The following is a 57,671-nucleotide window of genomic DNA, read 5'->3' as shown; positions in this document are numbered from 1 at the left end:
CGACCAGAATCCCCACGGCGAGAGCCAGTCCGCCCAGCGTCATCACGTTCAGGGTGTGTCCGAGAAATGCGAGTGTGATGATCGAGACGAGAATCGACAGTGGAATTGAAATCACCACGATCAGCGTACTGCGCCACGAGCCGAGGAAAAGCAGGATCATCATGCCTGTCAGGGCCGCGGCGATGGCCCCTTCGACGAGCACCCCATGGATCGAACTCTTCACGAAGATCGATTGGTCGGACAACAGCGTTGCACGCAAACTTTCCGGCAGGGTTGCCATCACCGACGGAAGTCGGTTCTTCACCCCGTTGACAATGTCCAGCGTCGAAGCTCCCGATTTCAACACCGGTTGAAGCACGCCGCGTTTCCCGTCCACGCGTACGATGTTGGTCTGCGGCGCAGCGCCGTCACGAATTTGAGCCACGTCGCGAATGAAGATCGTGCGCGTACCGACCGACTTGATCGGCAGATTTCCAATCTCGGCTACGATCGACGGACTGGTGTTCAGTCGTACGTTGTATTCTTGCTCGCCGATTTTTGCGGTGCCCGAGGGGGCGATTAGGTTCTGTGCAGAGACGGCGGCCGAGACATCGGCTGGCGAGAGTTTCCAGGCGTACAGCTTCTCGGGATCAATATCGACCATGATCTGCCGAATGGTTCCACCATAGGGATACGGGATCTGGGCACCGGGAACGGTCGCCATCCCGGGACGTAAACCCGTGGTCGCGTAATCGAAAAGTTGCTGCTCCGACAGGCTGTCACTTCCCAACGAGACCTGCACGATCGGGACGTTGGCGGCGTTGTACCGCATCACCAACGGAGGGAAGATGCCTGGAGGCATTGAACGCAAGACCTGTTGCGACGTCGCGACCACCTGGGAGATGGCGCTATCAATGTTCACGCCTTCCTGGAGGAAGATTTTGACGACACTGATGCCGTTCAGTGACTGGCTTTCAATGTGTTCGATACCACTGACGGTCGAGACTAGTACGCGCTCGTAATTACCGACGACGCGCGTTTCCATTTCGTCGGGTGAGATTCCCGTATAGGTCCAGATCACCGCCACCACCGGAATATCGATTTCCGGAAAGATATCGGTGGGCATGCGGGCAATCGTTACCCCACCGAGAATGGCGATTAAGATCGCCATCACCACGAAGGTATAGGGGCGACGCAACGCAAGACGAACGATCCACATGGCCTGGATACCCTTCATGCGAGCCATACTTGGCGGGCCCACGCCAAGAATCTGACTCAGATGCCATTCCAAGACGTCTGGTGCGGTGATGAGGCACCGAACTGACTTGGGCGGCGAATTTCATTCATGACAAACAGCTGGCTCTCAACGTCTGTACATCCAATGCCTCGGATTCCGCAGGAGCCACTGCATCTACTACCGTTTCGCACCAGCGTTTCTTACACGACTCGGCATGGGCTCGTAAAAATTGACCCGCAAGGAGGCCGTCTCCAGCTTCAAGAGCATCGACGACCGGATCATGTTCGCGCGCCCGATCCGCTAAATGAGGCTCAGGCCGACATCGCAGGTGAAGTCGGACGCGTGCTTCAAAGGCAAGGTTGTCCCAGGACTGAATCAAGACGTTGTTATCGGATGCCACCACAATCGCCCGATGGAAATCCATGTTGTGGCGCGCGTAGGCTTCAATGTCGCCCTCACGAGCCGCCTCATGGATCCGAGTCAGCGATTCGCGTATCTGGATGACGTTCCCGAGCAATCGCGGTGCCGCCAGCTCGCCCGCCAGTTGTTCCAAGGCCCCGCGAACGGTATAGGCTTCCACCATTTCACGTTCGCGGATTTCTCTGACACGTGTCCCCCGATAGGGAACGCTGTCGACAAGTCGCAGCGATTCCAGTTCTCGCAGCGCTTCCCTCACGGGGGTCTGGCTCGTGTCAAACTCGCGTGCGATCTCGAGTTCCACCAACCGGTCACCGGCTTTGAGAGTCCCGTCGAAGATTCTCGACGTCAGGACCTGCCGGATGCGATCACTCATGCACTGGCGGTCGTAGTCCATGTGGCCGTCCCGGATTCCTAGCTGATTCGTAATTTATTTTCAGTAAATGACTTATGCCGCTTTTCGCCCGGTCACCTGGCACAACAAAACCTCAGATTGAATATTATCGATAATATTTAAGTGGTCAATGAGTTCATTCCTGAATTCAAGGACACGTTGGCGCCGCATTGGAATGCAACTGCCTTACAACACAGCAGTATGCGTGGATTCAGGTACCAATGCGAAAGGCGCACTTCGCCTTCCCGATAGGGCCAGAGAGGAGTGTCGACTCGCTCAAGTCGATTGGGCAAGTATCGGGGATGCCGCTGAGAGGGGCATTAACGGGGAAGAGCCAAAGGGAATTCGGTGGCGGCCGTGAAGATTCGGCTTAGGCTGCGGACGTCGTGAGACTCGCGTTGGCGTTTGCCGGCAGGTGTGAAAGGCAACACCGGCCCATCGGGGCGAATGCCCCCCGGTGAGCCGGTGACAATGTAAGCTACTGAAAGAAGGTTCAAGCCGACATCGGCGTGCGTTTTACGCTTTTGGCGACAGCACGGCCGTCATATTGCGGCCACCTTCCATCGAGGGCGTCTTTTCGACTTTGCTGATATCCTGTAGTTGCTCGATGATGCTGGCAAGCATTTCGCGGCCGCGGTCATGGTGCGCGTTCTCGCGTCCTTTGAATTGGACGTTGAATTTCACTTTGTCTTTGTGAGCGAGAAAATCCCGAGCTTGCTTCACTTTGAAATCGATGTCGTGCTCACCCGTTTTCGGGCGGAGACGGATTTCCTTGAGTTGCACCTGGTGCTGCTTTGCCGAGTTAGCTGCTTTACGCTTTTGCTCGTATTTGAACTTGCCGTAGTCCATGATTCGACAAACGGGCGGGCGTTCGTTTGGGGCGACTTCTACCAAATCAAGACCGGCATCTGTCGCGACCCTCATCGCTTCTGACGTGGGGATAACGCCCAGCATTTTTCCTTCTTGATCGACGACGCGAATCGGTGAAAGACGAATCTGGTCGTTAATTCGATGCGTAGTTTCGATTGCTGCTCTCTCCTGAAATTGATACGAAATTGCCCGACGGCTTTCGGGCGGTCAAAAAAGTGTTGCTGATAGTATTAGCCCGGCGGTCACGACCCGTCAAGAAGTCGATCGGCTAGGCCTTATGGAATCTTGCGGAAACCAAGGTCAAAAACCACGTCTTCGATCATCGGACGGCGGTTTCTGGTGGCGTGTCGTCCGAGTTCGCCGTTTTTGGCTTCGCGTGAACTGGGGTGGTCAGTACGATGGCTTTTCGGTTGCGATCTTGACCTGGGGAGCCACGAAAGACCGCTGCGCCATTAATTTCGAGGCAGATTTCATCGTGCGGCGACACCTCGGTCATCACGACATCGCCGCATTGCAAGGTTGCCAGTTCCTTTGCCGAGAGTTTGAATTGCGCGATGCGAGCGGCGACTTTGACCGGAAGTTGTCCCGCACCAGTGCGCAAGGAGTCGGCTGAATCTGAGGCGTGTTGCGCAAGGTGGCCTGTGCCGCTCAAGGCGAAGCGCCAGGGAACGCAAAGTTGAATCAATCCTTGATATGTTCCGCAGCCGATTTCGTAACTGACCAATGCCACTGCATCGTTCGCGGTCGCTTCGGCGAGCATCGTTGCGTCTGAGACAATCTGTTTCGGAAAAAGAGCGTCTTGGGGTGCGAGCCCGCTGATCAATCCCGGCAAGATTGCGGCAAACGCTTTTTTCAAAAGCTTCACTTCCACTTCCGTAAAGGGTCGAGTGTGATCGACGGGGCGCTGGTCGGCGTCCGCCTGGCCGCCGAGCATGCAGTCGATCGCGATGAGTGACAGGGTTCGTCCAACGTCCAAAAGCCAATGTGGGCCCGGTATCGACGCCTCAAGCACAGCCAAGCAACCGGGATGTTCAGACGTTGCCAGATAGTCGCGAAACGTGGACTGTTCGACGGCAAGAAAGGTGATTCGAACAGGTGCACGCAACAGCGATTTGAGACGCGTCTCAAGCTCGCTTCGATTCGCCAGAGCCAATCGGCGTAGCGTGTCGAGCTGTGATTGCCGGAGAGGTTCAGGGTGTTCGAAGTCGTACAGAGAAACGTCGCTGCCGAAATTGGCGGTAGCGGACTGCGGTGTGGACATGGCGCTCGGGAAGTTCACGGCGGACAGAATTGCTTCCACTTCCGACTGACTCAAGATCTGGCCCATCCCTGGACTCCCGCTCAACCGGCACTATCGAACTCTCACACATTGTAAGTCGGCACGATTCGAGACCAAGCCGACTCGTCGAGGTTTGCTCATTTTCGAATCTGCCCCGAACCATGCGCGACCCATTTATAGCTCGTCAGCTCCTTCAACCCGCAGGGGCCACGGGCATGGAACTTATCCGTCGAGATCCCGATCTCGGCTCCGAGGCCGAATTCTCCACCGTCGTTAAACCGAGTGCTGGCATTTACCATCACGGCTGCTGAGTCGACTTCGGCGGTGAAGCGATTGGCTGAACTCAAATCATTCGTGACGATCGTGTCGGTATGGTGCGAGCCAAATTCGTCAATGTGGTTGATGGCCGCCGTCAGGTCGCTGACGATCTTGGCAGAAATAATGAGATCCAGATATTCGGTTCGGTAGTCGGCATCGGTGGCAAGTTTTGCACCGGGGATCAGGCGTACCGTTTGTTCGCAACCACGGACTTCCACCCGTTGTGCGCGAAGCATGGCGGCCACCTTCGGCAGGAATGCCTCGGCGATTTCGGCGTGAACCAACAGGCATTCTGCCGCATTGCAGACCCCGGGACGCTGGCATTTGCTGTTTTTGAGAATCTCGATTGCCATGTCGTGGTCGGCAGATTTGTCGACGAACACATGGCAGATGCCATCGAAATGTTTGATGACGGGCATGCTTGCTTCTGCCGTGACGCGCTCGATGAGCGATTTTCCTCCGCGAGGAATGGTGACGTCGATGCGATCGCCGCGTTTCAGCAGTTCGCCAACGACCTGTCGCTCGGTCGTCTCGACGAGCTGTACGGCATGTTCCGGTAGGCCCGTTTCGACCAGTGCGTCTCGAAGGATGCGATGGAGCGCCAGATTGCTGTGTAACGCCTCTTTCCCCCCGCGCAAGATGACGGCATTGCCGCTTTTTACGCACAGGGCGGCCGCATCGACGGTGACATTAGGGCGTGATTCGTAGATGAAAAAGACAACACCCAGCGGAACGCGGACGCGAGTCACCAGCAGGCCATTCGGCCTCACGTTTGAATCGATGATTTCGCCGACCGGGTCCGGAAGTTGAGCCACGTCGCGGAGCGCTTTGGCGATCGTTTCCAAGCGAGCGGGTGTCAATGTCAGACGGTCGATCGCCGCGGCATTCAGTCCATGCGTCGGAGCCTGCTCAATGTCACGAGAGTTGGCAGAGATGACTTCACTCGCGCGTGAAACAAGTAGATCCGCCGCGAGATGCAGCCACTTCTGCTTTTGTTCTCCGTTGGCAATGACCAGTTGTCGTGCAGCACGCCGCGCTTGCTGGGTCAGCTGATCGGCGTATTCGGTCCATTCAGACATTTCACTTCCCTTGGTTGGCCCTGTCTGCCCGGCGATCGACGGCAAGACAGGCGCTTCGGCACCGTCAATGCCATGATAGGCAATCTTCGAAGATTGACGGAGGATGTTCCCCCGATTTCCCCGAGCGAGCCAGTATCCTAGGGCACTCTGCGATCGTCAATCTCGATAAAATTGCGAGTTGCAACGGTAGAGTCCCTAACTGTCAGGGCGTGTTTTTTTGACATTCGCCAGAAATCGATAGAATTGAGCAAATCCGCACGGGAATCCACCGGGCAAGGCGTGCGCCGACTGGACAAGGCCAACATCTACGATCAGTATGGCGTACATTCCTTAGAGGAGCGCGTTGCCTGCTGAAAGGTTCGTTGTACGATCTTTGTTAATTCGTCGGCGTGTTCGCGTTCTTGAGTCTTTATGCCTGTGCTTGGGCGATTATGAGAGTGACCCGGAATTGAGAGTGACCAAAATGTCATTGGTACGAGAAGCGATGACCGAAACATTGAATCGACCCGAATACGGGATGGAAGAATTCAGTTATCGTCCGGTTCCACCGCTGGTGGCCGTCAGCATGGCATTCACCTGCCTGTCGCTGCTCGCCGTCTTGTCTGACCTGCTACTCATTGTTCCGCTGATTGGGATTGTCTTGGCGTTTATCGCCTACTATCAGATTTCCCGATCACAGGGTGATTTGTCAGGCGGCGGGTTGGCCGTTTCGAGTCTGGTGCTCATGCTGGCCATGTTCATCGCATTTGGAGCGATGCATCTGCATAGTTATGCAACGGAAGTTCCGGAAGGTTATTCCCGAATTAACTTTACGTCCGATATCTCTCAGAAGGGTTTCACGTCAGAGGGCGGCCAGGCTGGAATTCATCCCGATGTCGCCAAATTGGCTGGAAAACCCATTTACCTCAAAGGTTATATGTACCCGTTCCGGGAAACGCATGGACTGAAATCGTTTGTGCTTTGTCGTGATGCGGGTGAATGCTGCTTTGGTGGACAGCCGAAACCGACCGATATGATTCTGGTGAATATGACGGAAGGGGCGTTGGCCGACTATCACGACAAGCAACTGGTTGGCGTCGCCGGAACGCTGAAAGTCGAACCAACTTATGATGCGAGTGGTTTGAACCCCGTGTACCAGCTCGATTGCAAGTACTTCGCACCTGCCAAGACGTGGTACTGATTTCGGCCGTTGTATGGTTGGTTTTCGCCAGTGATGTCGAGTGAGATGTGCCTGGCGATTGCACTTCAATGTGATGAAATTCCGCGTTTGCCCTTTTGTCGATGACACTCATGGTTCTTCAAACCTGAACGGAGAAACCTGAACGGAGACGTCGATGAACTTACCGCGAGCAGGCCAATGAACCTGCGGGTGATTCTTGCGAACCCGTCAGAACTACTGTGGTCATGAAAATCCGCCAGATTGCCCCGATCGTCCCCGCCTGAATGAGTACTGTGGCTGTAAGTTGGTGAGCGGCATGTCAGCCCATGATCGGGGCTGACGTGAGATGGATCGCAAAAGCCATGGTTCTGGAGTACGAACAAATGCCACACCAGCCGCAACAATCAGGTGTCAAAACTCTGGCGGTACTGACTCTTTTCGGGTCGTGCCTGTTGGGTCCGGGGTGCAGTCAGCAGGATTTGTCGCAGTATCGACCTGCCGGAAAGCACGATGGCAGCTCTAAGACTGAGCCAGCGGGGGAAGTCGCCAAGACGTCGGACGAGACGATTGCGAGTGGGGCATCTGAAGAGCCGCACAGTGAGCCATCCGCCCCAGTTGCCGCACCAAGCGTGACGGTCACCGAGAATGCGAAGGCTCCTTCGGTATCAATGGAAGACGTGTCCGCATCAGCGCTTGTACCCGTCAATGTCGTGGACGGAGCGAATGTGCGGTCACTTTTGAGTATCCCATCGGTGGAGCTCAAATCTTCAACATCTCCGAACGCGATCGAACCCACTGCGGCAATCGTCGATGTCGCAAAGTCCGTTGCAGAGCCACGTCGAGTTGAAGTCTTGGTCAAGGAAAAGTCGTTTCGCACGGATCAAAAACTGAGCGGACTGCGTGTTTCGTTTGATGATTTGGATCTACTGAAGGTTCTGAATATGGAACCTGTCATGGCGAATGCGACCGAATTGATGCCCGCCTGGCTGAAGGGCCTCGATGGGAAAAGGATCTGCATCCGTGGGTTCATGTATCCCACTTACGATACGGAAGGGATCGAGCAATTCGTGCTGGCGCGCGACAATCAGATTTGCTGTTTCGGGCGAGATCCCAAAATCTACGACCTGATTCAGGTCGACATGAAATCAGGTAAAACCACGAACTATATACCCGCCACGCGCTCGTTCGATGTTGTGGGAACATTTCACGTCGACATGAAGGCGGATGAAGATGGAAAGCCCTATGGCTTGTACGTCATCGACAATGCCGCCGTGATCGACCGCTGACGGACGGAATTCAATCGCTGCTTCAAGGTCATTCCACCGTCGAACTGGAATCTCAAGCGGTATGCCGGGACCACGATGCTTGAATTCAGCTGGAGGTCTGATTTCAGGCGGTGAGAGGGTCTTGCTCGGCTGGAGCAGAATCGGCGACTTGGGATTCGGAAGCTGCGCTTTCCATGACCTTATAGAGGGCCTGGCTGCCGAATTTCTTAGTGCACTTCGGGCACTTGGTCTTGGCGAGCGTCTTGCCAGCGGGACCGCCTAACTTCTTTTCCGCGCGTCCCGCTTCGCTGATGTACGTTCCGCACGCCGCGCACTTCCAGCCCGTGATCTCCAGCTTGAATCCGGGATCCTTCTGGTAGTACTCAAGACGCTTCAATTCTGGGAATTTCGATTCATTGATAAAGCACTTGTGCTGCGTGTATTCGTCTGTCAGTGGGACGTCGACATTTGAGCCGAAATCTTCGATTCCGCAAATTGAGCGCATCGATTCCAAGAAGGATCGGAACTCTGACAGGCTAAATGACAGATACTTGGGATGCTGATCGTCGGCCAATTTTGGAATTCGAACGGCGATTCGATTCACGCCAAACACGGGAATATCGGCGAACAGTGATTCGGTGCCGACTGGGGCTGGCTGAGCAACATTGAATTGGGCCAGTAACTCTTTTGAATAGGCTTTTTTCGCGGCGGCAGTCAGAGTTTCGACAGAGCCCTGCTTTTGGAAATGATCGATCATTGCTTGTCGGACGGGTGGTAACTTCTTACCTGCCGTACCAAATTTGCCAGCGATCAGATTTGCAATGAGCAGGTCGTCCTCTGAGAAGCCCAGATCGACTGCCTGGCATTCATTGAGCAGGCTGTCGACTTTAATTCGCAGCTTCGTGGGGTCAACGGTATGCAATCGAATATCGGTCATCCATGTTTTGTAGCGGCTGGCAACCACCGGCAAGGCGCTTTCCGAATCAGCCTCCGACTTCTTCGGCGCTTGTTTGCGGGGAACCACGAATTCGGACTGACAACGAGGGCACTTACCAGACATGCCCCGGTGCCGCTCTTTGACTCGAATTCGGCAGCCTTGAGGGCAATAGATGACGAACGAGTCTTTGGAACGCAGTGATTTTCGAACTCGTTGAATGTCCTGTTCTTCGTCCGCAGCGATCTTCAAGAGTTCTTCGTCGTGCCGGGATTCTGTGGCGGCCAAGGTCTCGGCAGCGTCAGCAGAGTTGGCTTCGGGTTCGGGCGATTCCGCTTGAGCAGCCTCGTCGATGATCGCGGCACGAATCGGAGGTTCGTCGCCTTCAGCAGGGGCCGCTTCACTCTCAGTTTGAGCGTCGCTGTTATCGACCGAGGGGGCCTGCAGGCGGAACGTCTCTAGTTCACCAGACTCCGCCGAATCTAGCAATTGATCGGTCAAAATCAGATCATCGTTCAGGTCGAACGAGTCGTCGTCGATTTCACCAAACTGGGTATCGTCCGAGAGTTCGAAATCGTCGCCGCCTCCGGCGTCGCGCGATGCATAGGGATTGGATGCCAGATAAGATTCCGGCGTCGCCACCCGGCGTTTCAGCGAATCTTCTTCGGTGACGTGGCTCGCCTCAATGACGGGAAGGTCGATATGTTCGACTTCGTATCGGCTTGATTCTCGCATTTTCCGATACGAAGCTTCGATCTCTGGACGCATGAAAGAACTGCAGTTCCAGCAGCGAACGAGTCCAGTTCGACAGGACTCTCCACACGTCGGGCAGATTTCCATGTCATTGTCGACCGAAGGGCCGGACGACAAGGGACGCGCTTTGATCGCCTTGACGGCCTTTTGTTCAACGACAGCGTTTTGATCCAGCACGTGACCACATCCGTGGCACTCGACAGTGTCGTCGAAGAGGATTTCCCCACAGCGCGGGCAGGAAGCAAGTTGCGTTTTCATGGCAATCAACCGACTCTTCAAATTGCAGTAATCCACCGCCGATAAGGGCATCCGGCGAATCTCTCGCCAAGTTGCCAGTGTCGCCCATCGATCTTGGTTGATCGACCCTTCTCAAACGACGTCACATTGGGGATTCTTGTTGGATTATTGACGTATTTTCTGGCCCGATTGAGGACTCAGAGGAGCAGTCGGAATCGAATGTCTCTTCATCATCTATTAAAAAATGTAACGTTCTGGGCAACTGAATACACCCCTGAATCGCGCAGTGCCGCAAAGTTTATCGTTTCGGCACCCGGGCGAGATCAGCTTACGCTCTTAATCGGGGACGAAACGATGGGAGCGGTGATTTCGGCGGCTTGCACACACTCGTGTGGCGTCGCAGCAGGAAACTTGGCTTCAATGCCACGGTTTCGCCAGTCGAATGGGGTGTCGTGCTCACCAATGTGCTTCGTGGCATCGCCGAACATTGATCGGTAAGATGGCTGTCGGCCTTCGCCCATCGCCATACCTTGACGTTGCAGCCCTTTGTGGGCGAAGGGTTTGTGCTTTCTCGACACGTAGGAGCTTTGCCGTGTGGACTCGTAGGACGTGCAGTGGACTCTTGGTTTTCATCTCACTGGCAGGCGTCAGCCTGGCTGCTGACAATGTTCCACCCGCGGGGTTTCGCCCGCTCTTCAATGGAAAAGATCTGAGCGGCTGGCATGGTGTCAGCACGGAAGATCCGCGAAAGATTGCCGAATTGACTCCTGAGCAGCGTAATGAGATGCGCCAGAAGAGTTTGGCGGACATCCAACAACATTGGTCTGTTCAGGGGCCGGATCTTGTCAATGATGGCCACGGGCTTTATCTGACGACGGATGAGGATTTCGGCAACTATGAATTGCTGATCGACTACAAGACCGTCGCACTGGCAGACAGCGGGATCTATCTGAAGGGCACCCCCCAGGTCCAAATTTGGGACTACAAGGATCCGTCCAAATTCAGCATTGGTTCCGACAAGGGATCAGGCGGATTGTGGAACAATTCGGCCGGAAAGCCAGGTAAAGATCCGTTGGTGCTGGCGGACCGTCCTTTTGGCGAATGGAATTCGTTCCGTATCCGCCAAATCGGTGCCCGGACAACAGTATTTTTGAACGGGAAGCTTGTCGTCGACAATGCGATTCTCGAGAACTTTTTCGACAAGGACCGCAAGGTGCCTTTGATCGCTCGCGGTCCAATTCAATTGCAGACGCACGGTGGAGAAATTCGCTGGAAGAACGTGTTTGTCCGCGAGATTCCTGCGGCCGAAGCCAATTCCCTTCTCGCCCATGACGGATTCACCTCGTTGTTTGACGGTAAATCGTTGACTGGCTGGGCGGGCGCGACGGACAATTACGAAGTTGCCGACGGCGTGATTCGCTGCAAGCCGAACAAGGGCGGCGTGTTGCGTACACTTAATCAGTACGGTGATTTCATTGTTCGACTCGAATACAAAGTTCCAGCCGGTGGAAACAATGGTCTGGCGATTCGCTATCCAGGCGAAGGCGATACCGCTTACGTCGGAATGTGCGAGCTGCAGGTCTTGGACAATGAAGATCCAAAGTATGCCAAATTGGATGCGCGCCAGTATCACGGATCGGCATACGGCATGGCAGCCGCTGCCCGTGGATACGGACGCCCCGCAGGTGAGTGGAATTACCAGGAAGTCACCGTCGTCGGGTCAACGATCAAGGTCGAACTGAACGGCAGCGTGATCCTGGATACAGATCTCAGCAAGATCACCGACTACATGGCGAACTCGCCCCATCCTGGCAAAGATCGCACACAAGGTTACTTCGGTTTCGCCGGGCACAGTGATCCCGTTGAATTCCGCAATGTTTGGATCAAGGAACTGTCGTCGGTACGCTAGTCCCTCTGACACTCTGTTCTGACACATTTTCCGCTTTCCCAAGCATCGGCTTGGGAAAGCTTTTTCACATCCAGAAATGTCACAAAGCCGCCTTCCGCCAGGGCAAAAAACAAGAGCGCAAGAGTCGCTCCCAAGCGGGAGCTTGGGAGCGAGGGGTGGCTTGGGTGTGTGGTTTCAGGTGTGAAGCTTGAAGAGTCTGTCTGAAAACTCGCTCACGGCATCACAGGCAGCCAGGAGCAGTAGTACATCGCACGTGGCACGGTCGATTCGATGAATGATTTCCATGGATCGCCCGTGACCTGTGCTTTCGAATTTCCCAACACGATATCCATGAGCGACGTGGGAGTTTCGTAGTTGACGACTCGCGGGTTTTTCACGCCGATCTTCTCTTTCAACGCCGCGAGCGAATCTTCTTCAAAGCCGATTTCATCAATCAGCATATTCTGTTTGGCATCATCGGCAGTGTAGATCTGGCCGGTGGCGAGCGCCGTGACGGCATCGCGGTTGAGTGTTTTTCGGTTGTCATCGATGACCGTGATGAATTTCTGGTACGACTGATCGATGATGTTTTCCCACAATTTGCGTTCGTCGTCCGTCATCGGGCGGAACGGATTGAGCGTATCTTTGAATTTGCCGGTCTTCAGGGGATCTGAAGCAACGCCATAAGTGTCGGCGAGTTTGCTGAAATCGTAACGCGGCAGAATGACGCCAATCGAGCCGGTCCAGGTCGTTGGTTCGGCGTAGATCATGCCATCGGGACCCGCACCCATGGCGATGTAGTATCCGCCCGAGGCCGCGATTCGTTTCATCTGCACATAGACCGGTTTTTCATTTCGGAGTTTTTGGAGCCGGTGATAGATCTGGTGGCTGTCTGCGACGAGTCCCCCGGGGCTGTCAACGACCAGTAGCACACCCTTGACCTCTTTATCTTTGGCAGCATGGTCAATCTGGCGGATGAGCCGTTCGGTGTAGGGCGGCATGATCGTCGATTCCATTTTCAGGATGGCGATCTTTTCCGTTGATGTCACACTGCCTGAGTGAAATCGTTCATGCGGCGGATCAACATTCGAAAAGTACTGACGGTAAGCGGAAAAGAGCCCAATGTTTGCCAGAATCGACAGGACCAGTGCCGCCATCAGGATCTTGATGATCCACCCCCGCCATGGGCTGGAGACCTGGGTTTGAACCAGGATGGTTTGCGGTCCGCCGCTCCCGCGTGGGCCCGGCGCAAATGCAGTAGTTTCCGTCATTGCCGAAATTCCCCCATGCCGTAAGTTGTAATGTTTCAATCCCGGTCAGACACGTGACAACTCCGTTGTGACCGGAAGAGTGTGTTCAGATAAAAGAGTCGCCTCTTCAGCGTAGTGACGACATCCGAGCGAGTCTAGTGGCACTAACTATCGACGCTGGCTGGCTCGTGGACATTGCTACGGACGAATGTTCGCCATTTCCTGGTCGAACTCATGATTTTGACATAAGTCCGCGGAGCGTTGCGAGATTCATGGCATCCAGATTCACGCCGTCGCGTTCGCCCTTTTCGGTTTCCAGGTACATCGGTATTTCTGCGAATCGGGGGTCATTCACGATGTGGCGGAACGGTTCGAGCCCCAGGCATCCTTCGCCAATATGCTCGTGTCGATCGACGCGGCTGCCGAGCGGTTTCTTGCTGTCATTCAAGTGCCATGCGCGAATGCGATCGATTCCAATGGTGTCGTCAAATTCGTGCATAGTGGCCTGATATTCCGCTTTCGATTGCAGCGGGTAGCCTGCCGCGAAAATGTGGCAGGAATCGACACAAGTGCCCAGGCGTTCGGGCTCTTTCACTTCGCGAAGCACGAACGCGATCTGTTCGAATCGGTGGCCGAGATTGGTGCCCTGTCCTGCGGTCGTTTCGAGCCAGTACTGGCACCGCACGCCCTTCGTTCGACGGTGTGCTTCATCGAGCCCTGCGACGATGCGACGCTGCCCGATTTCCTCAGTCGATTTCACAAAGCTACCCGGATGCATGACGACGCCATCGAGTCCTAGGGACTCGGCTCGCAGAAGTTCAGCAACGATGGCTTCGATCGATTTCTGCCACAGGGCGTCGTCCGGGGTCGCCAGGTTGATCAAATAGCTGTCATGCGCACATGGCTTTCGAAGCTGTGTTCTCTCAATGGCTTCACGAAATCGTCGGATGTCATCGTCGGCGAGCAATTTTCCTTCCCATTGTGCGGACTGCTCGTCACCGGCCGTCTTGATGCTCGTTTTGTTTCCAACATCCGTTGCGACGGGCTTTACGGACCACTGTGACGGGCTGTGCGTAAAGATTTGAACCGTACTCATTCCGAGTTCCGCGGCAGCCTCGACGGCTTTGTAGAGACCGCCTGCGATAGAAAGATGCGAACCGAACAATGGCATTCAAGGCTCCGTCAGATAGCGATGGATACGGATGGAGAAGGTTGTCTGGGAATGGCATTCTGAGGCGCGAAATTGTCGTTCGCCTGATTTCGGAGAAGCGAAGAAAGTTTTGATTACAAGGCCTCATAGCCACCTGCAGTGTGTGGATTCAGCAGATTTGACACAACCGAGTCGAAGGCACAGATGCGACCTGCGAAAGGCCGGAATCAGCCATAGAACGGTTGCAATGCGATCCGCCAAGGAGTGTAATAGTGGTTAGCTGTTCGGCCACTGGGGGTCGGAGCGCCGCAAAGGTCAGCGGCAGGATCAAAAACGTCGTAAGACGGTTCGTTCACCTGTTCCGAATGATTCGTGAGCAGACGTTGGACATCAGGGTTGGAAGAATCAATGCACAAGACTCAGGCGATTTGTTCGTTATTGATGGCGTTTGGGCTGTCGACCGTTATGGTTGGTTGCGACGCTCCGAAGGGTGGCACGAAGCCAGCTCCAAAGGCGGCAGCGGGGGCTGGTTCCACGACAGGTGGCGGTGCAGAAGTGCCTGCCGCTCCATCCGCTGGCACGCCTGAAACACCGAAGGCTCCTGAAAAGCCCGCTGAAGCCGCTCCGAAGGCGGAAGAGCCCAAGATTGACGCTCCGAAAGCAGAAGAGCCCAAGGCCGACGAAGCACCAAAGAACTGAGTTTGACGACGTCCGATCAGGGGTTGTCCGTTCTGAATGGCGACCCCTCAATCGGCCGGTTCGAGCGCGAGAGATAATTCCCCCGAATCGACAAATCTGTCGAATTCCGTGGGACAAGCCCGGTGGCGATGCCATGTGAATCGGGTGAGATGAATGAAAATAAAATCAGCCGGACCATCTTGGCCCGGCTGATTTTATTTGTGACGCCAGATTGTTGATCGTTCGCGGTTCGCGAAATCCGGGTCGTCTGCGAAGCCTGAAACCGTGCAAAGCCTCTGAGGAGTCCAGCCGACGGGAGGAACTACTTGAGTCCCTTCAATCATTTTGCGGCTTCTTCGGTCTTTCTCTGATTCTCACGTTGAATCGCTTCATACACTTCTTGTCGATGAACGGGGATTTCCGTGGGAGCTTCGATTCCCAGTCGGACTTTGTCACCACGAATATCGACAACGGTGATTTTGATGTTGTCGCCGATGAAGATGCTTTCATCGCGCTGTCGTGAAAGAACGAGCATTTGCGTTTCTCCTTAACAGTGCATCCACCGCATCCTTTCGACGCTGTGAACGCTTCTCCCAGTTGTGGACTCTTAGATTTCCTGACGCTTCGCAATCTCTGTCAGCTTTCCTCAGCTTCGCTTCTTTGGAAAACTTGCCATCATTGGCAGAGTGCTGACATGTCCATGCGGTGATTCATCGCCGATTGACGGTTTTCGACAGCACCAGTCATCGTCATCCTGACTCACTTGGGAAGAACTCGACAGCGCGAAAATTACAGCTTACGCGAATTGTTCGCGGGGTCCGCGACTGGTAGCGAATAGTCCGGGAACTGTGCTGATTCGGGAGATGCCTGCTGTAACGGTCGAACCGTTCATGCCGCAAATCCCACCATCAAATTGCCGCTACAATCATGACGTCCGTTACCATACGAGAAGCACGTAAATCTGGCATTTCGTGAGGTCTTAAGGCGAGCCACCTTCGACATTGATTATACCAATCTCGTGGCAGGAACCCACTCTTTTCAGTGTGTAGGGGCACTTCACCGTCACGATCGATACGACATGCACCGTAAAGGACGTGTTGAAATCGTAGGAATTGGCTCCGCAAAGTGCCTCCCCACATGGGCTCATCCAAGCGGAGGCTGGAAACCAAGGGGAATTCGCGTCGTCACCTCCCGCTCTCCGCGACTGAACGAAGAAGGCGGGCAGGCGACGGCCGGGCGTTCTAGTGCTCACGAAATCAAGTGAGTACTTGCTTAGTGTCCAGGTTAAGGATTGGTACTGGAGCGACTCATCGATGGCGTTTGTTGCGAGCAGACCGATGCGGCCATAGCGAGTGCTAACGAGCCTGTCAGCATGAATGTGCCATGCCACGAGGGCCGACGAGGCGTATGGCCGCCGCCGCTGCCCACGAGATCCGGGGCAGCGGCTCGGTTTTCCAGGGCAAATTGGGGCCTTGAGCCCAAATTCGCCAGAACTTGACGAACTACTTCTTGGGTGCGGGGACATCCACCTTGATGTGCAAGTCTCGCAGCTGCTTCAGGTCGACGGTGGCCGGAGCGCCCGTCAGCATGTCGCCCGCCTTTTGCGTTTTTGGGAAAGCGATGACGTCGCGGATGTTGTCCGAAGCCAGGAACAGCATGACCCAGCGATCGAGTCCGAGGGCAACGCCGGCGTGCGGCGGGGCACCGTATCGCAGTGCTTCCAGCAAGAATCCGAATCGGGCCTCGGCTTCTTCATTCGTGATTCCCAGCAAGTTGAAGATTTTTTGCTGGACCGAGGGGTCATGAATACGAACGCTGCCGCTGGCGGCTTCATAACCGTTACAAACCAAATCGTAGGACTGTGCACGCACTTTGCCTGGGTCTGATTCCAGGAATGGAATGTCTTCGTCTACGGGCTGACAGAACGGATGGTGTTCCGCATCCCATCGTTTTTCCTCGTCGTTCCACTGAAACATGGGGAAATCGATGACCCAGGCAATTTTCAGTTCTTGGGGATCGTAGAGATTGAGCTCGCGCCCCATTCGCAATCGCAGCGCCGAGAGTGCCGCACAACTGACTTTGAAGGTGTCGGCAACGCAAAAGATCAGATCGCCCGGTACTGCGTTCAGTTTGGCAATCAGGGCTTTCTGGTGTTCAGCACTCAAAAACTTCGCAATGGGAGAATCGAGTTCTCCGTCTTTCACGCGGAAAAAAGCCAAACCCTTGGCGCCGTACTGTTTGACGAACTCGGTCAGCTCGTCAATTTGCTTCCGACTGTATTTTTCCGCGGCCTGGGGCACTCGGATCCCGCGTACGCGTCCACCATTTTCGATCGTCGATTTAAACACGCCAAAATCGCAGGCTTTCGCGATTTCTCCCAAGTCGGTCAGTTCCATTCCGAACCGTAGATCCGGTTTGTCGCTGCCGTAACGTTCCATGACATCGCGGTGCGTCAGGCGTGGCAATGGCAGTTGCAGCTCAGTTCCCCGCAAGGTTTTCACAAGCGTTGCCATCAGGCCATCGATCGTTGTCAGGATATCCTCTTGGCCAACGAATGCCATTTCGACATCGATTTGAGTGAATTCTGGTTGGCGATCCGCACGTAAGTCTTCGTCACGGAAACACTTTGCGAGTTGGAAGTAACGATCGTAGCCCGCGACCATCAGGATCTGCTTGTAGATCTGTGGGGACTGTGGCAGGGCATAAAAACAGCCTTCGTGGACGCGGCTGGGAACGAGATAGTCGCGTGCACCTTCGGGCGTGCTGCGTCCCAGCATGGGGGTTTCGATTTCCAGGAACTGCAATCCATCGAAGTAGTCGCGCGTTGCCTTCGAGAGCTTATGTCGCAGAATGAGTGCCTGTTGCACGGCGGGACGACGCAGATCGACGAAACGGTATTTCAAACGCAGCTCTTCGTTTGGCAGGTCAGGCTGCGTGGGGAAAAACGGGGGTGTCTTGCTCTTGTTCAGGACATCAAGTTGCCGGCCCTTAACATCGATTTCGCCTGTTTCCAGCTTCAAATTCTGCATATCGGCGGGACGTGAGACAACTTCACCCGTCACTTGAATGACGTCTTCGTTACGCAGTGTGCGTGCGACCGCATGCATTTCGGCATGGGACGGGCTGAACACGACCTGCGTGATTCCATAGCGATCGCGAAGATCGATAAAGACGAGTCCACCGAAATCACGGTAGGTGTCGACCCACCCGCACAGGGTCACAGAATTTCCGACGTGAGCCGTTCGCAATTCGCCGCAGGTATGAGTCCGAAGCACGTATTCGATCCTTGCAAGTGTCGTTCAGGCGTCGTGCCAGATTTGCTGACCAGGCAGCGCGAGTCATTCAATACGAAATCCGCCGTAAGACGCGAAACTTTGATTATAGGTTCGATGTCTGTTCTCTGGAAGCAGGACGGCCGTCCGGAAAGGCGGGGCCGATGTGTCTTTCCGCTCTCCTCAGCGGTAGACAGACCGCCAACTGCGCAATTCCTGCCGGTTTTGACTCGGCAATTGCGAGAATTCGACAAAAAGCGAGCAGAGGTGGATGAGTCTGACTGATTCCAATTGACCCAAAAGTGACCATGGATATACTCCGCCGCGTCACGTCCGCCAGTGAATCTGGTAGCACTTCTCACCGAATCCCATACGAACATCACGGTCTCGCGCGGTCCCTTCCGCAACCAGGGAAGTGTCGTTCAATTTTTGCAACTGAAGTTCAAGGAGGAACACATGTTCGGGCTGCATTTTGTGAAGGGCGCTGCGGTCAGCTTGGCCACGCTCGGAATGATGATCCCTCAGGGACAACTGTTGGCCGAATCGTCGCCCGCGAAGCCGATTGCAAAGCAGTCGCAGGTGAATAACCGGATTCCAGAAATCGTGCTGAGTGAAGGTGGCACCCTCACTGGGCGTGTCTGCGATCATTCGGGAAAAGCGATCGAAGGCACGAAGGTGACGCTGAAAGAGAACAACAAGGTTGTCGGTACGACGATCACGAACAAGGCGGGCGTCTATACTTTCAAGAATTTGAAGGATGGGGTCTACTATCCAAGCTCCGGAAACACGGAAGGTGTTTTCCGTGTCTGGACTGAAAAATCGGCTCCGCCGTCGGCCAAGCACCAGCATGCACTGCTGGTCATGGGTGAAAATGGTGCTCGCGGACAGTTCGGTGGAATCGATCCCACGCTCGTCATCCTGACCGCCGGTGTGATTGCCGCGGCCGTGCTAAGCGGTGTCGCGATCAACAAGATCGACAAGCTGACCGACAAGGTCAACGACCTGTCCGTCTCGCCGTAATCGAATGTTCGCTGCGATCAGGGACACTTAATTGAATAGAGGATTCTCACCAACGCGTGAGAGTCTCGGATCCCCCCAATCGTCTCCCCCCCAGACGATTTACGCCGCCGGTGGCTCGCCCTGGGCCATTGGCGGCTTTTTTCGTTATTGCTTCAGCAATAAATCAGGAGAGCGAGCCGTCTCGCGGCGGCACCCCTCCCACACCACCTTGATTCCGAACAATCAATCTGCTGACGAAGCTTCACGGAACGGCGCCATGACTCGGGCCTGACAGTGGCCCGGTCCGAGTCACGGTGATTCGCCCATTAGACGTCACACAACAAGATGGCCTCTCGCAGCCCTTCGACCGGATCACGGGTCGGAATGAATTCGTGTCCGACGTAGCCGTCGTAACCGATCTCCAGGATCTTCCGCATGATAGGGGGAAAGTTGATTTCCTGTTTGTCATCGAGTTCGGCACGGCCCGGGTTACCGGCAGTATGGATATGACCGATCACATCCTTGCATTGCTCGAGTCGGCGAATGACGTCGCCATTCATGATCTGCACGTGATAAATGTCAAACAGAACTTTGACACGCGGCGAACCAACTTTGCGTGCAATATCGCAGACGTAATCAATATCGTCACCCTGATAGCCGGGATGACCCTTCATGGGGTGTGAACCGTCGCGCGTGTTAAGATGTTCGAGGCAGATGGTCACGCCCTTCTTTTCTGCGTAGGCGGCGATTTTTTTCAATCCGTCGACACAGTTCTTTGCACCTTCTTCCAGCGAGATTTCCCCGCTGGTCGGATCTTCGGCGTCTCGCCACTTGTAGCCGGTAAAGGCGATGACGTTCGGCACATTTGCCGCGGCGCAGTCGTCGATCATCTTGCTGGTTGTGGCGATGACTTCGTCATGATAACGGGGGTTGTTGAACCCCTTCATAAACGGAGCACCCGGCATCCCATTCGGAGCGATGGCACAGGTCATTCCGTGTTTTTTCAAGACGCCCCATGTTTCAGGGCCGCAAATCTCGACTGAGACGCACCCCAGACGTTTGGAAATCTCACAGGTTTTTTCGATGTCCCATTGATCCCCGCCAACGTTAAAGCACCAGAAAACGACCGAATGCTTGATCCGGCCTCGCAGTTGAAGCGGCTCGATGTTCAGGCTGGTCGAAGGCTGGATGACACCGGCCGACGAGCCGCCCGCACCGGCGGCGAACGCAGAACGAAGCAGATAGCGACGAGACAAGGACATTGCGGACTCCTGAAGGAATGCGATTGACGTCGGGGAATAATACCTTGACGTTCGAGCTCGTGCGAACCAAACGAGGCCTCTGGTGTCGTAGTTCGACGATCGCAGCAGTCGTCATGATCTCGCATCGGAAGCGGAGTCGATCTTCACGAGGGTGCGGCTCACCGGATGTGATAAAAGACATCTGGATTGCGGGAGCGGATTCGTTTGTGTGAAATCGATGATCTCTGCTAGCGTGGTGGTTTCGCGTTCTGTTTTAATCAAGGTCATCGCGGGGTTAGCAGGCCGTTGAAGAAACGGGGGCTGGCTCCGATCAGATTAAAAAACGCCATGGCATCGTGAATGCCGAGGTGCCTGTCCCCCTTACTTCAACGGACTGCTGGGCGGTGGTCCCGCAGACGCCGCAACCACTGCGGCGGATCAATCACAATCTGCTTGAAGATCACGGAGCATCCATGCAGCACTGTCTTTTTTCCGTCAGCTATGCCGGATTCTGGGGGCAGGCGTCGCTGGATCTGCCTCAGTTCATCCGTCGGGCCGCTCAGTTGGGGTATTCCAACGTCATGCTGGCAGGAAAACGGCCACAGCTTTCAATCTTGGACACGGATGAGCGCCAACTGGAACTGCTTGTGGAGACTCTCGACAACGCAGGCGTTGCCTGTCCCGTTATCGCGGCGTACATCGATCTTGGGCACGCGGGCGCCGTCGAAGTGCCATTTCTCGAAATGCAGATTGCCTACGTCGAATCGCTTTGCCGAATCGGGGCAAGGCTGGGGGCGAACGTCGTGCGCGTCTTCACGGCGTACGAATCCGATCAGTTGCCGTTTCAAGGGCTTTGGCAGCGGACTGTCACAGCGATACAAGAAATGGCGGATCGAGCGCAGTCATTCGGCGTGACAATCGCAGTTCAAAATCATCACGATCTGGCCGTCCACACGACCGCACTTTTGGAACTGCTGCAGGATATTGATCGGTCGAATTGCCGCCTGGGATTCGACGCCTGGTCACCAGCCTTACGGGGTGAAGACCTCTACGAAGCCGCCCGGATTGCGGCACCCCACACAGTCATTACGACGAATGCGGACTACGTGCGATTGCCCCGGTTTCGATACTGCCCCGCGCATGTGAATTATCAGCCCGCGGCCCCCGAATACATGCGAGCAGTCCCCTTTGGAGCAGGGTGTATCGACTACGCGCGCTTTTTCCGTGGTTTGCACGACGGTGGTTTCAATGGCGTCGCAAGCTACGAGATGTGCTCGCCGCTTCGCGGGGGCGGCTCTCTCGAAAACCTGGATGAATGTGCCCGTCAGTACCTGCGCTGGATGAATGAACACAAGCTCGACTAGTTGAATCAACTCGGCCTGATGCGTGTCTGCGGAGGTGAGTCGTGTCTCATGGCCGTTCAATACGCTGCCGCCGACCAGATTTCTTGTCAGGACTTCGACTCGATTGTCGGGGGATGGTCCTCCCCCTTAACATGTTGCTCCGAAAGTTTCCGGTTATTTCCGCAAAGGACGGTTTCCATGCAGTTCGAGACTCGGTGTGTGCATACTGGCGTCGACAAAGACGGGACGTTCAACAGTGCCACAACACCCATTTATCCTTCGTCGACGTTTCGCTGGGATGATCTCCAGACCCACCGCGGATTCGACTACACGCGCAGCGGCAATCCCACGCGACGTGCTCTCGAAGAAAATTTAACCGCGCTCGAAGGGGGAATCGATTCTCGGGCGACCTGCACCGGGATGTCGGCGATCACCGCCACGATGCATCTATTCCAGCCTGGCGATCAGATCATTGCCGGTCACGACATCTACGGCGGTACCTATCGCCTGTTCGATTCCCTGTTTCGCCAGATGGGAATCGATTTCGTTTTCGTGCGGATGAGCGATCCGGAAAACGTCCGGAAAGCCATGACGCCGAAAACCAAGTGTGTCTGGATCGAAACGCCCAGCAATCCCTTGCTGAATATCGTTGATATGGCCGCAATTTGCAAAATTGCGAAGGCCGGTGGGGCCATTACGATTGCCGACAACACGTTCTTGTCTCCCTATTTGCAGCGGCCGTTCGAGCATGGCGTCGATATCGTTGTGCACTCGACGACGAAGTATTTGAACGGACATTCGGACGTTGTCGGCGGTTGCGTGGTCACGAATAAGAAGGAACATGCGGACCGCATCAGCTATGTCGTGAATGCGTTGGGGCTGGCTTGTTCACCGTTTGATGCCTGGCTGGTTCTGCGCGGCGTCAAGACGTTGGGCCCGCGAATGGAAGCTCATCAACGAGGCGCCATGGCGCTGGCGAAGTTCCTGGATTCACATGATCGCGTTAGCCACGTGTACTATCCAGGTTTGCCCGATCATCCACAGCATGATTTGGCCAAGCGTCAGCAATCTGGATTTGGTGCGATGCTGAGTTTTGAGCTGAAAGGCGGCCGTCCCGCAGTGGAAAAGCTTCTCAAGAAATTGACATTGTTCCAACTGGCCGAATCGCTGGGCGGCGTTGAATCGCTGATTGAATATCCTGATAGCATGAGCCACGCTTCGATGAATGAAGCCGCTCGACGCGAAGCCGGTATTACCGATTCGACCTTGCGGGTCTCGGTCGGAATTGAGCATCCGGATGATCTGGTTGCTGACTTCGGCAAGGCACTCGCAGAGTAGTGCGTGGAATTGTCCTTTTCCGTGATCTCCGGATCTCCGTGGTCAGTTTCTTGTTTTCCGAACAAAGAGACACACCACAGAGAATCGGAGGTCACGTTTTTTTTTGAGTCGCTCTGACTTTGCTCGACCACCTCGCTTCGGGATGATTTGCGAGGGCAGTTGCATTGTGGGCGTTGACGGATCAAGTGGGGAGCTCGCGCGGCTGCCTAGGGGGCGAACTCAGGCCGCGAGTTCGGGCTGAATACGCTTTATCAGCAGTTTCAAGATCGGTGCGGTTGCTACGGTGGTGACGACGGCCATGATGACCATCATCGCGAACAGCTTCGGCGAGATCACGCCCAGCGACAGGCCGATGTTCAACACGATCAGTTCCATCAGCCCACGCGTGTTCATGAGCACTCCCAGCGCGGTCGACATCGACCAGTCGAGTCCCACGAAGCGTGATGCCGCGATCGTGCCGCCACATTTGCCCATCGTCGCAACCAGGATGATGGCCCCACAGATCAGCCAACTTTCCATGCCGCTCACCAGACCGATGCGAGTGTTCATTCCCGTCACGGCAAAAAATGCGGGCAGCAGCAGTGTTGTCACCACATCGATCAGTTTGCGGCTCAATTCTTGAGCGACACGCGAATCGTGCGGGATGACGGCTCCTAACAGAAACGCACCGAAGACGGCATGGATGCCGATGGCTTCTGTGACAAGAGACGAGCAAAGCAACGCGATAAACAAGATCGGTGTCGCCTGACGATCATAGCCGCGCGGTTCGGCCCAGTTGATCCACTTGATCGCCAGCGGCCGAACCACGAAAAACATGGCAGCGATGAAGACAAACGTCCAGATGGCGACCATGACCGCGCTACTGATTTGCGATTGTGCCACGCCGACGACAAATGCCAGCAGGCACCATGCGGTTACATCGTCGGTCGCTGCGCAGCTCAATGCCACAACGCCCAAATCCGTGCGTTCCAGGCGTTGATCTGTCAGAATGCGGGCGAGCACCGGAAACGCGGTGATGGACATGGCCACACCCAGGAATAGCGCAAAACTTGTGAACGGCACGTTGCTCGTTGACAACCTCGGATACAGCCAAAGTGACAAGACGGCACCCAGGACGAATGGTACCACGATGCTCGCGTGCGAGACGGCGATGGCCGCACGAGCGTGACGCCCCACTTTGTGGGTGTTCAGTTCCAACCCCACGATAAACATGTAAAGGATCACGCCAAGCTGCGCGATTGTCTTCAGCGAGGAAAGTACCATTCCCTGGGGATCGACGTTCGGGCCGGGGATCAGGACGTGCAGCAGTTCGGGTGAAATCGATCCCAATAACGAGGGCCCCAACGCGATTCCTGCGACAACCTCGCCAATCACGGCCGGCTGCCCAATTTTTCGAAATCCCCAGGCGAAAAGGTTTCCGACCGCGATGATGGCGGCAAGCGTGGCCAGCACGTGCAACACCACATCGACCCCAGGGGCCTTTCCCACTTTGGGAGCGGCTTCGGCGTCGACAGCGTCCGGTGCAGACAATGTTTGTCCAAAGTGCTGAATCAAGAGAAATGAACCCACCGCGCCCGCAAGCAGCAGCAAGTAAACCACAAATTGCAGCGCGGATTCGCGATGCACCCCAGAATTGGCTTGGGTTTCAGTTGTCGAAAGCATAATGCTCGCGCAATTCCGTCAGGATAGAATTTGATTGCACCACCGGCCGGTGCGTTCGTTGATAATGTCTGTTTGAACGACAGTTGTCAAGACGGTATTTGTGGGCAGGAGCGTTGACGACCAACGGGATGCCACGGTACCGGTTTGGGATTCGGATGGAGTGGCATCCAGGCAATCCAGGCTGCGGGTGAGATCGTCGAAAGGGTGAGTCGATTGCATTCGCACCGTTCACGCGCCAGGATGATCGATTCTTGCGGTTGATCAGACATCAAGATTGAGCTGACTTCTCTGACATGACCAACCTGATTGAACTCGTTGACGTCACCAAAGATTACGGTCGATTCCGGGCGCTGGATCACGTTTCGCTTCAGATTCGATCGGGCGTGACGGGATTGCTGGGGCCCAACGGAGCGGGCAAATCGACGTTGATTAAGGTCTTGTTGGGACTCGTTCGAATGACCAGTGGACGGGGACGTCTTTTGGAGTTCGAGTTGGGGCGACAATCGCGTGAAATTCGCGAACAAGTCGGCTACATGCCCGAAGACGATTGCTATCTGCATGGAATGACAGGAGTGGAGTCTGTCCAATTTGTGGCCCAACTTGCGAAATTTCCCGCCGTCGAGGGGCTTCGCCGCGCGCACGAAATCCTGGACTTCTGCGGTGTGGCTCAAGAGCGTTACCGGACGGTTGAAACCTATTCGACGGGGATGCGGCAAAAGCTTCGATTTGCACAAGCACTCGTACACGATCCCCCCGTTCTGATTCTGGACGAACCGACGTCCGGTTTAGATCCTGAAGAGCGTCAGGCGATGTTGAATCGAATTCGTGTGATGGCGCGGGAGCATCATAAAGCGGTACTGCTTTGCACTCACATTCTGCCGGACGTGCAATCGATCAGCGATTCCGTGGTGATTCTCGCACGCGGCCGCGTTCAAGTCGCGGAAGATCTTGCGGAATTGAGTCGTCCCTCGTCACCGTCGCTGCACGTCCGGTTGCTTGGTTCGTCCGAGTCATTCGTCGCGCATTTGCACAGTCATGGAATTCCCGTCGAAGTGTTGTCGACCGGGATCATCGCCTTGAAGGGGCCACCCGACGAATTGGCTCGACTCGTTTGGCTCGCCGCGGAAAAATGCCATGTGAGTATTCGATCGCTAACACCCGCTCGCAATTCTCTCGAAGAGATTTTTGTGAACGCCGTCCGTGAGGAGGCTCTCGATGAATGACGTCTCTCCGTCGGTGTTACGATCGGGACAACTCGACGACGGTGCCCGTCGCCTGAAAGGGCAGGGCATTCACAATCTTGGATATCGCGGTTGGTCGGGGCAGTTGGCATCAGGATGGACGCGCTGGCTGGTCATTGCACTCGTGGTGATCCGCCGCTCTTGGCAGAACACCTGGCTAAAACGGATTCTGTTTTTTGCGTGGCTGCCCACGCTTTGGTTTGGGACGGGACTGTTCTTGTGGGAGCAGGCGTCGAACTATCCCGAGTGGCGCGCGATCGTCGTGCCGCTGACGCGCGGACTGCCGCGGACGCCAGTCATGGAAGAGTTGATTGCTGCGCTGCGCATTGACGACATGGCTGGCCAGCGGCATTTGGCATGGGGCTGGCTGCTGAAGTCGTTTTTTCGTTACCCTCAAGCATTTCTAATGGTGTTAATGGTTGGCTTGATTGCGCCGCCGCTCATTTCGCAGGACATCCGATCTCGTGCATTCCTAATCTACTTTTCGCGTCCGTTGACGCGTACTGAATATGTCATCGGCAAATTGGCGGGACTGTGGGCGTATTTAGCAATGATTTCTGCGATTCCGGCTCTTGTGCTGTATGTCATGGGAATCTTACTGTCGCCCAGTCTGGATGTTATCGCGGCGACATGGGACTTTCCTCTTCGAATCGCCGCGGCGTCGTTCGTGCTCATGCTGCCGACGTCGGCGCTCGCCCTGGGGCTGTCTTCGCTGACGCAAGAGAGTCGGATTGCGGGGTTTGCCTGGTTTGCCGTCTGGATTCTTGGCTGGTTTACGTACAGCGCCGTGACTTCGGCACAGTCGTTTAATTCACAGAGTCGGTTTCACGATCGGAATCAGATTGTGGAACCGGTGGAATCGGCGTGGACGCACTTGTCTCTCTATCACACACTCGGCCGTGTCCAGAATTGGGTCTTCGGGTTCTCGGATCTGTCTGACGTTGTCTGGTCAATCGTGATTCTGGTTGTGCTCACGACGGGATCGCTGGTGATTCTGTTCCGTCGAATCTCGGCTCCAATGCGTGTTTAGTAACGCGCCACTAAAGATTCATTATTATTGACCGGAATCACGTGATGTTGAATTGCGAGCGTCGATCTCGATGATTGAACTCAAGAATGTGACAAAGTTGTACGGAAAGGTGATCGGCGTCAATGATTTTACATTGACGCTTGAGCCGGGGGCGTACGGATTGCTCGGTCCCAACGGATCGGGGAAATCGACGTTACTGAATCTGATTACCGGGCAACTGTCGCCGACGCTGGGTAGCGTCCGTGTCGATGGTCATTCGCCACGCAACAATTCCCAACTCTTCAAACGACTGGGATACTGCCCCGGCGGCGAAGGGATGTATGCCGATGTGACCGGATTCGACTGGGTGAAATATCTGCAGCAACTGCAGGGCATGACGTCACGTCAGGCTGGATCGACCGCGAAGACGGCGCTCGGGATGGTCGGTATGCACAGTTCGATGTATCGCCCCATTTCGACCTATTCACGCGGAATGCGTCAGAGAACCAAGCTGGCTCAGGCGATTGCGCATGATCCCGAGTTTCTGATTCTGGACGAACCGTTCAATGGACTGGACCCGATCGGTCGCCACGAACTGACCATTGTTCTTAAAAACTGGATTGGCCGCGGGAAAAGTCTGTTGTTTGCGAGCCATGTGTTACACGAGATCGAGTCGATCACGCAGTCATTCTTGCTGATTTGTGGTGGACGGTTATTGGCCGCGGGTACGGCCGATGACGTGCACGCGATGATGGTCGGAATCCCGAGTGAGATCGTCATGCGCTGTTCAAACCCACATCAATTGGGGGCCAGAATGGTTCGCGAGCGATCAGTGGACTCAGTTCGTGTCACGGGAGATACGTTGATCATCGCAACGCAGCGGCCGATTCCGCTCTATGAGCAGTTGGCGTCATGGCTCGTCGAAGAGCAACTGGACGTCTTTGAAATGCGGTCGGCAGATGAGTCACTGCAGGCCTTGTTCAATTCCCTGATGAAGATGCATCGAGGGGAATTATAATGGGCAACATCATCGCGGTATTTGCATTCGAGTGGAAGCGAGCTCTGACCTGGGCTCGGCTTTCGTGGTGGCTCGTGCTTGCCGCATTTCCCATATTTATCGTCGGGCTGGTTCGCTACGCAGTCCCGGGCACGACGGATCTAGAAAGCGATGCCTGGCGAAATCTCTGTGCCTGGTTGCTCTTTGCGCTCGTTCCCATGCTCATTTCGATGCTCGGGACGCTGCTGTGGACGACACCGGCGATCTCGGCAGAGCTGGAACGGCGAAGTTGGGTTTACCTGGCCGTTCGCCCAAATGGTTCGACTGCAGTCTTGCTGGGAAAATACGTGGCGGCAGTGACGTGGGTGATTCCGCCAGCCATTTTAGGCCTGGTAGTTGCCGCCAGGATTTCCGGAACAAGCGACTGGGTGCGCATCGGCTGGACGATGTTCTACCTCGTGTTGCTTTCATGCCCTGCGTATGCCGCAATTTATCTGCTATTGGGTGTTTTGTTCCCACGGCGTGCCATGGTCCTGGCAGTTGCCTATACGCTGTTGTTTGAACTGGTGGTCAGTTTTATTCCGGCGGTCATTAACCAGCTCACAATTCAATATCGACTGCGGGCGCTTGCGGCCAAATGGTGCGAACTGGACATCCTTCGACGTCAGGAAGCGGGGGGGCTGCCCATCGTGGGGGAGGAACCAACCTGGCTGCACGTGACGGTTCTGATCGGAGCGACATTCGCATTGCTGATCGCGTCGGTTGCCGCGCTCCGGATGAAAGAATTTTCATCGTCAGCGGAGTCTGATATCTGAACGACTCCATTGGCGGACGACTCGTTGCGCCGCGCGACCTGGGCTTCCTCTCAGGCCGCTGGTTTCGGGCCGATTGAGCGTGTGCCCTTGCCCTGACGCGCCTTGAGATCAAACAGGCCGAAGATCTCAGACGCATTCATGCTCAGTGACACATTCGTATCATCGCCTTCGCCCAGCACGGCGGCAAAAAGCTCTCGCTTCTCATTGAGAACACGATCGATTCGCTCTTCGATCGTGTCCTTGCAAATGAATCGGGTCACGATCACCTGACTCTTACAGCCGATGCGATGTGCTCGGTTAATCGCCTGATCTTCAATTGCCGGATTCCACCAGCGATCGAACAGAAAAACATACCCTGCAAACTGCAGGTTCAATCCGACGGCTCCGGTACCGTAGCTCATCAGCAGAATATGTGCGTTGGGATCTTCTTTGAACTTGGCCAATATCGGTTCGCGTTGCTTGGTGGGAACGCCGCCGTGATAGACGAGCGCACCATACTTGGCCATCGGTTCGGCCAGCCAATCAATGACCTTCGTCCACTGGCTGAACAAGATTGCCTTGCCGCCGCTTGCGGCGATTTCTTCCATGTCCGCTTCAAGTCGGTCCAGCTTGGCGCTTTCGTGCGTCAGGGGATCGAAATTGGTGATCTGTTTCAACCGCAGGACGAGTTCGAAAACATGCTGGACGGAAATGGAATCGCCCAGATGATTTAACTGAATGACGCCTTCCTTCTCGGCCATGTCGTAGGCGGCCTTTTGGGCAGGCAGCAATTCGAGATATGCGTCTCGGTCAAGTCGCGGCGGCATGTCCTTCATCACGAGATTTTTCGTACGCCGCAGGATGAATTGCTTGGACAAGGACTGCAATTGTCGCAAATCGGGGGTCGCGTTCGGGGGGACAACTTCCAGGAATTCGTACAGGGCGCCAAGTTCTTCCGGCCGGTTTTCGATGGGGGTTCCCGTCAGCGCCCAGCTTCGTCGACGAGGTAGCGCACGGGCAGTGACGGCCGTGCGGGATGTCCGGTTTTTGATTCGCTGGGCTTCGTCGAGCACGATCAAGTCGAACTTGGGAAATTCCCCTTCTGGAAACGCCGCGAAATCTCGGACCAGCGATTCATAGTTCGCAATCAACACGGGAACACCCGGCATCGTCCAGGTCAGCTTACGACGCTCTCCGTCGCCTTCAACCACCACAAATGGAAGCTCTTCGGCCCAGGTACTGAATTCGCGCTGCCAGTTCGGAAGCAACGGTTTGGGACAAACCAGCAAGACGCGCCGGGCCTGGCCGCTGCGGATGAGCAGACGAATGGCCGTGATGGTTTGCATCGTCTTGCCAAGGCCCATTTCGTCGGCAAGAAGTGCCGAGTTTTTGGAAAAGAGCCAGCCGATTCCTTCGTACTGATAGGAGAATGGCTCAAATGGCATGATCATTTCCTGGCCAGCCAGCCAGGACTGAAGCGGAGGCTGCAGCAGATAGAACAGCCGATCTTCAATAGCCAACGCATCGTCAGGCGGCTTGATACGAGTGACCTGCTTTGGCTTCGGAGCCTGCTCCACCCCGTCGAGCAGCGACGCCACAGTCGGCGGTTCGTAGTCTGGCATGACCTCGATCGTGGGCGCGGCAGACTCAGGAACGCCTTCAGCGGATTTGGATTTCTTGGGATCTTTGGCGATCAGCGCTGCGCCTTCCGGAAACTGCAGACCGAAGGTAATGACCTTTTGTCGTGCCGCTTTCCAGGTTGGCATGAGCGATGGTTGTTTCGGCAGATTGAGCGCTTCGGCATCGACTTTCGGCCAGCGTCGCAGAGCCACGTTCAAGCCCGATGATAGGATCTCTGTACGCATCGCCAACGGAATGGGCGTCGTGGCGACTTCGCTTAAGAGTTCATCAAGCGAATCTCCGGCCGATTGCGACAGCTCCGCGCTCTGTCCCAATTCCTGAGCATCTTTTGCTTTGAGTGGCCGCCAGTGCGGGGCAGGGACCACGCCACTGGGGCTGCCACCCAATAACTTTTCGCCCTGTTTTGTTGTCGTACGAGGCTGCTCAGAGTGATGGTCCGCCATGATTTCATCCTTGACCGACATGGGGCCGACGGGGAAACGTGACACGCAGGAATCGACAACGCGTGACTACGCGGGTCGGGCCGCACTCAGTCGAATCGTTTCGGTCAGCGCTTCGCGAATTCGCTCAAAGGGCTCACGCAGATCCGCATCACCGGGAACGAGCTTGGCAAATTTCTCGAGTTCGCTCTGATCTTCCTGGTGCGTCGGGCTGAGAGTGATGCTCTCGTTTCCCAGCTTCAGTTGATGAGGCGAAGATTGCTCAAGTTTCGGACTATTTGAATCGGCGCCGCCTTTCGATTTGGCTGAGGCGGGGCCGTTCACCAGGCTGGCAATCGGGGTCGATGTGGAGTTGCGCAGTTCCAGCAGATCTGGCGATTCCACCAGGACCATATGCGGCTTGACCCCGACTTTCTCGAGCAGCGTGCGGCCGATCAGTTCGCCCAATACATAGGGCTTCAGCGTCGGTCCATAGAGAATCTGCTGCGTCCGGTTCGGTTTAACCGGAGCGGTACATTGGAATTCGAGTGGCCGACCAAAGCGATTGGTAACGAGGAGACCGCCGACGAAACCTCGTTCGGCATCCTCAACCGCTGTCAGGAAGCCCAACCGGAACTGGTCGTGATTCCCTTGCGACATGCAAAAATCCTTGAATTTTCAAAGTCCATCGCCACACATTGCCGTGTCATGGCGACTCGAGCATCCCTGGTGTCTGATTGTTTGATCGTCGGTTAAGCCGCTCGACTTGAGCGTCATGAGGTGACACTTCAGATCGGACGATCGAAGCGGTCGGGGGGGCTGGTCGTGACCGCCGAGTCCCGCAGAGTTTTTCTCAAGTTCGGACCAGAATCGGTCGAAGGGGCACGGACGCATCGTCCGCTGCCCAATGGTTCCATACACATGGACGGATGAGTGGTCGTTGTCTGATGCGTTGTGCAAAGTCAGAACGGGGCTCAATCGCTGTCGCTGCCCTTCGCAGTCAATGACAGTGTCGTTGTGCCGATCCCGCTGGATCGATGCCGCCAGAATCTGATCCAACGGGGAGCCCGTTCATTGAGCAAGGCAATGATCAGCCACCATGAACCAACGACCAGTCCGAAGACGACAATGATGCCGACAATGGCCGAAGTTCGCATGCGGGCCCGCAACTCTTCTACGGGTCGCAAAGCCGCATCTTTTCGTTCTTGAACGATGGCGAACCACTTTGTTGAGCCCACTCGGCTGAACGCTGCCAGCCATTTCCCACCATAGGCATCGGGATCGAATTCGCGAACGGGATCGATGTATTGGCGTGTGCGGTCGAATTCACCTTCAGGTGACGTCCCTTCATCTGACTTCCGCGATTGCTTCATCAACTGCTCTAGGTCATGTATCACATCCTCGTCGACGGTTCCTTCCAGCCGCAGTTTCTTGAAGTCGTTTTCTGAGATATTGCCAAGTTTGGAATCGTCCATCCAACTGTGGGCGACAAGCTGCCAGGTCTTCTTGCCGTCTTGATCGCTACCGTCGACGATGGCCAGCTTGCGATTCACGCCATCGACTTCGTTGCGCTGCCAACTGCGCTGATAATCTTTGAGAAGATTTCCAAGCGTCAGCGTCCGGCACAAGACGCCGATAACCTTTTCATCGATCTGTGGGTCCAGTACAGGAACCGATAGCGCGACAACGAATAGCTCAGAATTCGACGATTTAAACGGCTTTGAAATTAGCAAATTCTGAAGCGGATGATTGTCGATTGGGATCTCGTTCTCGGGATAGTCAAAATCGCCACCGTGAAAGAAGTGGCGTCCGGCGAAATTCTGATCCAGCTTTTCGCTTGGCGGTTCACGCCACCGCTGAATTCCCGAAGCGTCGAGCAGAAACCAACTGGCATCTTTGACCCGACCCAGTTCTGTCAATCGGACGTCGTTTTCCCGTTTTAGCCGTCCAAGAAGTTGCAGCAAAGGGTTTCGATCGGCCAATGGTTTCGTGGCGTAGTCGGCGACGATTTGACGCAATTCCTTGGATGCCGCGAGCGATTCCAACTCGTGACGCCGATCTTCCAGCTCGCGATTGATACTATCCGCGAGCAGGTTGACCGATAGGACGTCGCTTTCCAACGCGCGTCGCGTCAGATTCTCTTGTGTCGTGTTCACTGCGTCATTCATTGCCTCCATCGCCAACGGAACAAGAAAAAGCAGCAAGAGAAGTGGAAGGACCAGCCCGAGCAGGATCAAAGGTCGCCGGGCACGAAAACGCTCGCGCGCCACCAGACGATCAAGCACGGCCTGCGCGTTCGGAAAACGTTTTGACGGATCGATGGCCAGGCAGCGATCGATAATTTCGGCCAGTTGCTGATCAACTCCAGACACGCGGCGGTGCAGGGCGGGTTTCGGACCGCTTTGCACCAGATAGCGATAGACCGTCAGCCGATCTTCCAGAGTACCGGCATCGCTCAGACGTTGTTCATTCTCGTTCGTACGATGGGGTGGGACGCCCGTCAACATGTTGTAGAACAGGGCGCCCAGCGCATAGACGTCCCATCTCGCATCGGGAACGGCTTTCAAGTCGGCTTGCTCGGGGGCCATGTAAAACAACGTCCCCAGGGAATGGCTGTGTTCGTCAGCCAGTCGAGACTGGCCGAAATCGCATAATCGCGGTTCGAAGTCATGATCGAGCAAGATATTTGCGGGCTTCAGATCGCAATGCAGAATCCCGCTACCGTGGGCGTGTACCAGCGCCTGACAAATTCGCGTTCCGATGCGGACCGCGTCGGCGGTTGCAATCGGACCGGCCGCGAGCTGAGCCGCCAGCGAGCCGTTTTCGAGGTATTCCATCACATAATACGGCGGATCGTGATCCCAGCCGACCGCCAGCAACCCAACGATGTTCCGAGAGGTATACAGGACAGCCAGTTTCTCGACTTCACGTCCCAAGAGTGACCAATCGACTCCGCGACGATGTGTGTAGAACTTGATGGCGACATGCTTGCCGGTATTTTGCTCGCGCGCCAGCCAGACCGATCCGTACTTCCCTTCGCCTATCGGCTTCAAAATGCGATAGCCAGGCACAGCGGAGGGGGCGTCGCCTACCAGCCCGCTGAGTTCCTGCGCCCGGTGAATGGCATCCGCATCCTGGTCTTGTGTCGATTCGAGGGCCGTGGATTTCGAGGTGTCGACACTCATCTTCAGATTCTTCCTGACCTCTACACCCAGTGCCCTGTTGCGTTTGCCATGCCGACGACTTCGATTATAAGCACGAACAGGTCGCGTTGTGACAATCGAGGCGGCAAAAAACGTTGTTCAATCAACCTCCTCCGATCGGCGAATGCCGCACGCGGAAATGAAGCCGAGCCCCGCAGGCATGACCCACGAGGCTCGGTTCGTCTTTGATTCGGAATTCCTCACCTGGACCAATCCGTCACTCCTGAGGAGGACTCTCGATCCCTGGATGAGCTTCGCTTAGGACACTGTAACGGGGTTACCGCTCAGGACCTGAGCACCACCGAATGAGTTGCCAGCGTGCGTCAGCGTGATTGCAGCGGCACCACCGTTGGCGGTGATCGTCAACGTGCCAGCAATCTTCAGTGTACCGGCCGTATCGGTGACGGCACCACCGGAGATAATCGTCAGCTTGCCCGTTGTGGTCGTCGTTCCCAGGTTCATGGCGGCCGTCGAGGTGATCGCCACATCGTTCCCGATGATCGAGACATTGCCGGTGTATGCCGATCCGGCATTGGTCAACGTGACGTTGTTCTTGCCTGCGTTGATCGTTGTCGTGCCAGTGACCACGACCGCACCGCTGTCTGTGATTGCGGCTTTCGTGGTCAGGGCGAGGTTCCCGGTAATCGTCGAGGCACCAAGCTTCACTCCGCTAGTGGCATTGACCGTGACATTCGCACCTTTCAAGAGCATCGCACCGGTGAACAGGTTCGTTGCCGTGCTCAGCGACAGGTTCTGGCCTGTCGCGTCGATGGTCGTGATTCCACCGACGCTCAACTTACCCGTATTCGAGACGGCTCCGGCGGTCGAGGTCACTGTCAAGGCCCCGGTCAGCGTCGCGGTACCAAGTACGGTTGCGATGGTGTTCTTCACTGATGCTGATGATCCAACCAGCGAGACCGCTCCCGTGAACACATCGTTCTGGGAAAGGGTGATTGCTGCCGTGGTTGCGTTGAACGTCGATGTTCCGGTCACCGTCAACACGCCACTGTCACTAATGGCACCAGTCGACTTGACGCTTAGATTTCCAGTGACCGTCGAGACACCGAGATTCACGGCACCTGTCGCGGAAACCGTGACATTGGCGCCCTTGAGGATCATTGCTCCGGTGAATGTATTTGACGAGGTTCCCAAGGTCAGGTTCTGGCCGGTTGCATCAATTGTGGTCGTGCCGGTGATGGCCAGCTTTCCGTTGTTCGTGACGGCCCCGCCGGTTGAAGTCAAATTCAAGGTTCCCGTCAAGGTGCTGGCACCCAGCACGGTGGCAATTGAGTTTTTGAGTGACGCATTCGTACCGAACAAGCTAATCGCACCGGTAAACGCCGAGCTCGTGTTTGCCAAAGTAATGGCGGCGGCACCAGCGTTGAGTTTCGTTGTTCCACCGACTGTCCAGGCGCCACCATCAGTAATCGCGCCTGTGGTGATCACAACCAGATTGCCAGTTGCCGTTGTCGCGTTGAGAGCGATCGCCCCGGTGCCGTAGACCGAGACGTTGGCACCGGTAAGAATCAGAGCGCCGGTGAAGGCATTGGTCGTCTTAGACAAGGAAACATCTTTGCCAGTCGCGGTGATCGTCGTGATGCCGGTGACTGTCAGTGCGCCTGTGTTGCTGACCGCGCCCGTCGCGGTCACACCCAGAGTTCCAGTTGCGGTAATCACTCCCAGATTGACAGCTCCTGTTGCGGTCAATGCCACGTTGGCACCGGTCAGTGCAATTGCCCCTCCAAATGTGTTGGCCGCTGTATTCAGCGTAATGGCACTGCCAGCGGCAGAAACGGTCGTGGCACCGGTGACTTTCAACGTTCCCGAATTCGTGACGGCACCTGTGGCGGTGAGCGTCAATTTGCCTGTTGCAGTCACTGTCGCCAAGTTCACGGCACCCGTTGCTGCCAGCACGACGTTGGCACCGTTCACACTCACTGCTCCCGTGAACGCGTTGGCCGCCGTGCCGAGAGTCACGTCATTCTTTGCAGCACTAATTGTCGTGGTGCCTGTGATGGCCAAAGTACCGCTATTGGTGACTGCTCCGGTCGCTGTGACAGAGAATGCTCCTGCAGCGGTAGTTGCTCCCAACTTCACGGCACCTTTGGCCGTGACCGTAACCGCATTGCCGGTCAGGATCAGAGCACCACCAAATGTGCTTGCGGATGTTCCGACGGACAGATTATTCCCAGCTCCAGAGTTGATTGTCGTCGTTCCGCCAATCACGAGTTTCCCGGTATCCGTTACGGCACCGGCTGTTGATGTCAGCGACAGATTGCCCGTGAGGGTCGAGTTGCCCAATACCGTTGCTGCGGTGTTCTTCGCGGTCGCGTTGGCACCGACGAATCCAATGGCACCGGTAAAGGCCGAATTCTGAGCAAGTGTGACCGACGCCTTGCCCGCGTCAAACGTCGACGTTCCCGTGATGGTCAGAACGCCACTGTCTGTGATGGCTCCCGTGGCTTTCACGCTCAGGTTACCTGTCACAGTCGATACGCCCATGATCACGGCGCCAGTCGCTGTCACCGAAACGTTGGCACCTTTCAGAATCAGTGCACCGGTAAACGAATTTGTGGATGTTGAGAGGGTCAGGTTGTTGCCCGTCGCATCAATCGTCGTTGTGCCGCCGACGGTGAGCTTACCGGTATTTGTCACGGCACCCGTTGCGGAGGTAATTGACAGATTGCCCGTCAGCGTGGTAACGCCAAGAATGGTCGCACCGGTATTTGTGACGGTCGCGCTCGTTCCCGACAGGCTCAGTCCACCGTAATAGTGTGATCCGGCCTGCGACAGTGTGATTGTGTTGGCTCCTGCGGTGAATTTGGACAGGCCCACAATCGAGGCTGCCGAAGCGCTGTCGGTGATGGCTCCATTGGTTGTAACCGTCAGGGTCCCGGCGGCTTGTGGTCCTTTGAGATTCACTGCGCCCGTGGCGAGCAAAGTGAGATTCTTGCCGTACAGATACACCGACCCGCCGAACGTGCTGGTTTTGGTTCCGAGTGAGACGTCGGTTGTCGGAGTCGCCGTGATACTGGTTGTGCCTGTAACGGCAACCACGCCCGAGGTGGTCAGTCCGACGCAAGTGACGGTCAAATTTCCGCCGACCGTCGTGGCTGTCAGGTTCAACGCGGCATTTGATGTAATCGTCAAATCTTTGCCAGCAGCGGTTGTCGCTCCGACCGAAGCCACGTTCGTCAGTGCGAGCGTCAGATTTCCGGTTGTACCGGTCACCACCAGGCTGTCTGCAGCGCCACCACCGGTGAAGGCAACCTGCGTGATATTCGCACTCGTTGCGGTCTTAAGAGTTTGGTACAGAGCACCGTTAATCTTGATGTCAGTCTGTCCCGCGGCGGCGGTGACCGTGACGGCATCGGCTTTCGTTGTGCCGGTAATCGTCAGGATGCCGGTACCCGTCGCGAATGCGACACCCACTACCGACAGCATTTCCCGCTTTTCCAGCATTTCCACGCATGCGGGAGTTACCAAATCAAAGCGACGTTCGATGCCGTTTCGCTTATCCCGTGCCTGTTGCGAAATGTCCGTCAGGTTGGACCACAGATTCGTGAAACTCTTGTGGCCGGTGAAGAAACTTCGCATGACAGTGAGCTCCGACTGGGTGGGATAGTGAGTTGTCATGCACTCAGAAAACAGAGTGCGTTGTTTCGTGGGCGTCTGTCCCGAAGGACAGTTTGTGGAGATGGATCGTGTGAACGAGAATTGGCTTTACTGGCCCGCAATGCACTCGTTGTCCCTTATCTATCGAACCGACCTCAAACTCCTTGTGCGAAATGTGGAACATTTTCGAAAATTCGAATGACTCATTCACCGATCCCTGGAATGCTCGCCAAAGACCTCTTCCGTGGTGGCCTCGCGTCGCTCTACAACTGGCAGGTATTGAACGACTGTCACGATGAGAACAAACGGAGTTTGAGTTCATGGTCCAGTGACTCTGAACCTGCAGCTGGAACCACAGAACACTCAAGCAATCCCATGCGCTTGAGAGCTGACCCTGCGAGGCTGGTCCGCTCGTCTTGATTCCGACTGCCAAATTCTGGGTCAGTGTTCTGGTTGCTCGTGACGGGACGATTCAGTCGTGAGAGCGCGACTGTTCCGCGCGACGTTCGCAAGTCGCTCAAGAAGGGTGGCTGGCAGATGCTCGTCCCATCTCCCGTTAGTTGTCGGGATGTTGAAAGAACGGCCGTCGACGTTCTGAAACTTGTGATATGGGATGTATTCGTCTGTGCAGGTTTCTCGGCGGGAGCGACTGCTTTTGATCTGTCAGAGAATCGGGGAATCGAAATTGAGAACGAATAGATCGAATGGGACGTTGCATAACGCATCGTTTTGGCTGCGGTGTTGCAAGTTGCTGTGCTTCTGCATACATCGCAGACATTGTCCAACAGTCAGGACTCAATTCGGAGAAATCCGCTAATTTTTCGTGATAAATCGAGAATCCAACGAAACGCCGACGATTTTTCGTGGAGAATATAGGGAGAGTCCGGTGAATGTCTCAAGTTTTTCGTGTGAAACCTTGACTCGGGCTTAATAATTGCTTCAGTAAGGCTCTGGTGACGGAAAACCTGGATCTACTCTAAGGAGGGAATGATGCTTGTACTGACTCGAGGACTGAAACAGAAGATCGAGATCGGAGACCAACTGGTCACGGTCACAATTCTGGAAGTGAAAGGTGGACGCGTTCGCCTTGGAATCGAGGCTCCTGAGAGTGTTTCGATCCGGCGAATGGAACTCGTTCCTGAAATCACCGACACGTTAAGTACGGTCTCTGTTGACTGAGCAATCTGGCATTCAGGGATCCAGACGAGTGGTCGCCCGTTCTCGTCTTGTGTGAAAAGTTCTTTCGCGCTGCGTCGAAATCTTTCGCACTGGCGGTTTAAGTACCAGCCATTTGGGGTTCCAGCACTGCCAAGCCTTGCAGTGCTGGTTGGTCGCCGAGAATAGCGAAATGGGATTTCGCGGTCCTCGTGCTGTACGCGCCATCGGCGTCTTTAAGACGTGTTGTGAACAGTGTTCGATTTTATGTGAACACATGTTCTGTTTTCTGCCGCTTTGAGCGACTGCAATTACTCGACTGTGACGCTCTTTGCCAGATTTCTGGGACGATCGACGTTGCAACCTCTTAGAATCGCAATCTGATAGGCCAGCAATTGCAGCGGGATTGATGCGACAAGTGGTTGCAGATACTCGTCAACGTCTGGGACGAATATGACATCATCGGCGAGTTCGGCGATTTTGTCATCGCCTTCGCAGGCGATTGCGATCACCGGACCACCTCGAGCTTTCACTTCTTCCAGATTGCTCATGACCTTCGGATAGATTTGACAACGAGGGGCGATGAAGACACTTGGGGTGTGTTCGTCGACCAGGGCGATCGGTCCGTGCTTCATTTCGGCGGCAGGATAACCTTCCGCATGGATATAGCTGATTTCCTTGAGTTTCAATGCACCTTCCAAGGCGACAGGAAAGTTGTAAAGCCGTCCGAGATACAAGAAATTTTCGGCTGTGTAGTACTTACGAGCGACCTCTTTCACGGCATCGAAGCATTTCAACGTCTGACGAATCTTGTCTGGCATCTCCCGAAGATGTCCGATGATTCGCTGTCCGGCGGGATACGACAGATGTCGCATTCGCCCAAGGAACAGCGCGAGAAGTGTTAATACGGTCACCTGGGACGTAAATGCCTTGGTTGAAGCGACTCCGATTTCCGGACCGGCGTGGAGATAGATACCGCCATTCGCTTCGCGCGCGATCGTCGATCCCACGGTATTACAGATTGCCAGTGTCTCATGACCCTTTCGCTTGCATTCGCGTAGCGCCGCCAGGGTGTCGGCCGTTTCTCCACTTTGCGTGATCGCGAAAATCATCGTGCGATCCGACATCGGCGGATTGCGGTATCGCAGCTCGCTCGCATACTCAACCTCGACGGGAATTCGTGCGAATTCCTCGATCAAGTACTCTCCGACCAGTCCCGCATGCCAGCTTGTTCCGCAAGCGGTCAACACGATGCGATCGATCCGGCGTAGCGACTGGGCATCCATATTCAGGCCGCCAAATTTGGCCGTGGCTTCATCTTCATCGAGACGACCACGCATGGCATTCTCGATCGTTTGCGGTTGTTCGAAGATTTCTTTGAGCATGTAGTGCTCGTACTCGCCCAAGTCCGTGTCTTGTGACGTCTGTGCGAGCGCATGAATCGAGACCACGGGTTCGCTGCCATCCTGATGATGCAACACGAACGAATCGGCCGTGATCACAGCCGTTTCGTGGTCCTTCAAGTAGACGACCTCTTCTGTATTCCCGACCAGCGGGCTGGCATCACTGGCAAGGTAGTGTTCTCCTTTACCGATTCCGACCACCAGCGGACTGCCCAGACGCGTCGCGACGAGAAGATCAGGTACATCGCGGAAAAGCACCGCAAGTCCATATGTCCCTTTGATTTGCTTGATGGCGGATTCCACAGCCTGCACGCAGGTTTTGGCGTCCGTTGGACTGGCACCAAGCCGAATCGACTCGTCCAACTGGTGCGCGACGAGATGCGCGACGACTTCTGTGTCCGTAGACGTGCGAAAGACATAGCCGAGTTCACGCAGGCGATCGCGAAGGATCGAATAGTTTTCGATCACGCCATTGTGAGCCAACACGACTTCGCCATTGCCACCGACGTGCGGGTGAGAATTGGTATCGCTCGGCGCGCCGTGTGTGGCCCAGCGAGTGTGTCCGATGCCGATTGAACCCTTCAGCGGTTCCTGTCGGCAGAGTTCTGCCAGTTCGGTGACTCGCCCGGTCTTTTTTCGAATGCCAATCTGCTCGCCATCTTGAATCGCGATTCCCGCACTGTCGTAGCCACGGTATTCCAGCCGGAACAGCCCTTCGATCAGGTAACTGTATGCTTGCTTCGGCCCGACGTAACCAACGATTCCACACATGAATGAATACTCCGGGACAGCGGGAGATTGAAATAGCTTCGAGTATGACTAACTGAGAGATTGATTCCGCTCTGTTCGGGCGACTCGTAACGATTCACAGGAATTATAGGGCTGGCTTGCAATCTTTCAGGCAAGGACGCGCTCCTCGGAAGGGGCGCGCGGCACTCATAGCAGAAATCCGAAAACGGGGCGAGATCCGTCCGGCAAAGGTTTTCGGGAGGCGAAAATCGGCAAAAATGCTGGTTTTCGCTGCCGTTGTCCGCGCTGCCATGCCTGCCTCGCGCATCGCCTGTCTTGACGACATCGGTGACAACTCCGCCTGCGGTGGCCCGTTCGATTCAGAATTCGCTTTTGGCGACATTCCGATGCGAGTTGGCGCGCGGTTTTTCGCGCTTGCATGGAACAGGCGGCATGATCCTCATAACACGGCGTGGTGATTTCTGGAAATCCGTATGTTTCGTTTCGGCAACCTGGGAGAAGTCGAGCTAGGTTTCGGATGAGTCAAGTTGCGCCCTTCCTCGGCGAAGCATCGTTCCCTACGACGTCGATCAACGGAGTCCTTTCGAATCATGGCAGCCCCCACTGTTTCCTCATCCCGCGGTCGTGGTCCATCCTCCAACGAGATGGATTTTGACAGTCTGAAACGTCTAATCCATGGCAAACTGGTCGAAAAGCTAGACCTTTCGCGCCTGGGTGAACTTCAGGGCGAAACTTTGCGCCGCGAAATTCGCCTTGTCATTGAACACTTGTGCGACACCGAGAATGCGCTGCTGAATCGTTCAGAACGCGAGCGATTGATCGAAGAAGTTCTTGACGAGACATTCGGATATGGTCCGCTCGAAATCCTGCTCAAAGAGCAGGGGGTGGCGGATATCATGATCAACGGCCCCAAGAACGTCTTCATCGAAAAGAATGGACGCATTCAGCGTTCAGAAGTCACCTTTCGCGACAACGCCCACCTGATGCAGATTCTTGACCGAATCGTCTCACGGATCGGGCGCCGTATCGATGAAACGTCGCCGATGGTGGACGCTCGTCTGCCCGATGGATCGCGTGTGAACGCCATCATTCCTCCTTTGGCTCTGGATGGTCCCTCGCTGACGATTCGCCGATTTGGCTCGAAGCCGCTGGGGCTGGAAGATCTGCTGCGGTTTGGCGCGTTCACTCCGGAAATCGCGCTGGTTCTCGAAGGAGCGATCAAAGCGCGTCTGAATATCATCATCAGTGGTGGTACAGGTTCCGGAAAAACGACATTGCTGAATACGCTGTCCAGCTTCATTCAGAATGACCATCGTGTCATCACGATCGAAGATGCGGCGGAATTGCAGCTACAGCAAGAGCATGTGCTGCGATTGGAAACACGGCCCGCCAATATCGAAGGCAAGGGACGCGTCACGGCGACCGACCTGGTGAAGAACGCCCTGCGAATGCGGCCGGATCGAATCGTTATCGGTGAATGTCGCGGACCCGAATCGCTGGATATGTTGCAGGCAATGAATACGGGCCACGAAGGTTCCATGACGACGATTCACGCAAACACGCCTCGTGACGCGGTTTCGCGTTTGGAAACGATGATTTCCATGGGGGGAATCGAACTGCCAATTCGCGCCCTGCGACAGCAATTTGCCGGTGCTGTGGATTTGATCATTCAGGTTCAACGACTTCAGGGCGGGCCGCGACGTCTGACCTATATCACGGAGGTCTTGAACATGGAACAGGATCAGATCGTTATGCAGGATCTGTTCTTGTTCAAGCAGGACGGAATCGACGAAACCGGACGGGCATTCGGCCATTTTGAAGCGACGGGGGTTCGACCCTCGTTCATGCCTCGACTGGAATCGGCTGGCGTGAAATTGCCATCGAATCTGTTTGCCCAACGTCCATTGGGTCGCTGAACCTGAACTGGATCGGTCGTTGTGATCGTCTTGCCTCGAAAAGATCTGACACCAATAAGATCTGAAACTGGAAAGATCTGAAATGAGCCCCGTACTGATCATCTCGATTGCTGCGTTCGTGGCTGCGGCAGCGCTCGCAGCAGCATTGATGTCAATGTCCAAGGAATTCACCAAGACCAAGGCCGAGGACCGTCTTGATGCTCTCGCGGGCAACAAAACGATCGATGTCGAGAAGTCGCGTGGGATCATGCGGCAAGACTTTTCGAGCCTGGGGACGGGTGCAATCAGCGTCCTTGGTAAGACCTTCGGCTCAATGCGCGGCTGGGGATCCTTCCTGGAACAGGCCAATTCGCCCATCGATATGCAGGCTCTCGTCCTGCTCTGTGTCGGCTGCGGGCTCTTGGGGCCTATTCTGGGATTTGTAACCCAGATGCCCACTCCATTGCTGCCGGTGTTTGCCTTGATGACGGGCCCGCTACCGATTCTGTGGTTGGTCTTTCGCCGCAGTCGTCGTTTTGCCAAATTTGGTAAGCAGATTCCCGACGCACTCGGATTGATCGCACGTGCACTGCGCTCGGGGCACAGCCTGAATGCCGGGTTGCATATGGTGGCGGAAGAAATGTCGGCACCCATCTCCGTTGAATTCATGCGGGCCTACGAAGAGCAAAACCTGGGGATTCCGATTGAAACGGCGTTGAAGAACATGCAGAAGAGAATGCCGAATCTCGATCTGAAGTTCTTCGTGACGGCTGTTTCCATCCAGCGACAGACCGGTGGTGACCTCGCGGAAATCATTGACAAGATCTGCGATGTGGTTCGCGAACGATTCAAGATCCTTGGGATGGTTCAAGCGCTCACGGGTGAAGGTCGGTTGAGCGGTGCCGTCCTGATGGCCCTGCCGATCGGATTGTTTATCGCGGTGTATTTCATCAACCGTGACTATGTGATGCTGCTGTTCAGCAATGAGTTCGGCAAGAAGATGATTGGCTTTGCCATTCTCATGCAGATCGTTGGCGCGTTCGTCATCAAGAAGATCATCGATATCAAGGTTTGATCGTTCGTGGAATCGCAGTCACAGCCCGATTTGTTGATGGCGGATTTGGAAAATTCTTTTCGCAAGTGAGTTCGAGGTCATTATGACGATCACCATGTTGCTGCCCTGGATCATCTTTGTTGCCTTCGCTGGGGGTGTCTGGGCCGTCATGAATCTGTTCGCAAAGGACGAGTCTCGCGCCATCGAACGCTTGGAAGAATTGCGAGATCCGACTTTGCGTGAACGCGCCAAAGGGAAAAACAAAAACGGAATGACGTTGCTCGAAAGGGCGGCACCAACGCTCTCCAAAGCCTTGCAGCCAAAATCGGAGTTGGAAAGCAACGAGCTTCGCGTGCGCCTGGCGACAGCCGGATACAATTTGCCGAACGCGCAGCAGATTTATCTCGCGTCGAAGATGCTGCTGCTATGCGTCGGAGCGGTCTTGGGCGGTGGTGTGGGAATGCTGACCTATGGGCCCACCCAAAACGGCTATCTGACGATCGCCTGTGTCGCCGGATTCTTGTTCTACATTCCGGACCTGGCGATCGCGTTTCTTTCGTCATCGCGAAAGAAGAAGATTTTTCTGTCGATGCCTGACTGCCTGGACCTGCTGGTTGTCTGTGTTGAAGCTGGACTGGGCCTGGATGCCGGAATGCGGCGCATCGTCGAAGAATTGAATGACTCGGCACCGGAACTGTGTAGCGAGCTCAGTCTCGCCAACATGCAACTCCAGATGGGCCGTGCTCGACGTGACGTCTTGCACGATCTCGGTGTGCGAACGGGTTGCGACGACATGAAGGCGTTGGTTGCGACCTTGATCCAATCGGAACGATTCGGATCGTCGATCGCCCAGGCACTTCGCGTCCAGTCTGACGCCATGCGCACCAAGCGCCGACAAATGGCCGAAGAAAAGGCTCAGAAAACGGCCGTGCAGATGCTCTTCCCGATGATCCTGTTTATCTTCCCCGGAATCTTCGTGGTCCTGGTCGGCCCGGCTGCAATCAAGATGGTCAACATGTAGTTCAGTCAACATGCCGTTCGGCGGAGCGGGGAGTCGCGACATTTGAGCAAATGAGCTCGCCGCCGACTTCGATCCACGGGGGAATCACACCTGCGCCCAACCCTGGCTGACGATGCTTGAAGTGTCCAGCGTCATGCTCCTGAAACAACCCTTCAAGAAGGGTGTTCAATACCATGAACGCCATGTTGACCAGACTGAACAGATTTGGTGTCAAATCGGGCCGGCAGGCGCGCTGATCCCGGTGGAAGTGCCCAGATCGCAATCAAACATACCAATCTCGGATCGATCGTCTGAATGAGGCATCGATACCCTAAAGGGCCTGTCTTTTCCGTGAAAAACAGACAAACAAGGATCGAAGTCACTGATGACTTGAGATCACGCTTCGCGTCCGACAATCGGTTTGATCCTGGGAATTTGCACGACTCGCGCAAGCCGACAACATGTTGCCGTTTCGAATGATGCTTTTTCTCCACGCGGCATCGAAAATGCCAATCGTGTCAGGACTCACCTGATGTGTTGTTGTGATTTGCACGGTCCGAAAACTCGGGGATATACGCTCGATGGTCTCTCCTCCTGATTGGTTGTCGCAGTTTGTTGACTCGGTCGCTGCCAACATTCATTCTCACGATGTCCTTTCGCCGCTTGGATGTCATTTTCAACAGGTCCAAGAGATCTGGGAGGTGACTCTGTTTGCATCGAAAACAGAGATCGTGGGCGGATCGCAAGATGGCTTGATGTGCAGCGCCGGATTCAGCGTTGATGTGTCTGGACTGATCCGTTTGTTCTCGGATGTCGAGGCCGTGTCATGGCAGTCGCAGTCGCTTGGCCGCGGCGATGATCTGGGCGCTCACTTGTCGGTCGAAGGCTGGCATGAAGACAGGCAGGTCTGGTTACGGATCACGTCCGTTTCCCCGCGTCGATTTGGCGTCGGCCGTCGCGCCATCGTGAATCAGCAGCAGATCGAAGAACTCTGGTAGTCCAGGCGCGCAACTGATCACGATGGAACCGCCAGACCATCGTGATTCATGTATCGACGATGGTCTGGATAGATCAGAAATCGGGTTGGCGACGTGATCGAGCACTCCTCGGATCGAGATGCACGCGATCACGGCCGCTGAATCGACATCCAGTGAATCAACGGAGTCGAAACACTTTGCGCGCCCCTTGTAGGGCATCGATCAAAGCGTCAACTTCGCCCGTCGTGTTGTAGAATGCGAAGCTCGCCCGTGCGGTCGAGGTCACTTCCAGTAAATCGTGTAGTGGCATTGTGCAGTGATGTCCCGCGCGGATTGCGACGCCTTCCCGGTCGAGTAGATCCGACAAGTCGTGTGGATGCACTCCATCGACGACAAAGCTGGCAATCGCTCCCTTATGTTCAAGTCCCGGGCCAAGAACCCGTAGTCCAGAGACTTCAGCCAGGCGCCGATGTGCGTAGGCCGACAATTGATGTTCGTAGTCGGAGATCGCTTTGAGCCCCAGCGACTGGACATAGTCAATGGCTGTGCCGAGAGCGACCGCTTCGACGAAAGCACAGGTTCCCGCTTCAAATTTGGCGGGAGGATCGGCCCAAGTCGAGGTTTGTTCGAAGACTTCGCGAATCATGTGGCCCCCCGCGAGGAATGGGTCCATGGCTTCGAGCAGAGATTTTCGGGCGTAAAGCACACCAATGCCGGTCGGACCGTAAAGCTTGTGTCCCGAGAATGCCAGGAAATCAATTCCCGACGTTTTCACGTTGGTAATGTCGTGCGGAACACTCTGCGCCCCATCGACGCAAATCAACCCGCCGACGGCGTGGACGCGTTGTGCCAACTCATCAATTGGATTGATCGTTCCCAGCACATTTGACATCGCTGTGACGGCGAGCAGCTTTGTCTTCGTGGTGATCAATGCGTCAATGTTCGTCAGATCCAGCCGTCCATCCGCCGTCAGCGGGATGAACTTCAGGGTGGCACCCGTGGCTTTCACGGCCAGTTGCCAGGGCACCAGATTTGCGTGGTGCTCCATGGCATTAACCAGGACCTCGTCGCCGGGCTTCAAGAACTTTCTGGCCCATCCATGTGCAACCATGTTCAGCGACATCGTCGTTCCCGAAGTGAAGACGATCTCGTCGACTTCGGGCGCTCCGATGAAACGCTGAACTTTTTCTCGCGCGGCTTCGAGTTCCGTCGTCATGCGATCACCCAATTGGTGAATGCCGCGATGGACATTGGAATTGTAGTGCTCAAAGCATTCGACCATCTTGTCGATGACGACACGCGGCTTCTGAGACGTGGCCGCGGTATCGAGATACACGAGAGGCCGATCGTGCTGCAGGCGTTGCGAAAGAATCGGAAAATCGCGGCGCACGGCTTCGACATCAAATTCTGTCTGCGAGGCGGTAGTCATTTGAGTTCAGCGATCGAGCAAGAGGTATCTACATCAGCGTTACAAGTTCAAGGCATCGCTCATCGAATACAGTCCGGCCGATTGACCAGCCAGAAACTTGGCTGCCGTCAGCGACCCCGACGCGTAGCTGTCGCGAGACTGTCCGCGCACGGCAACTTCCAGTGTTTCGCCGAGCATCCCGAATACGATCGTGTGTTCGCCGACATTGTCGCCGACTCGCAAGGCATGATAACCGATTTCATTTCGGGGCCGCTGGCCAGTGCGTCCTTCACGTCCATGTACGTGATTCGTCTGCCCCATCTCAAGTGCGACGATCTCGCCGAACTTGAGCGCGGTGCCGCTGGGGGCGTCTTCTTTGAATCGATGGTGTCGTTCGATGACTTCGACATCGACGCCGCTGCTATGGTTCTTCAGGGCTCGACCAGCGTCGGCGACCAATTTCATCGCGATGTTGACGGCAAGGCTCATGCTGGGCGCCATGAGAATTGGCGTCGATTGCGACGCCGTCGAGATGGCGGCCTTCTGTTCTGGGGTCAGTCCCGTCGTGGCGATGACCAGAGGTATCTTCTTCTCGAGGCAAATCGCCAGAATGTGTGAACAGCCTTCGGGAGTCGAAAAGTCGATGATGACATCCACCGGCGTCCCGACAGTCGATGTGACGCGTACACCCAATTCGCCGATTCCAGCGAGAGTTCCAACGTCCTGGCCAATTCTTGACGATGACGCCGACTCGTATGCGGCCGTTACTTTCAGTCCAGGATCCTGTGCAGCCAGGGCGACGACTCGTTGTCCCATCCGACCGGCGGCACCATTGACGCCCAGTTTCAACACGCTTCCCATACTAAATTTCCTTATATGGCGGCCGCCATCGATTGATATTATTGAGCATTCGAGCTTTGCTGCTGCCTGGTCCAGTGCGCAGTCAAGTTGCAAAAGAACCGGTCTCCGCGATTGGACAGATCATTCGACCTGAAAGTTCGCGACGAGATGAATTCCTGCACAAGACATCATCGGGGCAAGCAGATGATGCAGCAAGCAGAATGAATCGAGAATTCGACACCAGCATTGGGACCGACGACGGATTTTGGATTCAGAACGCGCGATCCTCAGACGCAATCCGTACGCATCCTGTCCTAGGCCAACACTTCTACATCATGGCCATCCAAACTGGCCATGACATAGTAGAGTTGTTCAGATTCGCATTTTGAAATGTATTCGCGTGGCATGGCAGCAAGTGTCGCCGCATCCCATTCGATGATCACTTTCTGTTCCGGCGCTTTCCCCGACGTTTCCACGACAGTTCCCGTCCATCCGGCTAAGGGGATTTCAGGGAACTCGGGCGAATTCACCCCTGCTTTCACTCGGATGCGAGAACCATCAAGCCCTCCCGCGGCTTTCTTCTTCGCCATCAATACCTCGTCATCATGGCAGGTGTTGAAAAACGTTGCAGTGACGTCGTCCCCATGACCGTTCCAAAAGTCGACGTTCCGATCCGATGGGTTCGACGCCCCAGATCCTGTCAGTCGAATTCAATTCAGTCTGAAGCTTTCGGCTAACTCGACGATATCTGACAGCCGCCTCTGAAATCAAGCATCATCGACAGGTGGTGGCTGCCGATCTGCAACAATGATTTTGGCCAGGTGCCGCGCCCGATCGGCCAGCTTTCACGAATTCGTGTATTGAGAGCGGCGGCAAGCCGGCTCGCGGTTTTGGCAGCGAATTGCCGGTCGAATGTTGCAAATTCGATATTTCCTCTTCTGTCCGCACAACCGGATTGCGCCGCTCAAGCGGCAGTGGTCGACATCTGCCTACTGGTCTCTGTTGTTTCTGGGAAACACGGGCAAAAAAGTCAGATCCGGATTTCTGGCAAAACCTATGAACATGTTGATGGATTGCGAATACAGGAGAGTGAATTCCGCATCGCCGACTTAAGGCCGCCCGCGAATGGGGGGAGCATGAGATTTCGTGACATTTCGATCAGTTGGAAATTGACCTTGCTGGCCGTCGTGACGACGTTGCTGTCGATGGTGGCCGTCATTTCCACTGTGACGATGATCGATCGACAGCTTTCCCAGATGGCAATGGTCGAAAGTTACGTGACGCTGGCAGATCTGCTCGGGCAGAACTGTCTGAATTCACTTGAAGCGAAAGATCTCGGCACCGCGACCCAGACGCTCTCGTCGATCCGAAAAGATCATCAGGTCGTCTTCGCGAGTCTCTATGACCAGGATCAAAACGCCTGTGCGACGATTCAAAGTCAGGTGACTGCCGTTCCGGGGCTGAACTGGGCCCAGTCGATGAACGGGACGTTCGAAGAGGGTGTGTTGCACATTGTTCGCCCGATTCGCCGCGACAAGTCGGTCTACGGGCACCTCTACTTGCGGATTAGTACCGAGAAACTTGAATCGCGCTGGCGCGATCAGTTTATCGTTGCCGCCTACATGTTTTGCCTCAGTCTTCTCGTGGCTGTGGCACTCGCCACTCGATTGCAACGCTTCATTTCAGGCCCGGTTCTGCATCTTGTCGACACGGTGCGAAGCATCACGCAAAGCGGAGACTACTCGGTCCGCGCCGAGAAGAATTCGGGCGATGAACTGGGCGAACTGGTCGACCGTTTCAACGAAATGCTGGCAACGATTGAAGCGCGTGACGCAGAACTCGATCGCCACCAACAGAATCTGGAACACCTGGTCGAAGCACGCACGCTTGAATTGCAGCAAAAGACACAAGAGGCAACAGCGGCCTCGGTCGCGAAATCGGTGTTTCTTGCCAATATGAGTCACGAGATCCGGACTCCGATGAATGCCATCATTGGCTTTGCGCATATGCTTCGCGAAGGGAATGTCGACAGTGACGAAGAACGTGTCGAGTTCCTGAATACGATCTGTTCCAGCGGCCAGCATTTGATGGGGCTGATCAACGATATTCTCGATCTTTCGAAGATCGAGGCAGGATGCATGACGACCGAAAGCATTCCAGTCTCGCCCCATCAATTGATCGCCGATGTGATTTCCATCTCTCGGGTCAATGCGCTGACGAAAGGACTGGGACTTGACTATCAATGGGTCGGACCGGTGCCTAAACGAATTACGACTGATCCGGCGAAGCTCCGGCAACTGCTGATCAATCTGATTGGAAATGCCATCAAGTTTACCGAGCGTGGTGGCGTGCACGTGATTGCTCGTCTTGCCGTCAATCAGCGCAGCCTGCAGATCCAGGTTATCGATTCCGGAATCGGAATTGCGTCCGACAAGCTCGAAACAATTTTCACGCCGTTCTCACAGGCGGATGCGTCAATGACGCGTCGATTTGGTGGAACAGGGCTTGGGTTGAGTATCAGCCGCCAGATGGCCGAAGTTTTGGGAGGTTCACTGACTGTTGAAAGTGAACCAGGTATTGGCAGCACGTTTACCGTTGTTGTCGCGACGGGAAGCGTCGGACAGTTGGAACTGCACGCATCCGCTCCCGTTGCCGACGTGATTCCCACTGCGAATCCCGATGGCATCGATCCGATCGAATCGGTGCCTCGAGGTTGTCGCGTACTACTTGTTGAAGACGGCGATACCAATCGACGACTGATTCATAAGATGCTGGAACATCACGGGATCGAGGTCACGGATGCGGTGAACGGTCAGGTCGGAGTGGACTTGGCGACGTCGCGAGAATTCGACGTCATCCTGATGGATATGCAGATGCCCGTGAAAGACGGATACACCGCGGCAACCGAACTGCGAGCGAAGGGGCTGACGATTCCGATCGTCGCTCTGACGGCACATGCCATGTCCGGGGATGCCGAGAAATGCCGCAAGGCAGGCTGTTCAGAATATCTGACCAAGCCGATTCAAGAAGCGAGGTTGCTGACAAAACTCTCGGAACTTCTGAACGGTCGTACTATGGATCGGGGCACGTCCCCAATCGAGCGCGTCCGATTCAATACCGACCGAAAGTCGGTCACTGAGAATGTCGTTGCCATCGACGAGATCGCTTCGGATGTCACGCTCGATCAACCGCGGCCGAAAGTTCGTGTTTCATGTGCTTTGCCGCTGGACGACGAAATCTTTCTCGAAATCGTGCAAGAATTTTCCGTCAAGCTGACGCGTCAGGTGGAACGGATGAAGTTGGCCTATGCCGCTGAAGAATGGAATGAGTTAGTCGAGTTGGCACACTGGCTCAAAGGCAGTGGGGGAACGGCGGGCTACGAACAGTTCACAATCCCTTCGAGTCGTCTTGAAAGAATGGCGAATCAGCGTTGCTACGATCGAATCGGGGCGGTGCTGGACGAAATCGACGAACTGGCGAAAGCCGTCGCAGAAGAACTGGAGCCCCTGGCCGCAACTTCGACTTAGCAGGATCAATTGCAAGGGGGCATCGCTCAACACGGCGATCCTTCCCAGGAATGCACGAATCTCGCTTCAAACCCCGACGGATTGATCGCAACTCTCGACGCTGTGGGTGTGTCGAACTGCCTCAATCGCGACCACGATCCGATTCATAATGACAGTGATGGCAACCATGGAATTTCCAAATCTTCGAGCGGCGTTGTTGATGCGAGCGGGGGCGAACACCGCAAGTACTGGCAGTCGTCCCGCGGACGAGTCCTCGGTCGAGAAGGGCATTGAGGGCGATAAGGACACTGGAACCAGCGCTCTCGATCTCGGCAAGACGGTCATTATGTCAGCGCAGATCGATATTGAAGCGGAAGACGTTCAGACTGACATGGCGATCGACGCACCCGAACCGCAGCCTGATTCTTCGGCGGTCTGGATGCCGAAGCGGCATGTACCGAGTGCGGTCTTGGCGGATTCTCGACTTTCCGCACTCTTCAATCGAGTGCAGACACTTCTGGGTAGCAAACAATCAGAGGATGTCGAAGAGTTCATTCCTAAAGTTCCCGAATCGCTGCAGGAGTCTGGATTGTCGGCAGAAGAAGTCGAACGACTGATTCTGAAATTTTTGCTGCAGAAGGGGACCTCCAGCGGTCGGGCGATTGCGCATCAGATTCGGCTGCCGTTCGGCATCGTTGATCCGTTACTCAAGTCGTTGAAGTTCGATCAGCTGTTGATGCTGATGAATTCGGTGGACATGGGCGACTATGAATATGGAATCACCGAACAGGGCCGCGAGCGCGCCCGACGATTTTCGGAAGAATGCACATACTACGGGGCGGCACCCGTTTGTCTGCGCGACTATCTCAAGGCAATGGAAGTTCAAAGCATCGCCAAACAAACGGTCGGCGAGGCGGCGCTGCGCGAGGCGTTTGCGGATCTGTTGATCAACCCGGCGCTGCTTGATCAACTGGGGCCGGCCATCAATTCGGGCCGAGGAATGTTTCTGTTTGGCGCACCGGGAAATGGAAAAACGAGCATCGCGGAACGAATTACGCGCTGCTTTGGGACCACAATCTGGATTCCGCGATCGCTTGGCGTGGACGGCGATATCATCAGACTGTACGACCCAGGCGTTCATGAAGAAGTCGAAACGGAATCCAATCACGCACTGTTCGACCTTTCGGGAGTCGATCCACGTTGGGTTCAGATCGTGCGTCCGACCGTCGTGGCCGGCGGTGAACTGACGATGTCCGAACTGGAGGTTTGTCAGAACCAGCAGACCAAAGTTTGCGAAGCACCGCTGCAACTGAAGAGCAACTGCGGAACACTGGTGATCGATGACTTTGGCCGCCAGCGAATGCCCGTCGATGAACTGCTCAATCGTTGGATCGTGCCGCTCGAAAAGCGATATGACTTTCTCAATCTACCCAGCGGCAAGAAGATCCAGGTGCCGTTCGATCAACTCATCATTTTTTCGACGAACCTTGAACCCAAGAATCTGGTCGATGGAGCGTTCTTGCGACGAATTCCATACAAGATTCAGGTGCCTGATCCAAGCGATGATGAGTTTCGCGAGATCATTCGACGACTCTCGCCAAAGATGGGCTTTCAATACGACGAAGACGCCGTGAACTATCTGATCGAAGTTCACTATCACAAGGTCGATCGTCCCTTTCGGTCATGTCAGCCACGTGACCTTCTGCTGCAGGTCAAAAACTATTGCACCTACAAGGCGACACCTCGCAAGATGTCGCCTGCTGCGTTCGACTTCGCGGTGATGAACTACTTCTCGATCATGTGATCGCAGGCCGTCGACCTGAGTGTCGCTGCGGCCTGTTCGGGGGGCATGGAATTAATATGGATGCCCGCCCCCCATTCAAACCCGGCAATCCCCGAGATTCGCGGCAGAATTTCGAGATGCCATGAAAACGAGGGATGATCTTCCGCGCGGACCGGTGCCGTGTGAATGGCCAGGTTGTAGGGGGGATTGTCGCAAGCCAGTTCCAGCTTGCACAGAATTGTCTTCACCACCGTCCCCAGGTCGTCCACTTCGATCGGCGTGAGCTGAAAATAGTGGCTGTTCGAGCGTTGGGGGATGATCCAGGTTTCAAAGCTGAATCGGCTGGCAAAGGGGCAAATTGCCACAAAGTGATCTGTTGCGAGCACCACGCGGGCCCCTATCCGCAGTTCGTCTTCGATGATCTTCTGATAAATCGATTGGCTCGTCTTTTCATAGTGGTCCAGGGCGCGTGACAGCTCCTCTTGAATCAATGGCGGCACAATCGGAGTTGCAATCAGCTGTGAGTGTGAATGTCGCACCGATGCGCCCGCGGATTGGCCCTGATTCTTAAAGATCGAAATATGAGCGATCCGAGGATCACCTTTGAGATCCAGCATCCGGTCGCGATAAGCCAGGAAGACCTCGCGAACGTTCTCGACGCTCAAATGAGAAAGATTCGATTCGCAATGCGGGCATTCGACGATGACGTCATGAACGCCCCAGGCCTCGACGGTGAGATTCAACCCGTCCGAGTGTGTTCCAAGGCCGCCATTGCGATCGACTGCGGGAAATTGGTTTGGAACAATTCGGACACGCCAGCCTGGGCCGTTGGCGGTTGAACCCGCATTCCGATAGGCCAAAACTTCGGAGGGAGTGGCCGATTCATTTCCTTCGGCAAATGGATCGTCGAACGTCGACTGCGAGACCGTTGCGTCCAGGATTTCAAATGGGCGATTTGCACGTTCGGGGGCAATCACGACCCACCGGTCGAAGAGCGGGTCCTTACGAAATTCCGGCATGGCGTTCAATTCTTTCGAGTCGATATCAGGCGAAGTTTTCTGCTGTGTCGCCTGAATGCCGCTTCTGATGACCATTCGCCATGGAGGCCGGAAACGCTGTCACACAGCCATTTGTGATCAGTCCCACGCGATCTGTGTTCTGGTGGAAGGATGCGCTGAACGGTATCAATTCTGTGGCGAATTGTCGTGGTTGCTCGCTCCCGCACCAATACCGACAGGAGCCGTTCGCTTGGCCAGGGCACGGTCATAGACGCGAACATACTCGTTCGCGCTCGACTTCCAGGACCAGTCTTGTTTCATTCCGACCTGCTGCAGACGATTCCATTTCTGAGGATCAGAGAACATGGATCGGGCGCGACAGATGTTCCAGAACAGAACGTCGCTGCGGAATTCGCGGAAGCTGAAGCCGTTCGCAATTCCTTTCTCAACGTTCTCGTCGGTGGCATCGACGACGGAATCAGCCAGCCCGCCGACCGCGCGAACAATCGGGACCGTTCCATAGATCAGGCTGTACATTTGGTTCAACCCGCACGGCTCAAACTCACTCGGCATCAGAAACGCGTCGGCGCCCGCTTCGATCTGATGCGACAGCTCTTCATCGTAGCCGATCGTCGTTGCAACCTTGTCGGGCTTCTGACGCGCCAGGTCTTGCAGCAAGCCCTCGAAACGTGGTTCGCCTGATCCAAGAAAAATGAGCTGGATGTCCTGATCGAGCAGCATGGACGCACATTGCTCGACCAGTTGAAACCCTTTCTGATGCGTCATGCGCGAGATGCTGCCCAGTAGCAGGACCGACGGATTTTTCGGCAGCCCCAGGCGTTCTTGAACTGCCGCCTTACAAGCGGCTTTGCCCGCGTTCAGTGTCGACGCCGAATAGGTTTTCACGATTTTTGTATCGGTCTGAGGATTCCAGACTTCGGTATCAACCCCATTCAGAATTCCGACAAGATCGGCCTGACGCGACGTTAATGCTCCATTCAAACCACAGCCAAACTCAGGGGTTCGGATCTCGCGTGCGTACGTTGGACTGACAGTCGTGACCAGATCCGCGAAGGTGATTCCTGTCTTCAAGAGATTCAGATGGCCGTAACATTCCATCTGTTTCCAGTTGAAGTACTTCCAGTCCAATCCGGTTAGCAGCATGTCCCAATGCCAGAACTGGCCCTGGAAGGCCATGTTGTGAATTGTGAAGACGGACGCGGTTTGTTCAAAGCCCGGGGTGCCTCGATATTCGATGTTGACCAGGGCGGGGACGAGGCCTGTCTGCCAGTCGTTGGCGTGAACGATATCGGGCCTCAGGTTCAGCAATCGAATCGCTTCCATGACCGCGCGGCTGAAGAAAATGAAGCGTTCGCTGTTATCGCGATAGTCCTGATCGTGCTCGACATACAACCCTGCACGATCGAAATACCCAGGCTGATCGATCAGGTAAACCGTGACTTTGGACCCCGGCAAGGTAGACCTGAGGATTCGGCCTTCCACTTGTTTGGAACCGACCATCACGCGAAGTGAAATGCCCGTTGGCTCGATTGGCGGTGCTTGTTCGCCCCCCTTCGAGATCATTCGCGGATAGTGAGGTGTGATCAACGAAACTTCGTGACCAATTTGTCCCAGTGCCTTGGGCAGCGCCGCGGCGACATCGGCAAGTCCGCCGGTTTTCGAAAAGGGAACTGCTTCGGAACTGGCGAGTACGATCCGCATGAACTGGCAGCCTTCACGCCGCTCGACAAGCTCTGCCGGCGACGCCACAACGTTGTTTGATCTTTGATCGGGACCGCGCACGCCGGCGCGACATCTGACCCCGTATCGGCACGCATGCGTCGATTGCTCCAGATTGACATGCCTGGATAATCCTGTCGAGGGACAAAGTGATGTCGATTCGGGCTGATTACGGCAAGTGAATCGATTGGTTAAAGTTTGCGGCGCGTCGTGTTTTACTGCGATAATCGCGGAACGATTATGATGGTGTAGAATGTTGCAGCGTCTGCGACGTTTTTGCCTGCCGGACAATTGTCAACCTGTCACTTGTGAGTCCCCCATACGATGCGTCTTTCCGAATTGATCGAAGAATTTGTTGAGTTGGAACCCGAAGAGAAGCTCGAGTGGCTGGTCGATTTCTCGAATGAACTGCCCGACATTTCATCGACCCGGCGCGCCATTCCGTTTCCTGATACTTGTCGTATTCAGGAATGCCAGACGCCGGTGCACATGTGGGTCACGGCCAACCAGGGACTGATCCATCTTGAAGCCGACGTGCCCCGCAAGTCACCGACGATTCGGGGACTCGTAGCGATGGTGGTGCAAGGGTTGGAAGGCTGTGAGATTTCCGAGGCGCTGTCCATGCCCGATGATATGGTGGCACACTTGGGTTTGACGTCCGTGCTGGGAATGACGCGCCAGCAGGGTTTCCGGGGCGTTATTTCACGGATCAAACGAGAATTGCGGGCGATTCACGGATGATTTCCGTCTGATATCGGAAAAAACAGAAGATCTCTCTCCACTTTTGTCAACGAATTGGTACTCTGGAATACAACTCGGGACCTGCCGCTGATGCCAGTCAGAGGGCCGATCGACTCGGTCGCGGTCTCGATCAGAACTCGCCTCAAGTGATTGTTGGGCCACATTTTGGGAATAGAGCGGTCGCCATCTTGCGATATAACGTTCGTGGATTATTTGTGCACGACTTTTTAGACGACGACGTGAATTGAATTCACCGTCAGTCGAGTCGTGAGAATGATCTTCCCTCAACAGCCGGCCGGATTTCCCTAACCTTCTCACAGGAATTGTGCCGCATGCCCGTCATCAACCAAAGGGGACGTTCTGAGCGAACATCAAAGGCAAACACCAAAACAGACACGAAAACTTCGAAGTCAAAGGATCGACAAATGATTACTCCGCCAACAGAAGTCGCCCCGCGCCTGCTTCCGTCGACGGACCTGCCAGGTTACACGTACGTTCCGGGAACCGATACGCCGCATCCTTATCGCGATGCCCGCGGTCACAGCTATCAACGGAAATCACCGTCGCCGAAGGTACTGACTGCCGGTACTTGGGCCGAAAACCGCCATTACCTGCTCGCCCTCGACTACTTCAATCACGGTTACTACTGGGAATCGCACGAAGAATGGGAACGTTTGCTGCGAACAACCGGCAATGATTCGCCAGTCGGCCGATTCTTGAAGGGGCTGGTCAAGCTGTCAGCCGCCGGCGTGAAGGTTCG

The 57,671-nt window shown here is 55.2% G+C and carries 42 protein-coding genes (2 of these 42 cut by a window edge); 20 read left to right on the top strand and 22 right to left on the bottom strand.

Annotation, left to right across the window (positions count from 1 at the left end; all coding sequences use genetic code 11):
* The 5 genes from OSO_RS0108795 to OSO_RS0108775 all read right to left on the bottom strand — a co-directional run.
* Positions 1–1,198: the start of an efflux RND transporter permease subunit gene (locus OSO_RS0108795; protein ID WP_010583041.1), read on the bottom strand. Its footprint begins 2,003 nt before the window's first position; the window shows 1,198 of its 3,201 coding nt (coding positions 1–1,198); the start codon lies at positions 1,196–1,198; its stop codon lies beyond the left edge, outside the window.
* A gap of 124 nt (positions 1,199–1,322) precedes the next feature.
* Positions 1,323–2,030 carry a GntR family transcriptional regulator gene (locus OSO_RS42735; RefSeq protein ID WP_010583040.1) on the bottom strand — a complete coding sequence of 236 codons (708 nt, stop codon included), beginning with the start codon at positions 2,028–2,030 and terminating at the stop codon, positions 1,323–1,325.
* 513 nt (positions 2,031–2,543) lie between these two features.
* Positions 2,544–3,035 (bottom strand): translation initiation factor IF-3, encoded by a 492-nt coding sequence (infC, locus tag OSO_RS0108785; RefSeq protein WP_261340383.1) that lies wholly within the window; start codon positions 3,033–3,035, stop codon positions 2,544–2,546.
* 181 nt (positions 3,036–3,216) lie between these two features.
* On the bottom strand, positions 3,217–4,224 hold the full coding sequence (locus OSO_RS0108780; RefSeq protein ID WP_010583038.1) for a flagellar motor switch protein FliM: 1,008 nt from the start codon (positions 4,222–4,224) through the stop codon (positions 3,217–3,219).
* Between the two features lie 89 nt (positions 4,225–4,313).
* A complete protein-coding gene (locus OSO_RS0108775; RefSeq protein ID WP_010583037.1) occupies positions 4,314–5,573 on the bottom strand; it encodes a glutamate-5-semialdehyde dehydrogenase in 1,260 nt (419 codons plus the stop codon).
* Positions 5,574–6,036: 463 nt separating this feature from the next.
* Between OSO_RS0108775 and OSO_RS0108765 the strand changes: the two genes are divergently transcribed.
* A complete protein-coding gene (locus OSO_RS0108765; RefSeq protein WP_010583036.1) occupies positions 6,037–6,753 on the top strand; it encodes a DUF3299 domain-containing protein in 717 nt (238 codons plus the stop codon).
* A 341-nt stretch (positions 6,754–7,094) separates the two neighbouring features.
* Positions 7,095–8,018, top strand: coding sequence for a hypothetical protein (locus OSO_RS47650; protein WP_010583035.1), 924 nt, complete (start codon positions 7,095–7,097; stop codon positions 8,016–8,018).
* A 103-nt stretch (positions 8,019–8,121) separates the two neighbouring features.
* On the opposite strand, the gene OSO_RS0108755 is transcribed toward OSO_RS47650, so the two are convergent.
* Positions 8,122–9,861 carry a hypothetical protein gene (locus OSO_RS0108755; protein WP_157605100.1) on the bottom strand — a complete coding sequence of 580 codons (1,740 nt, stop codon included), beginning with the start codon at positions 9,859–9,861 and terminating at the stop codon, positions 8,122–8,124.
* A 682-nt stretch (positions 9,862–10,543) separates the two neighbouring features.
* Here OSO_RS0108755 and OSO_RS0108745 point away from each other — a divergent pair.
* Positions 10,544–11,830: a 3-keto-disaccharide hydrolase gene (locus OSO_RS0108745; RefSeq protein ID WP_010583032.1), complete on the top strand. Its 1,287-nt coding sequence runs from the start codon at positions 10,544–10,546 to the stop codon at positions 11,828–11,830.
* Positions 11,831–12,042: 212 nt separating this feature from the next.
* On the opposite strand, the gene sppA is transcribed toward OSO_RS0108745, so the two are convergent.
* Both sppA and OSO_RS0108735 read right to left on the bottom strand, forming a co-directional pair.
* Positions 12,043–13,080 carry a signal peptide peptidase SppA gene (sppA, locus tag OSO_RS0108740; RefSeq protein WP_010583031.1) on the bottom strand — a complete coding sequence of 346 codons (1,038 nt, stop codon included), beginning with the start codon at positions 13,078–13,080 and terminating at the stop codon, positions 12,043–12,045.
* Between the two features lie 211 nt (positions 13,081–13,291).
* Positions 13,292–14,230 (bottom strand): deoxyribonuclease IV, encoded by a 939-nt coding sequence (locus OSO_RS0108735; protein WP_010583030.1) that lies wholly within the window; start codon positions 14,228–14,230, stop codon positions 13,292–13,294.
* A 387-nt stretch (positions 14,231–14,617) separates the two neighbouring features.
* Here OSO_RS0108735 and OSO_RS42725 point away from each other — a divergent pair, with 387 nt between their 5' ends.
* A complete protein-coding gene (locus OSO_RS42725; protein WP_010583029.1) occupies positions 14,618–14,908 on the top strand; it encodes a hypothetical protein in 291 nt (96 codons plus the stop codon).
* A 319-nt stretch (positions 14,909–15,227) separates the two neighbouring features.
* Here OSO_RS42725 and csrA read toward each other — a convergent pair whose 3' ends face one another.
* Positions 15,228–15,422, bottom strand: a complete 195-nt coding sequence (gene csrA / locus OSO_RS0108725) for a carbon storage regulator CsrA (protein ID WP_010583028.1) — start codon at positions 15,420–15,422, stop codon at positions 15,228–15,230.
* Between the two features lie 967 nt (positions 15,423–16,389).
* Complete coding sequence (gene aspS, locus OSO_RS0108720) at positions 16,390–18,162, bottom strand: aspartate--tRNA ligase (protein ID WP_010583027.1); 1,773 nt, start codon at positions 18,160–18,162, stop codon at positions 16,390–16,392.
* Positions 18,163–18,615: 453 nt separating this feature from the next.
* On the opposite strand from aspS, the gene OSO_RS0108715 reads away from it, so the two are divergent.
* Positions 18,616–19,179, top strand: coding sequence for a carboxypeptidase-like regulatory domain-containing protein (locus tag OSO_RS0108715; RefSeq protein ID WP_010583026.1), 564 nt, complete (start codon positions 18,616–18,618; stop codon positions 19,177–19,179).
* 305 nt (positions 19,180–19,484) lie between these two features.
* Here OSO_RS0108715 and OSO_RS0108710 read toward each other — a convergent pair whose 3' ends face one another.
* Positions 19,485–20,420, bottom strand: a complete 936-nt coding sequence (locus tag OSO_RS0108710) for a hydroxypyruvate isomerase family protein (protein ID WP_010583025.1) — start codon at positions 20,418–20,420, stop codon at positions 19,485–19,487.
* A gap of 452 nt (positions 20,421–20,872) precedes the next feature.
* Between OSO_RS0108710 and OSO_RS0108700 the strand changes: the two genes are divergently transcribed.
* Both OSO_RS0108700 and OSO_RS0108695 read left to right on the top strand, forming a co-directional pair.
* Positions 20,873–21,763, top strand: a complete 891-nt coding sequence (locus OSO_RS0108700; RefSeq protein WP_157605099.1) for a sugar phosphate isomerase/epimerase family protein — start codon at positions 20,873–20,875, stop codon at positions 21,761–21,763.
* Positions 21,764–21,940: 177 nt separating this feature from the next.
* Complete coding sequence (locus OSO_RS0108695; RefSeq protein WP_010583022.1) at positions 21,941–23,080, top strand: trans-sulfuration enzyme family protein; 1,140 nt, start codon at positions 21,941–21,943, stop codon at positions 23,078–23,080.
* Positions 23,081–23,299: 219 nt separating this feature from the next.
* On the opposite strand, the gene OSO_RS0108690 is transcribed toward OSO_RS0108695, so the two are convergent.
* Positions 23,300–24,742, bottom strand: a complete 1,443-nt coding sequence (locus OSO_RS0108690; RefSeq protein ID WP_010583021.1) for a cation:proton antiporter domain-containing protein — start codon at positions 24,740–24,742, stop codon at positions 23,300–23,302.
* A 293-nt stretch (positions 24,743–25,035) separates the two neighbouring features.
* Between OSO_RS0108690 and OSO_RS0108680 the strand changes: the two genes are divergently transcribed.
* The 4 genes from OSO_RS0108680 to OSO_RS42720 all read left to right on the top strand — a co-directional run bounded on the left by OSO_RS0108680 (position 25,036) and on the right by OSO_RS42720 (position 28,804).
* A complete protein-coding gene (locus OSO_RS0108680; protein WP_010583020.1) occupies positions 25,036–25,965 on the top strand; it encodes an ABC transporter ATP-binding protein in 930 nt (309 codons plus the stop codon).
* Entirely contained in the window at positions 25,958–27,013 is a 1,056-nt protein-coding gene (locus tag OSO_RS0108675) for an ABC transporter permease (protein ID WP_010583019.1), read from the top strand. The genes OSO_RS0108680 and OSO_RS0108675 overlap by 8 nt, the downstream gene beginning before the upstream one ends.
* Positions 27,014–27,083: 70 nt before the next feature.
* The gene (locus OSO_RS0108670; RefSeq protein WP_010583018.1) at positions 27,084–28,010 is read left to right on the top strand and encodes an ABC transporter ATP-binding protein; all 927 of its coding nucleotides are present in this window, start codon (positions 27,084–27,086) and stop codon (positions 28,008–28,010) included.
* Positions 28,010–28,804, top strand: a complete 795-nt coding sequence (locus tag OSO_RS42720; protein ID WP_010583017.1) for an ABC transporter permease — start codon at positions 28,010–28,012, stop codon at positions 28,802–28,804. The genes OSO_RS0108670 and OSO_RS42720 overlap by 1 nt, the downstream gene beginning before the upstream one ends.
* Before the next feature lie 50 nt (positions 28,805–28,854).
* Here the strand turns inward: OSO_RS42720 and OSO_RS0108660 are convergent, their stop codons facing one another.
* From OSO_RS0108660 to OSO_RS0108635, 4 genes are all read right to left on the bottom strand, one after another.
* Positions 28,855–30,867, bottom strand: coding sequence for a DEAD/DEAH box helicase (locus OSO_RS0108660; protein ID WP_010583016.1), 2,013 nt, complete (start codon positions 30,865–30,867; stop codon positions 28,855–28,857).
* A gap of 66 nt (positions 30,868–30,933) precedes the next feature.
* Entirely contained in the window at positions 30,934–31,503 is a 570-nt protein-coding gene (locus OSO_RS0108655) for a hypothetical protein (RefSeq protein WP_010583015.1), read from the bottom strand.
* 314 nt (positions 31,504–31,817) lie between these two features.
* Complete coding sequence (locus OSO_RS0108645; protein ID WP_010583013.1) at positions 31,818–34,028, bottom strand: protein kinase domain-containing protein; 2,211 nt, start codon at positions 34,026–34,028, stop codon at positions 31,818–31,820.
* Positions 34,029–34,304: 276 nt separating this feature from the next.
* Entirely contained in the window at positions 34,305–37,643 is a 3,339-nt protein-coding gene (locus OSO_RS0108635; RefSeq protein WP_010583012.1) for a beta strand repeat-containing protein, read from the bottom strand.
* Positions 37,644–38,651: 1,008 nt separating this feature from the next.
* Here OSO_RS0108635 and OSO_RS42715 point away from each other — a divergent pair.
* A complete protein-coding gene (locus tag OSO_RS42715; RefSeq protein WP_010583009.1) occupies positions 38,652–38,840 on the top strand; it encodes a carbon storage regulator in 189 nt (62 codons plus the stop codon).
* Positions 38,841–39,127: 287 nt separating this feature from the next.
* Here the strand turns inward: OSO_RS42715 and glmS are convergent, their stop codons facing one another.
* A complete protein-coding gene (gene glmS / locus OSO_RS0108615; protein WP_010583008.1) occupies positions 39,128–40,990 on the bottom strand; it encodes a glutamine--fructose-6-phosphate transaminase (isomerizing) in 1,863 nt (620 codons plus the stop codon).
* A gap of 569 nt (positions 40,991–41,559) precedes the next feature.
* On the opposite strand from glmS, the gene OSO_RS0108605 reads away from it, so the two are divergent.
* The 4 genes from OSO_RS0108605 to OSO_RS0108575 all read left to right on the top strand — a co-directional run bounded on the left by OSO_RS0108605 (position 41,560) and on the right by OSO_RS0108575 (position 45,916).
* A complete protein-coding gene (locus tag OSO_RS0108605; protein ID WP_010583006.1) occupies positions 41,560–42,885 on the top strand; it encodes a TadA family conjugal transfer-associated ATPase in 1,326 nt (441 codons plus the stop codon).
* A gap of 82 nt (positions 42,886–42,967) precedes the next feature.
* Complete coding sequence (locus OSO_RS0108600) at positions 42,968–43,939, top strand: type II secretion system F family protein (RefSeq protein WP_010583005.1); 972 nt, start codon at positions 42,968–42,970, stop codon at positions 43,937–43,939.
* A gap of 82 nt (positions 43,940–44,021) precedes the next feature.
* Positions 44,022–44,939 (top strand): type II secretion system F family protein, encoded by a 918-nt coding sequence (locus OSO_RS0108595; protein WP_010583004.1) that lies wholly within the window; start codon positions 44,022–44,024, stop codon positions 44,937–44,939.
* Between the two features lie 560 nt (positions 44,940–45,499).
* On the top strand, positions 45,500–45,916 hold the full coding sequence (locus OSO_RS0108575) for a hypothetical protein (RefSeq protein WP_010583002.1): 417 nt from the start codon (positions 45,500–45,502) through the stop codon (positions 45,914–45,916).
* A gap of 157 nt (positions 45,917–46,073) precedes the next feature.
* Here the strand turns inward: OSO_RS0108575 and OSO_RS0108570 are convergent, their stop codons facing one another.
* The 3 genes from OSO_RS0108570 to OSO_RS0108560 form a co-directional block, all read right to left on the bottom strand.
* On the bottom strand, positions 46,074–47,324 hold the full coding sequence (locus OSO_RS0108570; RefSeq protein WP_010583001.1) for an aminotransferase class V-fold PLP-dependent enzyme: 1,251 nt from the start codon (positions 47,322–47,324) through the stop codon (positions 46,074–46,076).
* Positions 47,325–47,363: 39 nt separating this feature from the next.
* The gene (gene dapB / locus OSO_RS0108565; RefSeq protein ID WP_010583000.1) at positions 47,364–48,164 is read right to left on the bottom strand and encodes a 4-hydroxy-tetrahydrodipicolinate reductase; all 801 of its coding nucleotides are present in this window, start codon (positions 48,162–48,164) and stop codon (positions 47,364–47,366) included.
* Positions 48,165–48,457: 293 nt separating this feature from the next.
* Complete coding sequence (locus OSO_RS0108560; RefSeq protein WP_010582999.1) at positions 48,458–48,733, bottom strand: hypothetical protein; 276 nt, start codon at positions 48,731–48,733, stop codon at positions 48,458–48,460.
* Between the two features lie 546 nt (positions 48,734–49,279).
* On the opposite strand from OSO_RS0108560, the gene OSO_RS47645 reads away from it, so the two are divergent.
* On the top strand, positions 49,280–51,670 hold the full coding sequence (locus OSO_RS47645) for an ATP-binding protein (RefSeq protein ID WP_157605098.1): 2,391 nt from the start codon (positions 49,280–49,282) through the stop codon (positions 51,668–51,670).
* Positions 51,671–51,836: 166 nt separating this feature from the next.
* Entirely contained in the window at positions 51,837–53,453 is a 1,617-nt protein-coding gene (locus tag OSO_RS0108540; RefSeq protein ID WP_010582997.1) for a DUF8689 domain-containing protein, read from the top strand.
* Here OSO_RS0108540 and galT read toward each other — a convergent pair.
* On the bottom strand, positions 53,435–54,451 hold the full coding sequence (gene galT / locus OSO_RS0108535) for a galactose-1-phosphate uridylyltransferase (RefSeq protein WP_029246791.1): 1,017 nt from the start codon (positions 54,449–54,451) through the stop codon (positions 53,435–53,437). The two genes, OSO_RS0108540 and galT, sit on opposite strands and share 19 nt — an antisense overlap.
* Before the next feature lie 165 nt (positions 54,452–54,616).
* Positions 54,617–56,200 (bottom strand): glycogen synthase GlgA, encoded by a 1,584-nt coding sequence (gene glgA, locus OSO_RS42705; RefSeq protein ID WP_010582995.1) that lies wholly within the window; start codon positions 56,198–56,200, stop codon positions 54,617–54,619.
* A 294-nt stretch (positions 56,201–56,494) separates the two neighbouring features.
* Between glgA and OSO_RS0108525 the strand changes: the two genes are divergently transcribed.
* Positions 56,495–56,911 carry a SufE family protein gene (locus OSO_RS0108525; protein WP_010582994.1) on the top strand — a complete coding sequence of 139 codons (417 nt, stop codon included), beginning with the start codon at positions 56,495–56,497 and terminating at the stop codon, positions 56,909–56,911.
* 425 nt (positions 56,912–57,336) lie between these two features.
* Positions 57,337–57,671, top strand: the 5' portion of a protein-coding gene (locus OSO_RS0108520; protein WP_040592109.1) for a DUF309 domain-containing protein. It continues 232 nt past the right edge of the window; the window shows 335 of its 567 coding nt (coding positions 1–335); the start codon lies at positions 57,337–57,339; its stop codon lies beyond the right edge, outside the window.

This window comes from Schlesneria paludicola DSM 18645 (assembly GCF_000255655.1).
Lineage (GTDB): Bacteria > Planctomycetota > Planctomycetia > Planctomycetales > Planctomycetaceae > Schlesneria > Schlesneria paludicola.
Note: the sequence above shows the minus strand (reverse complement) of the source record. Positions and strands in the feature narration are given on the sequence as shown.

Coding starts and splice junctions, on each gene's coding strand:
- OSO_RS42735 (WP_010583040.1), bottom strand. CDS start 2,030: ATGGACTACGACCGCCAGTGCATGAGTGATCGCATCCGGCAGGTCCTG.
- OSO_RS0108780 (WP_010583038.1), bottom strand. CDS start 4,224: ATGGGCCAGATCTTGAGTCAGTCGGAAGTGGAAGCAATTCTGTCCGCC.
- OSO_RS0108775 (WP_010583037.1), bottom strand. CDS start 5,573: ATGTCTGAATGGACCGAATACGCCGATCAGCTGACCCAGCAAGCGCGG.
- OSO_RS0108765 (WP_010583036.1), top strand. CDS start 6,037: ATGTCATTGGTACGAGAAGCGATGACCGAAACATTGAATCGACCCGAA.
- OSO_RS47650 (WP_010583035.1), top strand. CDS start 7,095: ATGGTTCTGGAGTACGAACAAATGCCACACCAGCCGCAACAATCAGGT.
- sppA (WP_010583031.1), bottom strand. CDS start 13,080: ATGACGGAAACTACTGCATTTGCGCCGGGCCCACGCGGGAGCGGCGGA.
- OSO_RS0108735 (WP_010583030.1), bottom strand. CDS start 14,230: ATGCCATTGTTCGGTTCGCATCTTTCTATCGCAGGCGGTCTCTACAAA.
- OSO_RS42725 (WP_010583029.1), top strand. CDS start 14,618: ATGCACAAGACTCAGGCGATTTGTTCGTTATTGATGGCGTTTGGGCTG.
- csrA (WP_010583028.1), bottom strand. CDS start 15,422: ATGCTCGTTCTTTCACGACAGCGCGATGAAAGCATCTTCATCGGCGAC.
- OSO_RS0108715 (WP_010583026.1), top strand. CDS start 18,616: ATGTTCGGGCTGCATTTTGTGAAGGGCGCTGCGGTCAGCTTGGCCACG.
- OSO_RS0108710 (WP_010583025.1), bottom strand. CDS start 20,420: ATGTCCTTGTCTCGTCGCTATCTGCTTCGTTCTGCGTTCGCCGCCGGT.
- OSO_RS0108700 (WP_157605099.1), top strand. CDS start 20,873: ATGCAGCACTGTCTTTTTTCCGTCAGCTATGCCGGATTCTGGGGGCAG.
- OSO_RS0108695 (WP_010583022.1), top strand. CDS start 21,941: ATGCAGTTCGAGACTCGGTGTGTGCATACTGGCGTCGACAAAGACGGG.
- OSO_RS0108690 (WP_010583021.1), bottom strand. CDS start 24,742: ATGCTTTCGACAACTGAAACCCAAGCCAATTCTGGGGTGCATCGCGAA.
- OSO_RS0108680 (WP_010583020.1), top strand. CDS start 25,036: ATGACCAACCTGATTGAACTCGTTGACGTCACCAAAGATTACGGTCGA.
- OSO_RS0108675 (WP_010583019.1), top strand. CDS start 25,958: ATGAATGACGTCTCTCCGTCGGTGTTACGATCGGGACAACTCGACGAC.
- OSO_RS0108670 (WP_010583018.1), top strand. CDS start 27,084: ATGATTGAACTCAAGAATGTGACAAAGTTGTACGGAAAGGTGATCGGC.
- OSO_RS42720 (WP_010583017.1), top strand. CDS start 28,010: ATGGGCAACATCATCGCGGTATTTGCATTCGAGTGGAAGCGAGCTCTG.
- OSO_RS0108660 (WP_010583016.1), bottom strand. CDS start 30,867: ATGGCGGACCATCACTCTGAGCAGCCTCGTACGACAACAAAACAGGGC.
- OSO_RS0108655 (WP_010583015.1), bottom strand. CDS start 31,503: ATGTCGCAAGGGAATCACGACCAGTTCCGGTTGGGCTTCCTGACAGCG.
- OSO_RS0108645 (WP_010583013.1), bottom strand. CDS start 34,028: ATGAGTGTCGACACCTCGAAATCCACGGCCCTCGAATCGACACAAGAC.
- OSO_RS0108635 (WP_010583012.1), bottom strand. CDS start 37,643: ATGCGAAGTTTCTTCACCGGCCACAAGAGTTTCACGAATCTGTGGTCC.
- OSO_RS42715 (WP_010583009.1), top strand. CDS start 38,652: ATGCTTGTACTGACTCGAGGACTGAAACAGAAGATCGAGATCGGAGAC.
- glmS (WP_010583008.1), bottom strand. CDS start 40,990: ATGTGTGGAATCGTTGGTTACGTCGGGCCGAAGCAAGCATACAGTTAC.
- OSO_RS0108605 (WP_010583006.1), top strand. CDS start 41,560: ATGGCAGCCCCCACTGTTTCCTCATCCCGCGGTCGTGGTCCATCCTCC.
- OSO_RS0108600 (WP_010583005.1), top strand. CDS start 42,968: ATGAGCCCCGTACTGATCATCTCGATTGCTGCGTTCGTGGCTGCGGCA.
- OSO_RS0108595 (WP_010583004.1), top strand. CDS start 44,022: ATGACGATCACCATGTTGCTGCCCTGGATCATCTTTGTTGCCTTCGCT.
- OSO_RS0108575 (WP_010583002.1), top strand. CDS start 45,500: ATGGTCTCTCCTCCTGATTGGTTGTCGCAGTTTGTTGACTCGGTCGCT.
- OSO_RS0108570 (WP_010583001.1), bottom strand. CDS start 47,324: ATGACTACCGCCTCGCAGACAGAATTTGATGTCGAAGCCGTGCGCCGC.
- dapB (WP_010583000.1), bottom strand. CDS start 48,164: ATGGGAAGCGTGTTGAAACTGGGCGTCAATGGTGCCGCCGGTCGGATG.
- OSO_RS0108560 (WP_010582999.1), bottom strand. CDS start 48,733: ATGGCGAAGAAGAAAGCCGCGGGAGGGCTTGATGGTTCTCGCATCCGA.
- OSO_RS47645 (WP_157605098.1), top strand. CDS start 49,280: ATGAGATTTCGTGACATTTCGATCAGTTGGAAATTGACCTTGCTGGCC.
- OSO_RS0108540 (WP_010582997.1), top strand. CDS start 51,837: ATGGAATTTCCAAATCTTCGAGCGGCGTTGTTGATGCGAGCGGGGGCG.
- galT (WP_029246791.1), bottom strand. CDS start 54,451: ATGCCGGAATTTCGTAAGGACCCGCTCTTCGACCGGTGGGTCGTGATT.
- OSO_RS0108525 (WP_010582994.1), top strand. CDS start 56,495: ATGCGTCTTTCCGAATTGATCGAAGAATTTGTTGAGTTGGAACCCGAA.